This is a genomic window from Streptomyces sp. NPDC059247, from assembly GCF_042754005.1.
In the GTDB taxonomy this organism is placed as follows: Bacteria; Actinomycetota; Actinomycetes; order Streptomycetales; family Streptomycetaceae; genus Streptomyces.
The window spans coordinates 1-50,417 of sequence record NZ_JBHYZW010000030.1 but is presented as its reverse complement, the minus strand read 5'-3'; the positions used below and the strand labels follow the sequence as shown (position 1 = coordinate 50,417).

Annotated in this window: 48 protein-coding genes and 1 riboswitch; of the genes, 16 read left to right on the top strand and 32 right to left on the bottom strand. The window is 72.5% G+C overall.

Annotated elements, in window-relative coordinates:
• Positions 1 to 178: 178 nt before the first annotated feature.
• From ACFXGN_RS30720 to ACFXGN_RS30705, 4 genes are all read right to left on the bottom strand, one after another.
• Positions 179 to 742, bottom strand: a complete 564-nt coding sequence (locus tag ACFXGN_RS30720; RefSeq protein WP_384865381.1) for a Uma2 family endonuclease — start codon at positions 740 to 742, stop codon at positions 179 to 181.
• Positions 743 to 825: 83 nt separating this feature from the next.
• A complete protein-coding gene (locus tag ACFXGN_RS30715; RefSeq protein WP_384865379.1) occupies positions 826 to 1,071 on the bottom strand; it encodes a hypothetical protein in 246 nt (81 codons plus the stop codon).
• 2,317 nt (positions 1,072 to 3,388) lie between these two features.
• Complete coding sequence (locus ACFXGN_RS30710; RefSeq protein ID WP_384865377.1) at positions 3,389 to 3,811, bottom strand: hypothetical protein; 423 nt, start codon at positions 3,809 to 3,811, stop codon at positions 3,389 to 3,391.
• A 155-nt stretch (positions 3,812 to 3,966) separates the two neighbouring features.
• Positions 3,967 to 4,599 carry a polysaccharide deacetylase gene (locus ACFXGN_RS30705; RefSeq protein ID WP_384865375.1) on the bottom strand — a complete coding sequence of 211 codons (633 nt, stop codon included), beginning with the start codon at positions 4,597 to 4,599 and terminating at the stop codon, positions 3,967 to 3,969.
• Between the two features lie 1,480 nt (positions 4,600 to 6,079).
• On the opposite strand from ACFXGN_RS30705, the gene ACFXGN_RS30700 reads away from it, so the two are divergent.
• The 3 genes from ACFXGN_RS30700 to ACFXGN_RS30690 all read left to right on the top strand — a co-directional run bounded on the left by ACFXGN_RS30700 (position 6,080) and on the right by ACFXGN_RS30690 (position 10,231).
• Positions 6,080 to 7,354: a hypothetical protein gene (locus ACFXGN_RS30700; protein WP_384865373.1), complete on the top strand. Its 1,275-nt coding sequence runs from the start codon at positions 6,080 to 6,082 to the stop codon at positions 7,352 to 7,354.
• Between the two features lie 92 nt (positions 7,355 to 7,446).
• Entirely contained in the window at positions 7,447 to 9,588 is a 2,142-nt protein-coding gene (locus ACFXGN_RS30695) for a tetratricopeptide repeat protein (RefSeq protein WP_384865371.1), read from the top strand.
• A 1-nt stretch (position 9,589) separates the two neighbouring features.
• Positions 9,590 to 10,231 (top strand): flavin reductase family protein, encoded by a 642-nt coding sequence (locus ACFXGN_RS30690; RefSeq protein ID WP_384865369.1) that lies wholly within the window; start codon positions 9,590 to 9,592, stop codon positions 10,229 to 10,231.
• Positions 10,232 to 10,250: 19 nt separating this feature from the next.
• Here the strand turns inward: ACFXGN_RS30690 and ACFXGN_RS30685 are convergent, their stop codons facing one another.
• The 7 genes from ACFXGN_RS30685 to ACFXGN_RS30655 form a co-directional block, all read right to left on the bottom strand.
• On the bottom strand, positions 10,251 to 11,228 hold the full coding sequence (locus ACFXGN_RS30685; protein ID WP_384865367.1) for a BTAD domain-containing putative transcriptional regulator: 978 nt from the start codon (positions 11,226 to 11,228) through the stop codon (positions 10,251 to 10,253).
• 937 nt (positions 11,229 to 12,165) lie between these two features.
• A complete protein-coding gene (locus ACFXGN_RS30680; RefSeq protein WP_384865365.1) occupies positions 12,166 to 12,801 on the bottom strand; it encodes a contact-dependent growth inhibition system immunity protein in 636 nt (211 codons plus the stop codon).
• Between the two features lie 14 nt (positions 12,802 to 12,815).
• Positions 12,816 to 13,124 (bottom strand): RNase A-like domain-containing protein, encoded by a 309-nt coding sequence (locus ACFXGN_RS30675; RefSeq protein ID WP_384865363.1) that lies wholly within the window; start codon positions 13,122 to 13,124, stop codon positions 12,816 to 12,818.
• On the bottom strand, positions 13,125 to 13,733 hold the full coding sequence (locus tag ACFXGN_RS30670; RefSeq protein WP_384865361.1) for a hypothetical protein: 609 nt from the start codon (positions 13,731 to 13,733) through the stop codon (positions 13,125 to 13,127).
• Positions 13,734 to 13,747: 14 nt separating this feature from the next.
• Complete coding sequence (locus tag ACFXGN_RS30665) at positions 13,748 to 14,212, bottom strand: hypothetical protein (RefSeq protein ID WP_384865359.1); 465 nt, start codon at positions 14,210 to 14,212, stop codon at positions 13,748 to 13,750.
• A 69-nt stretch (positions 14,213 to 14,281) separates the two neighbouring features.
• Positions 14,282 to 14,581: a WXG100 family type VII secretion target gene (locus ACFXGN_RS30660; protein ID WP_384865357.1), complete on the bottom strand. Its 300-nt coding sequence runs from the start codon at positions 14,579 to 14,581 to the stop codon at positions 14,282 to 14,284.
• Positions 14,582 to 14,624: 43 nt separating this feature from the next.
• Entirely contained in the window at positions 14,625 to 15,020 is a 396-nt protein-coding gene (locus ACFXGN_RS30655; protein WP_384865355.1) for a WXG100 family type VII secretion target, read from the bottom strand.
• 211 nt (positions 15,021 to 15,231) lie between these two features.
• Between ACFXGN_RS30655 and ACFXGN_RS30650 the strand changes: the two genes are divergently transcribed.
• Positions 15,232 to 15,516 carry a putative quinol monooxygenase gene (locus tag ACFXGN_RS30650; protein ID WP_384865353.1) on the top strand — a complete coding sequence of 95 codons (285 nt, stop codon included), beginning with the start codon at positions 15,232 to 15,234 and terminating at the stop codon, positions 15,514 to 15,516.
• A gap of 295 nt (positions 15,517 to 15,811) precedes the next feature.
• Positions 15,812 to 16,501: an adenosylcobinamide amidohydrolase gene (locus ACFXGN_RS30645; RefSeq protein WP_384865352.1), complete on the top strand. Its 690-nt coding sequence runs from the start codon at positions 15,812 to 15,814 to the stop codon at positions 16,499 to 16,501.
• A 13-nt stretch (positions 16,502 to 16,514) separates the two neighbouring features.
• Here ACFXGN_RS30645 and ACFXGN_RS30640 read toward each other — a convergent pair whose 3' ends face one another.
• Positions 16,515 to 17,165 (bottom strand): alpha/beta fold hydrolase, encoded by a 651-nt coding sequence (locus tag ACFXGN_RS30640; protein ID WP_384865350.1) that lies wholly within the window; start codon positions 17,163 to 17,165, stop codon positions 16,515 to 16,517.
• A 586-nt stretch (positions 17,166 to 17,751) separates the two neighbouring features.
• Here ACFXGN_RS30640 and ACFXGN_RS30635 point away from each other — a divergent pair.
• Entirely contained in the window at positions 17,752 to 18,177 is a 426-nt protein-coding gene (locus ACFXGN_RS30635; protein ID WP_384865348.1) for a Rieske (2Fe-2S) protein, read from the top strand.
• Positions 18,178 to 18,194: 17 nt separating this feature from the next.
• Here the strand turns inward: ACFXGN_RS30635 and ACFXGN_RS30630 are convergent, their stop codons facing one another.
• Entirely contained in the window at positions 18,195 to 18,947 is a 753-nt protein-coding gene (locus ACFXGN_RS30630) for an isochorismatase family protein (protein WP_384865346.1), read from the bottom strand.
• 78 nt (positions 18,948 to 19,025) lie between these two features.
• Between ACFXGN_RS30630 and ACFXGN_RS30625 the strand changes: the two genes are divergently transcribed.
• Positions 19,026 to 19,493, top strand: coding sequence for a pyridoxamine 5'-phosphate oxidase family protein (locus ACFXGN_RS30625; RefSeq protein ID WP_384865344.1), 468 nt, complete (start codon positions 19,026 to 19,028; stop codon positions 19,491 to 19,493).
• 35 nt (positions 19,494 to 19,528) lie between these two features.
• On the opposite strand, the gene ACFXGN_RS30620 is transcribed toward ACFXGN_RS30625, so the two are convergent.
• The gene (locus ACFXGN_RS30620) at positions 19,529 to 20,431 is read right to left on the bottom strand and encodes a LysR family transcriptional regulator (protein ID WP_384865342.1); all 903 of its coding nucleotides are present in this window, start codon (positions 20,429 to 20,431) and stop codon (positions 19,529 to 19,531) included.
• Positions 20,432 to 20,505: 74 nt separating this feature from the next.
• Here ACFXGN_RS30620 and ACFXGN_RS30615 point away from each other — a divergent pair, with 74 nt between their 5' ends.
• Positions 20,506 to 21,549 (top strand): DMT family transporter, encoded by a 1,044-nt coding sequence (locus ACFXGN_RS30615; protein ID WP_384865340.1) that lies wholly within the window; start codon positions 20,506 to 20,508, stop codon positions 21,547 to 21,549.
• A gap of 151 nt (positions 21,550 to 21,700) precedes the next feature.
• Here ACFXGN_RS30615 and ACFXGN_RS30610 read toward each other — a convergent pair whose 3' ends face one another.
• Positions 21,701 to 23,035 (bottom strand): aminotransferase class I/II-fold pyridoxal phosphate-dependent enzyme, encoded by a 1,335-nt coding sequence (locus ACFXGN_RS30610; protein WP_384865338.1) that lies wholly within the window; start codon positions 23,033 to 23,035, stop codon positions 21,701 to 21,703.
• Positions 23,036 to 23,071: 36 nt separating this feature from the next.
• Between ACFXGN_RS30610 and ACFXGN_RS30605 the strand changes: the two genes are divergently transcribed.
• A complete protein-coding gene (locus ACFXGN_RS30605) occupies positions 23,072 to 23,740 on the top strand; it encodes a pyridoxamine 5'-phosphate oxidase family protein (protein WP_384865336.1) in 669 nt (222 codons plus the stop codon).
• Between the two features lie 71 nt (positions 23,741 to 23,811).
• Here the strand turns inward: ACFXGN_RS30605 and ACFXGN_RS30600 are convergent, their stop codons facing one another.
• The 3 genes from ACFXGN_RS30600 to ACFXGN_RS30590 form a co-directional block, all read right to left on the bottom strand.
• On the bottom strand, positions 23,812 to 24,786 hold the full coding sequence (locus tag ACFXGN_RS30600) for a DMT family transporter (RefSeq protein ID WP_384865334.1): 975 nt from the start codon (positions 24,784 to 24,786) through the stop codon (positions 23,812 to 23,814).
• 427 nt (positions 24,787 to 25,213) lie between these two features.
• Positions 25,214 to 26,350: a DMT family transporter gene (locus tag ACFXGN_RS30595; protein WP_384865332.1), complete on the bottom strand. Its 1,137-nt coding sequence runs from the start codon at positions 26,348 to 26,350 to the stop codon at positions 25,214 to 25,216.
• 41 nt (positions 26,351 to 26,391) lie between these two features.
• Entirely contained in the window at positions 26,392 to 27,003 is a 612-nt protein-coding gene (locus tag ACFXGN_RS30590) for a Clp protease N-terminal domain-containing protein (protein WP_384865330.1), read from the bottom strand.
• A 197-nt stretch (positions 27,004 to 27,200) separates the two neighbouring features.
• On the opposite strand from ACFXGN_RS30590, the gene ACFXGN_RS30585 reads away from it, so the two are divergent.
• Together ACFXGN_RS30585 and ACFXGN_RS30580 are read left to right on the top strand one after the other, a co-directional pair.
• Entirely contained in the window at positions 27,201 to 27,425 is a 225-nt protein-coding gene (locus ACFXGN_RS30585; protein ID WP_384865328.1) for a hypothetical protein, read from the top strand.
• Positions 27,426 to 27,494: 69 nt separating this feature from the next.
• Positions 27,495 to 27,923: an SRPBCC family protein gene (locus tag ACFXGN_RS30580; RefSeq protein WP_384865326.1), complete on the top strand. Its 429-nt coding sequence runs from the start codon at positions 27,495 to 27,497 to the stop codon at positions 27,921 to 27,923.
• 98 nt (positions 27,924 to 28,021) lie between these two features.
• Here the strand turns inward: ACFXGN_RS30580 and ACFXGN_RS30575 are convergent, their stop codons facing one another.
• The gene (locus tag ACFXGN_RS30575; protein WP_384865324.1) at positions 28,022 to 28,657 is read right to left on the bottom strand and encodes a PadR family transcriptional regulator; all 636 of its coding nucleotides are present in this window, start codon (positions 28,655 to 28,657) and stop codon (positions 28,022 to 28,024) included.
• Positions 28,658 to 28,981: 324 nt separating this feature from the next.
• On the opposite strand from ACFXGN_RS30575, the gene ACFXGN_RS30570 reads away from it, so the two are divergent.
• Together ACFXGN_RS30570 and ACFXGN_RS30565 are read left to right on the top strand one after the other, a co-directional pair.
• Positions 28,982 to 30,739, top strand: coding sequence for an alpha/beta fold hydrolase (locus ACFXGN_RS30570; RefSeq protein WP_384865322.1), 1,758 nt, complete (start codon positions 28,982 to 28,984; stop codon positions 30,737 to 30,739).
• A gap of 241 nt (positions 30,740 to 30,980) precedes the next feature.
• The gene (locus tag ACFXGN_RS30565; RefSeq protein WP_384865320.1) at positions 30,981 to 31,793 is read left to right on the top strand and encodes a PhzF family phenazine biosynthesis protein; all 813 of its coding nucleotides are present in this window, start codon (positions 30,981 to 30,983) and stop codon (positions 31,791 to 31,793) included.
• 116 nt (positions 31,794 to 31,909) lie between these two features.
• Here the strand turns inward: ACFXGN_RS30565 and ACFXGN_RS30560 are convergent, their stop codons facing one another.
• Positions 31,910 to 32,707 (bottom strand): CPBP family intramembrane glutamic endopeptidase, encoded by a 798-nt coding sequence (locus tag ACFXGN_RS30560; protein ID WP_384865318.1) that lies wholly within the window; start codon positions 32,705 to 32,707, stop codon positions 31,910 to 31,912.
• A 208-nt stretch (positions 32,708 to 32,915) separates the two neighbouring features.
• Positions 32,916 to 34,415 carry a glutamate--cysteine ligase gene (locus ACFXGN_RS30555; RefSeq protein WP_384865316.1) on the bottom strand — a complete coding sequence of 500 codons (1,500 nt, stop codon included), beginning with the start codon at positions 34,413 to 34,415 and terminating at the stop codon, positions 32,916 to 32,918.
• Positions 34,416 to 34,894: 479 nt separating this feature from the next.
• On the opposite strand from ACFXGN_RS30555, the gene ACFXGN_RS30550 reads away from it, so the two are divergent.
• Together ACFXGN_RS30550 and ACFXGN_RS30545 are read left to right on the top strand one after the other, a co-directional pair.
• Entirely contained in the window at positions 34,895 to 35,485 is a 591-nt protein-coding gene (locus ACFXGN_RS30550) for a hypothetical protein (RefSeq protein WP_384865315.1), read from the top strand.
• Positions 35,486 to 35,829: 344 nt separating this feature from the next.
• The gene (locus tag ACFXGN_RS30545; protein ID WP_384865313.1) at positions 35,830 to 36,036 is read left to right on the top strand and encodes a DUF5999 family protein; all 207 of its coding nucleotides are present in this window, start codon (positions 35,830 to 35,832) and stop codon (positions 36,034 to 36,036) included.
• Between the two features lie 146 nt (positions 36,037 to 36,182).
• Here the strand turns inward: ACFXGN_RS30545 and gcvP are convergent, their stop codons facing one another.
• Positions 36,183 to 39,068, bottom strand: coding sequence for an aminomethyl-transferring glycine dehydrogenase (gene gcvP, locus ACFXGN_RS30540; protein WP_384865311.1), 2,886 nt, complete (start codon positions 39,066 to 39,068; stop codon positions 36,183 to 36,185).
• A gap of 177 nt (positions 39,069 to 39,245) precedes the next feature.
• Positions 39,246 to 39,345, bottom strand: a riboswitch (glycine riboswitch).
• A 113-nt stretch (positions 39,346 to 39,458) separates the two neighbouring features.
• Here gcvP and ACFXGN_RS30535 point away from each other — a divergent pair.
• Positions 39,459 to 39,824, top strand: coding sequence for a PRC-barrel domain-containing protein (locus ACFXGN_RS30535; protein ID WP_366445624.1), 366 nt, complete (start codon positions 39,459 to 39,461; stop codon positions 39,822 to 39,824).
• Between the two features lie 182 nt (positions 39,825 to 40,006).
• Here the strand turns inward: ACFXGN_RS30535 and ACFXGN_RS30530 are convergent, their stop codons facing one another.
• The 10 genes from ACFXGN_RS30530 to ACFXGN_RS30485 form a co-directional block, all read right to left on the bottom strand.
• Positions 40,007 to 41,425, bottom strand: a complete 1,419-nt coding sequence (locus ACFXGN_RS30530; protein WP_384865309.1) for a DNA polymerase IV — start codon at positions 41,423 to 41,425, stop codon at positions 40,007 to 40,009.
• Positions 41,426 to 41,583: 158 nt separating this feature from the next.
• A complete protein-coding gene (locus ACFXGN_RS30525; protein ID WP_384865307.1) occupies positions 41,584 to 42,207 on the bottom strand; it encodes a MerR family transcriptional regulator in 624 nt (207 codons plus the stop codon).
• 192 nt (positions 42,208 to 42,399) lie between these two features.
• Entirely contained in the window at positions 42,400 to 42,873 is a 474-nt protein-coding gene (locus ACFXGN_RS30520; RefSeq protein WP_017238433.1) for a bifunctional nuclease family protein, read from the bottom strand.
• Between the two features lie 64 nt (positions 42,874 to 42,937).
• Entirely contained in the window at positions 42,938 to 43,681 is a 744-nt protein-coding gene (locus tag ACFXGN_RS30515) for a MerR family transcriptional regulator (RefSeq protein ID WP_384865305.1), read from the bottom strand.
• 29 nt (positions 43,682 to 43,710) lie between these two features.
• Positions 43,711 to 44,652: an FHA domain-containing protein gene (locus ACFXGN_RS30510; protein ID WP_384865383.1), complete on the bottom strand. Its 942-nt coding sequence runs from the start codon at positions 44,650 to 44,652 to the stop codon at positions 43,711 to 43,713.
• A gap of 79 nt (positions 44,653 to 44,731) precedes the next feature.
• Positions 44,732 to 45,643 carry a DUF881 domain-containing protein gene (locus ACFXGN_RS30505; RefSeq protein WP_384865303.1) on the bottom strand — a complete coding sequence of 304 codons (912 nt, stop codon included), beginning with the start codon at positions 45,641 to 45,643 and terminating at the stop codon, positions 44,732 to 44,734.
• A 5-nt stretch (positions 45,644 to 45,648) separates the two neighbouring features.
• The gene (locus ACFXGN_RS30500; RefSeq protein WP_351795270.1) at positions 45,649 to 45,981 is read right to left on the bottom strand and encodes a small basic family protein; all 333 of its coding nucleotides are present in this window, start codon (positions 45,979 to 45,981) and stop codon (positions 45,649 to 45,651) included.
• The gene (locus tag ACFXGN_RS30495) at positions 45,978 to 46,907 is read right to left on the bottom strand and encodes a DUF881 domain-containing protein (RefSeq protein WP_384865301.1); all 930 of its coding nucleotides are present in this window, start codon (positions 46,905 to 46,907) and stop codon (positions 45,978 to 45,980) included. The genes ACFXGN_RS30500 and ACFXGN_RS30495 overlap by 4 nt, the downstream gene beginning before the upstream one ends.
• 100 nt (positions 46,908 to 47,007) lie before the next feature.
• Entirely contained in the window at positions 47,008 to 49,503 is a 2,496-nt protein-coding gene (locus ACFXGN_RS30490; protein ID WP_384865299.1) for a sugar phosphate nucleotidyltransferase, read from the bottom strand.
• A gap of 116 nt (positions 49,504 to 49,619) precedes the next feature.
• Entirely contained in the window at positions 49,620 to 50,228 is a 609-nt protein-coding gene (locus ACFXGN_RS30485) for a CDP-alcohol phosphatidyltransferase family protein (RefSeq protein WP_384865297.1), read from the bottom strand.
• Positions 50,229 to 50,417: the final 189 nt, after the last annotated feature.

Genomic DNA, 50,417 nt, shown 5'->3' with positions numbered 1-50,417 from the left:
GCCGGTTTCGGTGAAAGTGGTTCAGAACGAGCTACGCCTGCGGTAGAACTGCAGCTCAGCAAGACTGCTCCCCATACGCGCGGGGATGGACCCGGCCAGCAGATCCTCAGGTGAGAGCCGAGTGGCTGCTCCCCGTACGCACGGGGATGGACCCCGTGTTCTGTTGGTCTGCTGGAGGCTATCGGCGGATGAGGGATCCGGGATCGAACGTGATCGGGAACGGCTCTGCGAGCCGGGCCACAGCGCCAGCCAGGTGTTCGTCGTCGGTATAGGAGCCGCCCCTCGTGCGGCGGCCGGCCAGGAGCCGCGGGGCGGGCTCCAGCTCGATACGCCAGTAGTGCTCGATACTGGCGGCCGAGTACAGGGCGGGCTTGAGTTTGCGGTCGGTGACCCGGGTCGAGGGCGAGGCGATCTCCACCACCATCAGCACATCGTGAGCAGTCACGGCCGTCACCGCTTCCCTGGCGGCCGAAGCGTCGACGACGGCAAGGTCGGGTATGAGCAGCCCGTCGGGGACGATGATGTTGATCGCCTCGAAGACCTCGACCTGCGCGCCAGCTGTCTCGGCGGCCTGTTCCAAGAGGTTGTGCAGCCGGTGCGAGGCACGCTGGTGCGCCAGGCCGGGCGCCGGGCTCATCATCAGCTGTCCTCCGACCAGCTCGATGCGCTGGGTACTGTCCTCGTCCAGGGCCAGGACGTCGTCCAGTGTCCAGGGCCCGATGTGACTGTGGGCGACACTCACGGTCCTTTCACCTCCTTGGCAACAGTCCTAGTGTGACTTGCCACGCAGACGATTGTCCGTTTCGATGCCCAGAAATTGCATGTTCATCCGGCCTGACGCAGGTCGGGCACGGCGTGCGGCTCCGTCCGTCCGGTGCGCTCGGCGCGGGCCCGCAGGATCGCGGCGGCACGTACGGCTTCGCCGCCTTGGCGCTGCTGAGCGCGGACGTCCTCGAAGGACGGCGGCACCTCGTCCTCCAGGTCCTGCTCGGCGTCAGGGAAGACGGTGGCGGCGAGCTCGCGCCGGACCTGCTCCGGGCGTGCGACGCCGACGGCCTCGAGCAGCTCCACTGCTCCCCGCACCCGCAGGGATGGACCCCCCGACGAGTGCGGCACCGTGGTCCGCCGCGACTGCTCCCCGCGCCCGCAGGCCTCGCCCGGCGCTGCTCCCCTCACGCGCGGGGATGGACCCGAGGAGAACGCATGACGCACACCCCGAGCCTGCTGCTCCCCGTACGCTCGGGGATGGGTCGGGTTCGCTGGCGTGACCGACCGGGAGCGCACCGCTCCCTGGAGCGCCCTCTGTCGACTGGCGCCTTGCCGGACGGCGCCTGCCAGGCCTGACCGAGGGCTCCCCTCCCGCAGCCCTGCCCCTTGTTCCTGTTGGCGCGGGCCAGAACCTGGGGTGACGGGCCCCTGGCCTGACCAGATCGACACTTTAACCGTTCCGGTCGCTTTGCCGGTTTCAGTGAAAGTGGTTCAGAACGAACTGCGCCTGCGGTAGAACTGCAGGTCAGGAAGGCTACTCCCCGCGCCCGCAGGGATGGACCCGAGACCGGGAGGTCGCGCTCGATGGCCTGCTCCTACTCCCCGCGCCCGCAGGGATGGACCACATGACGCGTGACCTCCTGGAGCTGATAGAGGCTGCTCCCCGCGCCCGCAGGGATGGACCCTCCTAGAGCGCGCCCATCTGGGCGAAGTAGTGCTGCTCCCCGCGCTCGCGGGGATGTATCTCGCTCGACGCTGAGGAGGCCCGTCCGTACCTTGCTCTCAGGGATCGTGCCCCGCCGACCAATACCTCGTTGGACGGCGCCGCTTGCTCCCCGAGTGGCGGGCTTCGCGGAGTCCGGAGCCCTGCTCCTTGTTCCTGCTGGCGCGGACCGGATCCTGGATGGCGGGCGGCTGGCCTGTCCTGATCGACACTCTGACCGTTCCGGTCGCTTTGCCGGTTTCAGTGAAAGTAGCTCAGACTAAGCTGTTCCTGAGGTAGAACTGCAGGTCAGGAAGGCTGCTCCCCGTACGCGTGGGGATGGACCCAGGTACCCGGCGAGGGCGTTCTCACTGACGTGCTGCTCCCCGTACGCGCGGGGATGGACCCCCGTAGAAGTGGCGGTTCCCGTCGACGTCCGCCTGCTCCCCGTACGCGCGGGGATGGACCTGCGCCGCCGTCCCGGGACTGGTGAGGGCAGAGCTGCTCCCTGCGCCTGCGGGCATGGGCCCGACCTTCGCTCGATCTTCGCCCTCGATGCCGACTGCTTCTCGTGCGCGTGTGGGTTGATCCGCGCCGGTTGCCCCGCTGAGCGGGGCTTCGGACTGCTTCCCGCATGGCCCCCGTCGACCAGTGCCTTGCTGGACGGCGACGCTTGGGCCCCGGACGCCGGACTCGCCTCTTGGAGCCCGCAGCCCTGCCGCTCCTCGTTCCTGTCGACGCGACCGGATCCCGGGACCATGGGCGGCTGGCCTGCCCCGATCGGCGCTTTAGCTGTTCTAGGCGCTTTGTCGGATTCAGTGAAAGTGGTTCAGAACGAGGAGCACCTGCGATAGAAATGCAGGTCAGGAAGACTGCTCCCCGTACGCACGGGGATGGACCCGACCCGGGCCCGCGACGGACTCGCCGACCTCGCTGCTCCCCGTACGCACGGGGATGGACCCCGGTAACCCAGACCGGGGTCGGGGCCCTGCTCCCCGAGCCTGTGGGGATGGATCCGCGCCGGTTGCCCCGCTGAGCGGGGCCTCGGACTGCTTCCCGCATGGCCCCCGTCGACCAGTGCCTCGCTGGACGGCGACGCCTGGGCCCGGACGCCGGACTCGTCCCGCGGCCCCGGCTGCGCTTCGCGCGGCCCTTGTTGACCGGTGTTGACCAGCGCCTTGCTGAATGGTCCGTCCGCCCGGGCCGCAGGGGATCACTCCCCGGTGTCCGCGTCTGGTGCTCTGCTCCTTGGTCATGCCGAGCGACCTGGTCCAGGACCGCAGGCGGCTGGCCTGCCCCGATCGGCACCTTGATCGCTATAGGAGCCTTGCCGGTTTCAGTGAAAGTAGCTCAGAACCAACAGTGCCTGCGGTAGAACTGCAGCTCAGCAAGACTGCTCCCCGCGCCCGCGGGGATGGACCCGAAGCGGACGCTCCGCCGATCCTGGTCCGCTCCTGCTCCCCGCGCCCGCAGGGATGGACCCGGCTCGAACAGGGATGTGTTCCGTCGGCCGGTCTGCTCCCCGTACGCGCGGGGATGGACCCCGGTCTGCGGCGGTTTTCTGGCTCCATGCTTGCTGCTCCCCGTACGCGCGGGGATCGACCCGTTTCATCCGGCGCGCGATCTCATTGCGGGGGCTGCTCCCGTACACGCAGGGATTACCCCCGTAACGGACTCCGTCCGAATCGGCGCCAGGTTCTACAAGGCCCGCTTCTGGTCCCACGCCCTGGCCTGGCAGAACTCCGCCCGCGCTCCCGTACGACGGCCTGCCTCACTGGAGCGGCGGTGTTCCCGTCCGCGAGAGCGACGGCTGGGCGGCCCGGCCAGATACGCCAGGATCCCGTACACCCCGCCGCAAGCGAGCCCGCCCTGGGCGAGAACATGCCCGGCGAGCGGACCCTCGGCCCGGAGGCAGGCCCGCACCGCGCGGTGCTTCGCGATCCGCTCGGCTGTCGGCAGATCCACGACGGGGCCTTCCCGCTCACGCCGCTTCGGCCTGCGGCGGTGGGCGGCGGCGAGGGCCTTGAGTGCCTGGCAGGCCGCGACGGCGTCGGCCCGGTGCGGGTGCGTGATCACGCGGGCGGCGAGGTCGCGTACGAGGCCGAGGAGCCGCTCGGTCATCCGGATCCCGGCCAGGGCCGGGATCCGGTGTGTGCGCCGGTCGGCGGTCCCCGGGCCGTACGGATCAGCCGTCGGCGGTCCCCGGGCCGTACGGATCGGCCGTCGGCGGCATCACCGGCTGTCGGACCGCCACGCCCGGGTCGGCGGCCTCCGGGTCAGACCCACACGCTGATGGCTTCGAGGCGCCGGTGCTGGCCCGTCGTCCCGACCATCACCGGGTTGCCGTACTGGGTCGCCGTCCAACCGAGGTCCTGCACGTGCCCCTGCGCGGCCAGCGGCCCGGTGCCGACCTGGAGCCACAGGGCCTCCATCCGGCGGGACTGCCCGGTCGTCCCCACCGTCACCGAGGCGCCGTTCCCCGCGCACCGCGTGCCCTGCCAGCCGACATCCGCCAGATGCGCGTCGGCGCACACGCCCCCGGTGTCCGAGGTCGCGATCTCCACCGCCTCGACGGACTTGTGGTATCCGGCCGACCCGGCGGGTGCCCCGTTGCAGGCCGTGCCCAGCCAGCCCAAGTCCGCGACGTGGGTGCGGTAACAGACCACCCGGGCCGTCACCCCCGCGTCGCGCCGGGACAGCTCGGCTCTCAACGCCTGGACCGGCGTGACACCGACCGCGTACCTGGTCTCCCCGGAGGCGGTCTGTGTCCCACCGGCCCGGCCCTGGGCGCCCGCGTCCTGGGCCTGCGCCGTACCCATGCCCGCCAGCGCGAACGCGCCCACCGCACCGAGCGCCAACAGCGCCCGCACCCCCCGCCGGACCGTTCCCCTGTTCTCCGTCGTGATCACGGTGACCCCTCCCTCAGAGCTTCGGATGGACTGCCGAGGTGTCTACCAACCCGGCCCTGTGGCTGACGAGGGCTGGGACACCGGCTGTCCTGATGTCCCTGACGGATGACCGAAACGAGGAGGCGGGGGCGCGGACTCCACCGGGCACCCGAATGCTTCTGGTCCGGTGCGGCCGGGCTCAGCGTTGACGGGCAGGCTCAGGTGCCGGTGGACCGTGGTCGTCGTGGCTGGCGTTCGATGTCGTCGGCGGCATCCGGTCAACTCAGATGTTCTGCAAGGGCACTAACCAGTCGTTACGGAAAGTCATTTGAGATAGCCCCCTCCGGTACGAGAGTGCCGGTGTGCCATCGGAAAGGCGTCGACTACCGGCGGCGGGTCCGCACTTGAGCCTGCTCAGGCAGGTCAGACTCGCGCCTTGCGCTCATCCGCTCAGCGCCAGGCTTCTCCCCTGCCCTCACAGGAGCCACTCGACGTGCCCTTGACGGCACCTCTGGTGGCATGGACGTCTCTTGCCACCGAGCCCGCCGCAACGTCACTTCCTGACTTCCTGGGGAGCCTGTGGGGGGGAATCGACTGCGTCACACAACCCGATCCCGAAAGATGCTGAAAGACTCATCCGCGCATGTCAGGGGTGGGTGTAGCCGCATCGATGCAGGTCAACGCCGCCAGGTAGACACCTTCATGACGTACATACCGAGGTCGTCGGCCTCGACGCCCCCGGGGAGCGAGCCGCCTTCACTCAGGGGCGTGACATAGAGGGTCGCTACGACCTCTTCCAACACTTTCCCAGGCTACCCATCTCTTGAGCCCTACAGCCCACGGACGGCTTCTCCGGGGCGTGATGGCGGGAATCACCGGTCAGCGGCGCGGCGGGGAATCCGGGGAGTTCCGGCCGACGGGCCGGTCACCCCTGCTCGCCCAGCAGACCATCGACGGTGCCGCGCCCCTCGCTGCCGACCTCCGGCATGAAGTGAGCACAGTAACCGAGGGTGATCATCGACGAGGAGTGTCCGGCGCGCGGCCCGGTGTGACCGGCGGTGAGGAGCGCCCGGTGCTCAAGCGCCGCGCGCGGCGAGGTGTCGGCGACGGCGACGGCGACGCTGGAGGAACCGGCGTGCCCCGGCGGCGGCCCCGCCCCTCCCGGACGGCACGGCCGCGTCGGGAGGGGCGGGCCGTGAGCCTTTGGCGGGGATCTGGGGCGGCTTTGGCCCGGCTCAGAAGAATCACCGATGGCCAGCAGGCCATGTGTCACCAGCCATCACTCGAGAGGGGTTCTGTCATGAAGAAGATCCAGATCCGCAAGGCCGGCCCGGTTCGCCTGACCTCTTCGGCCTGTTCGACGTACCCGGCCGCCAACTGAGTACAGCGCACCTGAAGTGCCGTTCCGGGTTCCGGTGGCGGGCGGTCGTCCGCCACCGGAACCCGTGCGGTGTACGGGCGCCGTGCGCGGTACGGGACCATTGCAGATGAAGGAGCCGCGATGGCGGATCAGGAACTTCGTGACGGCACCGCGCGGCCGGACGCCTCGGACGCCCCCTCGGACGTCGCGGTGGCGCGCGACCTCGACAGGCCGCTGACGCTTCACCGCCTCGTGCACCTGGAGGAGAACGGCGAGGTCACGATCGGCCGGCCGGACATCGAGTCCTTCGCCATCTTCCCGCCGGACGGTGCCGCACTGGTGCACCGCCTCCAGGAGGGCGCGACCCCCAGACAGGCCGCGGACTGGTACGAGGCCGAGTACGGCGAGCCCATCGACGTCGCCGACATCGTCGAGGCGCTGTACGAGCTGGACTTCGTGAGCTCCGAGGCCGACGCCGCCCCGGACACCGTCCGGCCGGTGCGCTGGCAGCGGCTCGGGCAGGTGCTGTTCTCACCGGTGGCATGGCTCTGCTACGGCGCGGTGGTGGCCTGGGCGACGGTGCTGATGGTACGCAGCCCCGATCTGCTGCCCAGCCCCCGGGCCATGGTGTTCAGCGACTACTACTCCCTGATCATGGTGGTGATGACGGTCGCGGCGGCACCGCTCATCGCGGTCCACGAGATCTACCACGCGCTGGCCGGCCGCCGCCTCGGCATCGGGTCGCGCACCCGGATGTCGTACCGCTTCTACTTCCTGGTGGTCGAGACCTCCCTGGACGGCCTGGTCGTGGTGGAGCGCCGAAAACGCTATCTGCCGATCCTGGCCGGAATGATCGTCGACGTGGTCCTGGTCGGTGTGCTGATCATCGTCGCGGACCTCACCCGAGGGCCCGGCGGCGTCGGTCTGGCCGGCCGGGTCTGCCTGGCGGTGGCCTTCGCCGCGGTGGTCCGTGTGCTGTGGCAGTTCTTCTTCTACCTGCGCACCGACATCTACGTGCTGATCAGCACGGCCCTCGGCTGCGTGGATCTGCACACCACGGCCACCCGGATGCTCCGCAACCGGTGGAACCGGCTGTTGGGGCGCCCGGACCGGCTGCTGGACGAGTCCGAGTGGCATCCGGCGGACCGGCGGGCGGCGCGCTGGTACTCCTGGCTCATCCCGGTCGGCTACACGCTCAGCCTGAGCACCTTCCTGCTCGGCCTGGGGCCGGTCTTCTTCGACATGATCGGCGCCGTCCTCGGCCGCTTCACGGCCGACCGGCCGGACTGGGTCATGCTCGTGGACGGCACGGTCTTCCTACTGCTGACCTTCCTGCAGATCGGCATCGCCCTCTGGCTCGCCGCCCGCGACCGGCTCCGCAGGCGCCGCGAGCGGACCCGGCACGTCATCGCCTGACGTCGGCGTCCGCCGCGCGCCTCCCCGTCCCCACCCCCGGCGGGGCCCCACGGCCGTCTCCACCCCGAAGGCCCTCAGTGAAAGGAAGAAACGTGAGCGGTCACTACTGGATCTCCGCCCCGCACTCCCGCCGACGGGAGCGGCTGCGGGACGCCCTCGGTCTGCCCGGTCCGTCGCTCACCGCGGACGCGCACCGCAGGCTGCGCGGTCCGTACACCGCCGCCGGTACGCTGCTGCGCGAGATCGCGCCGGAGATCCTGAGGGCCAGGCCCGACCTCGCGGACCGGCACTACATCGAACTCCAGCAGAGCACCCATGAGTTGACCCCCCTGGTGCCGCCGCTGGTCCGGGGGGTCCAGGAACAGTCCTCGGCCGGTGAGATCAGCCGGTACCCGGCGCGGCTGCACTCGCTGCGGGTGGCGCACGGGCTCGTGGAGTTCCTCCTCGCGGCCCTGCCCGACGTGACGGACGCGCCCCGCACCCTGGTCGTGACGAACGTCGAGCACGCCGACGTCACCGATCAGGAGTTCCTGGCGGTGGCCCTGCGCCGGATACCGGCGAAGCTGCTGACGATCGTGGTCTGTTCGGGCCCGGAGCCGCTGCGGGAGCCGCCGGGCGAGGTGTCGGTGTCGCTGCCGGACGCGCTGGCGGCGTACGCGACCCCCGTCACCGGACCGGCGGAGCCGGGGACGGAGCCGGACGCCGCCCCGTCGACCGGGGCCGGGGCCCCCGCCGAGGCGCGGCGCGCGGCCCGCGCGTTCGTGGACGGCGACTGCGTGGACGACGAGCCGGGCCCGGCCGCCGCCTACGCGGCGCTCACGCCCTCTGAGCGGGCGGCCCTGCACGAGCGCAGGGCCGGGGAGCTGGCCGAGCGGGTCGAGGCGGGCGAGACCTCGCTGCGCCTGGGAGCGCTGCCGTACCACCTGCTGCGGGGCACGGACCCCGTCGGCGCCGGGGTGGCGGCGGCGCGGCGGGCCCTCGACCACTGCAAGTACCTGGGCTTCTACCACGTCTCGGCCGAGATCAGCGAGGCCGCGAGGGCCGTCCTGAGCGCCGAGGAGCACCCCGACACCTGGTGGTACTTCATCCGCGAGGCCAGCGCCTGCCTGGCGGCGGGCGGGCGGCCGGACGAGTCGGCGGCCCTCCAGCACGAGGCCCGAACCCGCACCCTGAGCGCGACCCACCACATGAAGCTCGCCTACGAGACCGGGATGCTCTACGCCCGCCACTACCCGCCGGAGCGGCGTGACGAGGGCCTGGCGCGCGCCTGGGTCAACCAGGCCATCAGCATCTCCGACCTGCTGCGGGACCCTGACGAGCGGGCCTTCTTCTCGGTCTTCAACCGCAACGGGCTCGCGCTGGTCGAGGTCCGCGCGGGGCGGCCGGACGAGGCGCTGCGGCTGCTGGACGAGGGGATCGAGCGGCTGGACCGGGAACTGGGCCTCGGCAAGCGCAGCTGGCACCGGACCGGCCTGCGCTACAACCGGGCCCAGGTGAACACGATGAGCGGGCGGCTGACGGAGGCCCTGGAGGACTACGCCGAGATCCTGGCGGCGGACGAGGGCTTCTCCGACCACTACTTCAACCGGGGCGTCATCCTGCGCAAGCTGGGCCGTGCCGAGGAGGCGATCGACGAGTTCACCAGGACGCTGCGCCTGGAGCCGCCGTTCCCCGAGGCGTACTACAACCGGGGCGACGCCCGGCTGGAGCTGGGGGACGCCGAGGGCGCCCTGGCGGACTTCGACCGTGCGCTGGAGCTCGAACCCGGCCATCCGGAGGCGTCGCTCGGCCGGGCCGGGATCCTGGCCGACCTCGGTGACACCTCGGCGGCGCTGGAGAGCGTCACCGGCGGTCTCGCGGAGCACCCGGAGCACCCGTATCTGCTGTCGCTGCGCGGGCGGCTGCTGGCGGAGGAGGGGGACGTGTCCGCGGCCCGGGAGGCTCTGGAGGCCGCGCTGCGCAACGATCCCGAACTCGCCGAGGCGTGGGCGGTGCGCGCCGAACTGGCCTACCTGGACGGCGACCTGGACCTGTCCGTGACCGACTTCGACCGGGCCGTGGCGCTCGCGGACCGCGCGGACTTCCGGTTCAACCGCGGTGTGGTCCACGAGGCGGCCGGCCGCTACGGCGAGGCCGCGGCGGACTTCGAGGTGGCCCTGGCCGCCACGGGTGACCCCGAGGCCCGCAGCCACCTGGACAGCTGTCTGCGCGCCGCCGGGCAGGCCCGTGCGTAGGGTGGCGGAGGACACCGCTCCGGTCGGCGGGCAGCCGTCGGCCGGAGCGCCCGTGACGGCCGGAGCGCCCGTGACGGGTGAGCGGCCCGTGACGGGTGAGCGGCCCCTCACGGGCGGCGGGCGCCCGTCCGGCGCGCTCGCCGAGCCGGGCGTACTGGCCGAGCCGGGCGTACTGGCCGAGCGGTTCACCGAGGCCATGTCCCGGCTGGTGACCGGAGTGGCGGTGGCGACCGCGCGACGGTCGGACGGCCGCCCCCTCGGGATGCTGGTGTCCTCGTTGTGCTCCTACAGCGTGCGACCGCCGTCCGTCCTGATGGCCGTCGCCGACGGCTCCCGGACCGGCCGGGAGCTGAGCGCCCGGCCCGGCACGGACTTCGGGGTGCATCTGCTGGGCGCGGACGACGAGGCGCTGGCCCGGGTGTTCGCGGGCGGCGCGGACGACAAGTTCGCGGAGGTCCTGTGGGAGTGGGACGGTGACGTGCCGCGACTGCTCGGCGTGTCCGGCTACCTGCGCTGCCGGGTCGCCGCGGCCTTCCCGCACGGCGACCACACCGCGCTGGTGGGCGAGGTGTCCTCCTGCGTGCCGGGCGAGGGACAGCCCCTGGTCTACTACGGGCGCCGGCTGGACTGGCGGCTGCGCTGAGGGCCGGAAAGGGTCCACGTCAACGAGCAGATGAACGTTCCTGCTCGGCGCTCAGCGCCGAACGGCAGTACTCGTGACCGGCGTTGAGCGGGGGCCGCACCCGCAGCACCGCCTGCTGCGCCGCCTTGAGGGCGGATCCCGGCTCGATGCCACCGGCCGCCACCACCGTCCGCCGGGCCTCGGCGTAGACCTCCAGGGCCTCGGTCTGTCGGCCGGTGGCGGTCAGCGCCAGCATCAGCAGCTCGTGGAACGCCTCCCGCAGGGGATAGCGGGCGCACAGCTCCCGGAGCTCGCCGGTGACCTCCCGGGCGCGGCCCCGGCAGATGTCCGCACCGATCCGGTCCTGCACCACCGCCAGTTGTTCCTCGGCGAGCCGGTCGCCGTAGAAGCCGGGCAGGTCCGCGTGGGTCAGATCGCCCAGGGGCGTACCGCGCGAGAACGTCAGAGCGCGCCGGAAGGCGTGGCCGGCGGCCTGACAGTCACCGGCGGCGAGCCGGTCGCGGCCCAGGGCCGCCTGCTCGCGGAAATCGTCCAGATCGAGTTCCCCGGGCCCCACGCGCAGCAGATATCCGGACCCCACCGTCGGCAGCAGCGGATGGTGGCGGGCGTCCAGGCCGTCGCGGCTGTGGCCGGGGACCAGGATCCGGCGCAGGCCCGAGACGTACATCTGGAGCGCCGCCAGCGCCGAGCGGGGCGGCCGGCCGTTCCACAGGTCCTCGATCAGGGCGTCGGCGGAGGACTGCTGGTTGGCCCGCAGCAACAACAGGGCCAGTAATGCACGGGACTTGAGTGCGGTGGGCGTGCATGGCCGACCTTCGAGCCGCACTTCCAGGGGTCCCAGGAGCAGATAGCGCGGCCCGCTCCCCGCCGCTTCGGCGTCCGTGTGCTCCCAGGGTTCCGGGGGCGTGCCGGGATGCCGCCCCGCACCGCCCTCCGCGCCGCCCGCCACCATGGTCCTCGCGCGCTGGAACGCCACCGCCGTCGACTCTCCCGTCACTGTGACTTGTGTGCAGGATGTGCGTGAACTGCGCCCAATGTGGGGGGCCTTGGCATGTACGGGCAAGGTTCGAATCGAGCCATCCTGGGCCGCGGAGGTCTCGGGCCCGTGGGACCGCGACCGAAGAGGAGACGGGGCCGCCCGCTCGTCCTCGCCCCGCGACCGTGGACGGAGCCGGAGGAGCGGAGCGGGGACGCGGCCGGGAAGGCGGACCGGACGGCGGCGCCGCCCCGCCCCGGCAAGCACCCCGGGCCCGTGGGGGAGCCGCTCCGTGCCCCCTGATGGCGCGGGGTGTCGCGGTCGGCCGCCCGCCCCCGGCGCCGCTCCCGCCCGACCGGGTCCGTCCCCGGGGCGCGCGGCGACGCCCCGACCCCACGGGCGTGTGTCGACCCGTCGACCGTCACGAGAGGGCGCCGCGAGCGGCACGCGGGGACACCGTCCCGCGCGGGCCCCGGAGTCGCTCGTCGGCCATCGGCGGGAGTCCCGCCCCGCCACCACGATCTTCACCATGTGGGAGGAGGCGATGACGGCCCCGGCAGGAAGAGGCGGCCATCCTGGCGTCGCCGTCCGACCCACTCCGGCTGCCGGGTACCGGAGGTACGAGCCGGGCATCGGAGGTGCGAGAGGGCGGAGTCCTCCTCGCGGAGGCCCGTGCGATTCGCTCCGGGCAGCGGACGCGCCGCGTGGGCTACGGCACGGTTCCCCGCACACGGTCCGACGTGTCCGCCGCCCCGGGCGGGAGGGTCGCGCACCTGATCCGCTCCGGCTCGCTCGCACGGAGGGCGGTCGTCGGCCGGGCCCACGCGTCACCCCCGGTTCGGCTCACCTCCGCTTGAGCCGAGACTGTTCGTCAGGGGCCGTCGCGAAGGGCCCCCGTGTCGGTGTGCCGTCCCGGGGAGGCCCGTCGTCGGCGCGGGTGGACGGGCCGACCGACCGGTCACTTCAGACGGTCCGCCAGTTCGGCCAGCCAGCCACCCGGGCCGAGGGGCTCGGGCGGGTCCACCTCCATGCCGAGCTCGACGAGGGCCAGGGCGAGGTCGGACTCGTCCAGGGGGAGGCTCAGCAGGTCACGGAGCTCGCCGACCAGCTGGGCCACCAGACCCGTGTCCGTGGTCGCCAGATAGTCGGCGAGGGCCGTGTCGTGGTCGCCGAACTCCTCCGGCAGGTCCTGGCCGAACCAGCCGCCGAGGAGCTGGCCCAGCTCCGGGAAGCGGGCGTGCCACTCCCAGTGGGTGCGCGGGGTGGCCGGCGGCGGGGCCTGGCCCGTCTCGACGCTGGCGCGGAGCCGGTCGGCGAGCCCCCTGAGCCAGTCCTGGACCTCGTCGTCGGGCAGGCCCACGTCCGGCACCGGGTAGTACTCGCCGAGCCGCACCCGCAGCCGCCCCGGCGGGTTCTGGGCGTACTCGCGCAGTTGGTGCTCGGCCACGCCGATCACCCAGGGGCGGGTGCGCCAGCAGTGCCGCAGGTACGCCTCCAGGGCCTCCGGGTCGTCGGCGCGGCGCCCGAGGTGCGCGCGGACGACCTGGTCCAGCTCGCCGTACTTCCGGTCGTGGTCGAGGGGCTTGAGCGGCATCGGCTGAGGCTTCCCTACAGGTCGATCGGGACGGTGGAGTGCACGGTGAAGCCGAGCGGGCCGGTCTCGCTGCGCCGCAGCACCACCCGTGCGGCGCGCACCTCGACGGCGTCCCGGCCGACGAGCGCCATCGGGTCGCTGAGCACCCGCCCGACCGGCTCGGGCCGCGAGGGCCAGGCCGCCTCGATGGCGAGCCGCTGCCGGGTGGACTGGGCGAGCCAGCGGTGGATGACCTGTTCGTTGCGGGTCACCACCTGCTGGGTGGCCCACTGGGCGGTCTCCCTGTCCGGGTAGGTCGCGGCGCGGTTCCGGCGCGCGGTCATTCAGTGCTCCCGCCGCATGTGGTCGTCGACGGCGGCCGTGATCGAGAGGAGCGCGTCCCGGGTGGCCCAGGACAGCCGGGGCCGCAGGCCCTCGGCACCGGGGAACAGGACACGGGCCCGCTGCGCCTCGCCACCGTACCCGGCGGCGAGTTCGGCGCAGAAGGGGTGCTCGTTGTCGAGGAGGGTCCGCACCACCTCGCCGACCGGTCCCGGCTCGTCCATGAGGATCGCGTCGAGACCGAAGAGCAGGGGGAAGGTGCGAAGGAATTCCCAGCCCTCCATCGGGAGTTCCGAGAATTCCGCCGCACCGGCCCGGTCCCGCTCACGGAGTGATGTCGCGAGCGTCCGGAGGAATTGCGCCGGGTCCGCGCCGCCCGCGGCCCGCGCCGCCTTCTCACGGAACGCGTCCGGAGCGGCGCCGAGACCGTCGGCTGCCGCTTCCAGGGCGCCCGCCGCCGCGTACGCCGAGCAGTTCCACTGCGCGACGGCATCGCCGCGCACCAGCCGTACGTACCGCCCGAGCTCGGCGTCGAGGGACAGCCGGCCCGCCGAGTCCCGTACCGACACGGCGAGGTCGAGGAGCCGGACCACCGGCCCGTCCGAGAACATGGCACACACCTCTCTCACGGTCCCTTGTGCGGCCAGCGGAAGACGTGGTGCAGCAGCTTCCGGACGATGTCCATCGCCCAGTCCGGGACGCCTTCGAGCAGCCAGGAGATGAGGTTGCTGGAGTAGTCGTCCATGTCACCCCACTTCAGATCGGTGATCCGGGAGTAGCGGGGCGGCGAGTCGATGACGTGCGGGAGCGGGAACTGCTGGGGCTGGGCGGTGCCGGAGGGGTGGCTCGCGGCCTCGGCCCGCGCGTAGTTGTCGGCGGTGGTGGTGAAGCCGGTGGCGACGCCGCCGATGCCCGCGACGGCCTTGGCCCAGGTGTCGAGGAACGTGTTGCCGACCTTCACGTACGAGGCGGAGACGGCTTCGGCGGCGGGACCGTGGCCGCCGCAGTCCATGTACTCGCTGACGGCGAGCAGGAAGTCCTTGGCGGCCTTGTCCAGATGGACCTGCTGGGCGGCGACGATCCCCGCCACCCCGTTCAGCTGGGTTGGTGTGACGTCGAATCCGGTGCCCGGGGCGGGGGGGCGCGGCGGGAGTCCCCATCAGGCCGCGCCCCAGCCGCGCAGCACCGCGCGGTGGGCGGCACCGTAGTTGGCCTGCCCGTTGGTCACGACCTCGTGCAGCCACTTCTGCGCGGCCTGGAGGTCCCGCATCTGCCGGTCCCACTGGTCGAGCTCGTCGACGAACGCCTCGCGGGCCTCGCCGTCCCAGGTGAGCACGACCCTCTCCGTGCGCCGGTACAGCGTCTCCAGCTTGCTGTTGAGCTGTCTGAGGATGTCTTCGAGCTCGGTGGCGAGATCCCCCAGCGTGCCGAAGTCGACACCTATGTGGTCGTCGGACAAGAGAGCCCCCCGTGCTCCTCGGTGATGGGCCTGCGCGGTGTGCTCAGACGTCCAGGATGCCGCTGCGGGGTCCGGCGGGCGGGCCCTGCGGAGCGGCCTGGAGCTTCGCGGCTTCCGCGGCCACGTCCACCGCGCTCTCCGACTGCCGCAGGCGCCTCAGGTTCTCCATCTCCTGCGCGGTGAAGCCGTCGCGGCTCAGCCGCACGGCCTGTTCGAGGACGACGAGGATCTCGCGTACGCGTACGGCGTCCTCGGACGCGGCCCGGTGCAGCGAGCGGTACGCCTTCCCGGTCCCGCCCTTCCAGCCGGCCTCGATCCGGTCGACGACGCCGTCCATCCGCCGTACCTGGCCGTCGATGTGACGCTGCATCGCGTCCAGATCGTCCGCCAGCCTCGTCAGGTCCTCTTCCGAGGTCTTGAGATGCGCGTCGATGGTCATGGCCCCCGCCTTTCGTCGCTGCCGCAACCATGACAACGGGCTGCGACAGCCGTCCGGGAGCGGGTGCCCGCGCGGGGGCGGGCGGGAACGCCCGGAGTCCGCTTCCCCGGGTGGTGCCGTCAGCACCGATGAGTTTCCCGGCCCGCCACGGTCCTTCCTGCCGTGGGGGCCGAAGTGCGGTCGCCCGAGGGATCGCGGGACGAGGAGCAGCATGATCATCATCGCCGGGCAGTTGTGGGTGGACGCAGCGGACCGCACCGCGTATCTGGCCGGGTGCTCGGAGGTCGTCCGGCAGGCCCGTGCCACCGCGGGCTGTCTCGATTTCGTCCTGTCGGCCGATCCGGTCGAGCCGGACCGGATCAACGTGTACGAGCGCTGGGAGACGGACGAGGACCTCGCCCGCTTCCGCGACACGGGCCCGGAACCCGAGCAGGCGGCCCACCTGCGCGCCGCCGAGGTGCGCAAGTACCGGATCTCCGGCGTCGAGAACCCGTAGGGGTCCGCCCTCAGGACGGAGGGCGGACCCCGGGCCCGCGCCGTCACCGGGGGTACGGCCGCCGGGAGGCACCGGCGGCCGAAGGGTGCGATGCGGCCGAAGGGTGCGATGCGGCCGGAGACGTGGCGGTGCCGCCCCGCCGGTGCGGCGGACCGGGAGCGCCGACGGCGACCCGTACGGGACACGCGTCGGCGCTCCGGGCCAGGAACGCCTCCAGGCCGGGAACACCTCCGGGCCGGGAACGTCCCCGGGGCGCACCCGGCGGGCGGTCCCGGACAGGCCCTAGGGTGTCCGGGTGTCTTCTCGAACGCTTCCCACCCGTGCTTCCCTCGCCGACGCGGCCCTGCTGTCCCATACGGAGGAGGGCAGGGTCTGGCCGATGCTGGTGTGGGCTCCCGGGCCCGGCGTCCGCATGGTGTCGAGCGCGGTCCTCGGCGGGGGCGTCGGTCCGCGCGCCTGGGTCCTCAACGCGCAGGTCCCGCCCGGCTACGGGCGGCTCGACCCCGTCGCCCACCTCCGCGAACTGGCCGCCGGGGCGGGGCTCGAAGGCCCGGGAGTGGGCCTGATGACGGCCGCTCCGGTTATCGACCGCCGCCATGCCGAGGACGGCGGGGTACGGGCCGTGGTCACGGCCGGGATCGGGGTACGGGGGTGGGCGGCGGCCCCGGAGGCCGGTGGGGTCGCCGCGCCCCGGCCGGGGACGATCAACATCATCGTGTCGCTGCCCGTCCCCCTCACCGACGCGGCCCTCGTCAACGCGGTCGCCACCGCCACCGAGGCCAAGGTGCAGGCCCTCGTCGAGCTGGGCGCGGACGCCTCGGGCACCCCCACGGACGCGGTCTGTGTGGCCGCGCCCACCGCCCCCGGCACCGAGCCCGAGCCCTTCGCCGGTCCCCGGTCCCCGTGGGGCGCCCGGCTGGCCCGCGCGGTGCACGCGGCGACCCGGGCGGCCTGCGCCGACGCCCTCGCGGTCCGGGGGTCCTGAGGCCCGCGCCGGTTCAGCCGTGGGACAGCAGGGCCGCCGTGAGTTCGGCCGCGCGGCGGTGCCAGAGGTGGGCGCCGCGCAGCATCGCGTGGCCGCCCATCGGCATCGGGATGCCCACCGCGTCCGCGCCCGCCGCGCGTGCCCTGCGGACGAAGTCCCAGGAGGCGCGGGCCGAGGTGACGCGGTCGGTCTCGTCGTGGAGCAGATAGAGGCGACGGCCCCCGAGGTGGTCGACGGGTTCGCCGGTGGGGCACCAGGGCGCGAGGGCGACGACGCCCCGGACGACCGGGTCACCGGCGGCCCGGAGCGCGGCGCGCCCGCCCATCGAGTGGCCGACGAGGACGACGGGGACGGGTCCCGCCTGTTCCCGGAGGCGTACGAGGGCGTCCTCGGCGTCCCGGGCGGGGTCCGCGTCGGGCCCGTTCCAGCCCCGGTGGCGGTAGCGGACCTCGGCGATGAGGACCTCCCGGCCCCGGACGGCGCGAGAGACGGCGGCGGCGAAGGGCCTCATGCGCAGCGCCGGGAAGTTGAGGACGGGCGGCGGCTCGGGCCCCTCGGCGCGCCCGCCGTGCAGCAGCAGGACGGCGGCGACGGGCACGGCGGGCGCGGTACGGACGTGGAGCGTGCCGGGTTCGGCGGCCCTGCGGGTGCGGCACAGGGTCATCGGGCGTCCGTTCCGCTCCGGTCCGGCCGTGGTGGTCTGCGGGGACGGGTGCCGGTGAGGACCGCGGGTCCGGGCCGCTGCGCCATGGGAGCCTCCAGGAGTCGCTTGCCGTGTCCCGGTCGGGCGGTCCGCCCGCGTCCCGGGAGACGGCCGTGAGGCCCGCAGTCTGCCAGGTCGGACCGGCCGGACGGTACGGACCCGCACGGGCGATCCGCCGGGGACCCCGCCGACGGCGTGCCGGGCACGCGCGGCGACGGGCCGGACGCCCGTGCGGGGCGCGTTCCGCTCCCGGGCGCGGGCCGTGCGCGAGGCCCGCTCCGCCCGGTGCGGGGGCCGTGCGCGGGGCCCTCTCCTCCCCGTACCGGCCCCGCACGGAGCCCGGTGCGGGCCGTCCGAGGAACTCGCCCGTCCTCGTGCCGATCTCTCTCCTGCTCCCTCCCCCACCCTGTCAAGTAGCGGACGCGGCAGGGCAGTCCGCGAGGCGGACGTCCGTCCTGCGGACGGGGTGCGGGCCGCCGCCGTAGCCTCGGACCCCGGCACACGACGCATCGGGCGCGCCGGGGCATCGAGGGAAGAGGAGAGACACATGAGCGAAGTGGCACGCCGGACGGTGGTCGCGGCGGCGGGCGGTGCGGGGCTGGCGGCGGCGCTCACCGCGTGCGGAGGCGGCGGGAGCGGGAACAGCGGCACCGGCGGCGCCGGTGCGGAGGGCGCGGCGGCGGAGGGCGGGACGCTCGCGCTGACCGGTGACATCCCGGTGGGCGGCGGCAAGGTCGTCGCCGACCGGGGTGTCGTCATCACCCAGCCGAAGGCGGGCGAGTTCAAGGCCTTCTCGTCCACGTGCACCCATGAGGGCTGCGCGGTGAGCGCCGTCGAGGACGGGGCCATCGTCTGCCCCTGCCACCGGAGCCGCTTCGACGTGTCGGACGGGAGTGTGAAGTCCGGTCCCGCCACCGCTTCCCTGCCGCCGACGCCGATCCAGGTGGTGGGCGACGCGATCAGCTTCGGCTGACGGCGGGCTCCGGCGCCTCAGGTGGTCCGGGGTGAGCGGCGGGGCCGCTTCCAGCGGGCGAGGATCTCGTCGGTCGTGGTGACGGTGGCGACGAGCGCGAGGGTGTGACGGATCATCGCGGGGGTGTAGTCGGCGGGCACCCCCGCGACGGCGTCCCCGGGGACGACCACCGTGTGGCCGAGGTTCACCGCGTCGAAGACGGCGTTGGGCACGGCCACGTTGGCGGAGACGCCCGTGACGATCAGGGTGCGGCAGCCCAGGTTGCGCAGGAGGGGGCCGACGTCGGTCCCGGCGAGCGGCGAGAGTCCGTGCAGCCGCCGGACGACGAGGTCCTCGTCGGCGACCTCGATCGGTTCGGCGATCCGGACGGCCGTACTGCCGCTGTGCTGCCGCACGGGCAGTCTTGTCGCGGCCCGGAACAGGCGCGCGTTGGTGTTCGCGCCCCGGCCGTCGGGGCGCCGTTCGGCGACGGCGTGGATCACCTGGACGTCGGCCTCGTGGGCGGCGGCGACGAGCCGGGCGATGTTCCTCAGGGCGCCGGACGCGCGGGCGACGGCGGCCAGTTCGGGCAGTGCGCTGTCCGGGCCGACGACGCCCTGCTGGCACTCCACGGTGAGCAGGACGACGCCGCCGTCCGGCCGTATCTCCTCCCCCAGCCGGTCTCCGGTCCGGTCTCCCCGCCCCCGCTCCGGACCCCGCTCCCGGCTCTGCTCCCGGCCCTCTTCCCGATCCCGATCCCGTCCCCGGCCCTGTTCCCGTTCCTGCCCCATGGACCCTCCCCTTGCACGCGCGCGGATGGCCCCCCATGCTTTCTGACGTCTCATCAGAAATCCAGAAGGGTGCGGACGATGAACGTCGCACAGCGCCGTGGACGCCGGATCATGATGACCCCGGCCGAGCTCGACTCCTTCCTCACCGAACAGCGCACCTGCCGGGTGGCGACCGTGTCCGCCGACGGGCGCCCGCACGTCAGCGCGCTCTGGTTCGTCTGGGACGGCTCCTCGCTGTGGCTGTACTCCCTGACCCGCAGCCGCCGTTGGGCGGAGCTGCGCGCCGATCCGAGGGTCGCCGTGGTGGTGGACGACGGCGAGGAGTACGGGGAACTGCGCGGGGTGGAGCTCTCGGGCAGGGTCGAGTCCGTGGGCGAGGCCCCGCGCACGGGCGAGCCGTGCCCCGGACTCGACGCGGTGGAGGCCCTGTTCGCGGCCAAGAACTTCGGCCTGGAGGCGATGCCGCACGACGGGCGGCACGCCTGGCTCCGGCTGACCCCCGAGGCCGTGGCCTCCTGGGACTTCCGCAAGCTCGCGGCACCCTGAGGGCCCGGGGGGCGCGGCCGGGTCCCGGAAGGGCCTCAGCTCGCCAGGGGTTCCGCCGCCGTCCGCAGCGCGTCCACGACGGCCCGTACGGAGGGGCGGCGCCCCGCGTCACCGCGCCAGATGGCGTAGATGTGCCGCCGCACCTTCTGCCGTACGGGCACGAAGACCACACCGTCCGGCAGGGTCCGGCCGAGCCGGGGCGTCACGCACACGCCCAGCCCGGCGGCGACCAGCGCCAGTTGGGTGTGGTGCTCGCCCGCGAGGTGCCCGATGCGGGGTTCGATGCCCTGGGAACGCAGGGTGAACATCAGCCAGTCGTGGCAGAACTCGCCCTGCGGCCAGGACACCCACTCCTCGTCGGCGAAGTCCACCAGGTCCACCGCGTCCCGGCCGGCCAGCGGATGCCCGGCGGGCAGGGCGACGTCGGCGGAGTCGTCGAGGAGGTGGGCGCGCTCCAGACCGCCGGGGACGGGGGCCCGTTTGTTGCTCCAGTCGAGGACGAGCGCCAGATCCGCGTCACCGCGCAGCACGGCCCGCACACCGGGCTCGGGCTCCAGCTCCGTCGTACGGACGCGGAGCTCGGGGTGGTCGTCGCGCAGGGCGGCGAGCGCGGCGGGGAAGAGGCCCCGGGCCGCCGTCGGGAAGGCCGCCAAGCGGACCTCGCCCACCACCCGGCCGCGCTGTGCCTCGATGTCGGCCTGGGCCAGCTGGACCTGGGAGAGGATGCGGGCGGCGTGCTCGGCGAGCAACAGGCCCGCGTCGGTGAGCCGGACGCCCCGCCCGTTCTTGGCGAGCAGCCGCTGCCCCACCTCCCGCTCCAGTTTGGACAGCTGCTGGGAGACGGCCGAGGTGGTGACGTGCAGCCCTTCGGCCGCGCCGCTGACCGAGCCGTGCCGGGCGAGGGCGTCCAGGGTACGCAGGCGCTCCAGGTTCAACATGTAAGCAATACTAAGGGGAGGGGTCGAGGAATTCTCGCTTGTTCTACGAGATCGGGGCCGTCACCCTGAGTGTCATGAGCCCCGCGACAGCCCCGCCCCTCCCGTCCCCCGCCCGCGTCCCACGCCTTCTCGACTGGCGGGTCCGCTTCGGCGTCCTGGCCCTCATCTGGGGCTTCAGCTTCCTCTTCATCAAGGTCGGCACGGAGGGCTTCGCGCCGTTCCAGGTCACCTTCGGACGGCTTCTGTTCGGTACGGCGGTGCTCGTCGTGGCGCTGGTGGTGAAGCGGGACCGGCTGCCGCGCGGCGCGCGGGTCTGGGGGCATCTGACGGTCGCCGCGTTCCTCCTGAACGCCCTGCCGTTCTCCCTGTTCTCGTACGCGGAGCTGACGATCCCCTCGACCCTGGCGGGCATCTGCAACGCGACGACGCCGCTGTGGGGGATGCTCCTCTCCCTGGTGGCGCTCTCCGAGGACCGGCCCACCCGGGTCCGCGCGGCCGGGCTCGGCATCGGCTTCGTCGGCGTGCTCACCGTCCTCGGCGCCTGGCAGGGCTTCTCGGGCCTGGACGTGACGGGCACGGCGCTGGCCCTGCTGGCCTCGTTCAGCTACGCGGTCGGCTGGATCTACGTCCGCAGGACGCTCGCCGGTTCCGGGGTCTCGAACCTCTCCCTCGCCACCTCGCAGGTCGGGATAGCCACACTGCAACTGGCCGTGGTGACACCGGTGTTCACCTCGATGCCGGAGTCGGTGGAGACCCTTCCGCTGCTCGCCGTGATCGCGCTGGGCGCGCTGGGCACCGGGTACGCGATGCTGCTCCAGTACGGGGTGGTCGAGGAGGTCGGCCCGACCACGGCCTCCATGGTCACGTACTTCATCCCGGTGATCGCCACCACGGCGGGCGTCACCCTGCTGGACGAGGGGCTCAGCTGGAACACCCCGGTCGGCGCGGTGGTCGTCCTCGCGGGCGCGGCCCTCACCCAGACCCGCGCCTCCCGGCGCACCACACCCCCGACCCCGGACGCGGCTCCGGCTCCGGCTCCGGCTCCGGCTCCGGCTCCGGCTCCGGCTCAGCAGAACGGACCGGCCGCCGACCCACCACGGAAGGCCGCCTCGGTCTGAGCCCCGCCGGACCCGCACGCAGCCCTCGGCCCGCCCTTCGACCCGCCCTTCGACCCGCTCCCCGCCCGGCCCGCACCCCCGGCCGGGCCCTCACTCCCAGCCAGACCCGGCGGAGCCGACCCGGCGCGCGACGTCCGGGCCCGCCACCCCGCTACCCGTAGCTCCGCGCCACCACCGGCCCCGCCACCCGCGCCACCGCCTCCGCCAGGGCCTCCACGTCCGAGGCGGTGAGGCCGGAGACGGTGAGGCGGACGGCCGGTCCGGTGTCCATCCGGAAGCGCGCGCCCGGGGCCACCGCCCATCCGGCGGCCAGCAGCCCGGCCACCGCGCCCGTCTCGTCGGCGACCGGCACCCACACGTTCATGCCCCCGCGCCCGTGCGCCTCGACACCGCGCCGGGCCAGCGCCCGCACGAGGCCGTCGCGGCGCTTCCCGTACGCGCGGGCGACGGCTTCGGGGTCCACCGCGCCCGTGGCCCACAGGTGCGCGACGGCCCCCTGGAGGAGACGGCTGACCCAGCCGGGGCCGAGCCGCTGCCGCCCGAGCACCCGGTCGACGGTCTCGGGGTCCCCGGTGAGGACGGCGATCCGCAGATCGGGCCCGTAGGCCTTGGCGACGGAGCGGACCAGGACCCAGTGGTCGGTGACCCCGGCGAGCGGATGGAGCGGCTCCGCGACGAAACCGTGCCCGTGGTCGTCCTCGACGAGCAGCACGCCGGGGTGGGCCGCGAGCACCCGCCGCAGCTCCCGGGCCCGCGCCCCGGACACACAGGCGCCGGTCGGGTTCTGCGCCCGGTCGGTCACGATCACCGCCCGCGCCCCGTCCTTCCGCACCGCGCGCTCGACCTCCCCGGGGAGCGGCCCCTCGTCGTCGACGGCGACCGGTACGGGCCGCAGGCCGAGCGCGGGCACCAGGTCGAGGAGGCTGCCCCAGCCCGGGTCCTCGACGGCGACCGCGTCACCGGGCCGCAGCCGGGCGGCGAGGACCCGTTCGACGGCGTCGAGGGAGCCGGAGGCGACGCCGACGGGCCCGTCGGGGACCCCGTCCGCGTCGAAGGCGGCGCGCGCGAGCCGTCCGAACTCCTCGTCGACGGGGACCTCTCCGTACATGCCGGGCCGTTCGGCGTACCGCCGGGCCACCTCCGCGAAGGCCGCGCCGAGCGGCGGCAGCAGAGCGGGGTCGGGGTTGCCGCCGCTCACGTCCCGGACCCCGGCGGGGACCTCGACCCGGAGGGAGCCGCGCGCGGTGGTGGCGGGCCGTGGCCGTACGCGGCTGCCGCGTCGGCCGTCCGTCTCGATGACCCCGCGCTCGCGCAGGGTGCGGTAGGCGGCGGCGACGGTGTTGGGGTTCACCCCGAGCGTCTCGGCCAACTCCCGCATGGGCGGGAGGGATTGCCCCGGCCGCAGGGCTCCGGCGCCGACCCCGCGTTCCACGCTCGCGGCGATGTCCGATGCGCGGCGACCTTCGATCCGATATTCTCCTAGCACAAACAACAGTATGCACTAGTGCAATGGAGTTGGCACATGACCGCCGCCGACGCGTACGCCCCGACCGACCGGACCGTGCCCACCCGTTCCCGCGAGCGCGCCTCGTACGACAAGGCGCTCGTCCACTCGATACTCGACGAGGCCTACGTCTGCCACCTCGGCTTCGTCCGGGACGGCGCGCCCGTCGTCCTGCCGACGCTCTACGCCCGTGTCGGCGACCGGCTCTATGTGCACGGCTCCACAGGATCGCGCCCGCTGCGCGCCACGGGCGACGGGGTGGCCGCCCCCGGGCTGCCCGTCTGCCTCACCGTGACCCACGTCGACGGCCTCGTGCTCGCCCGCTCCGCCTTCCACCACTCGATCAACTACCGCTCGGTCGTGGTCCACGGCACCGCCCGCCAGGTCACCGACCCCGAGGAGCTGCGCACCGCCCTCGACGCGCTCGTCGACCACGTCGTCCCCGGCCGCTCCGCCGACTCCCGCCCCGCGAACACCAGGGAACTGGCCGCCACCGCCGTGATCCGGATCGATCTGGACGAGGTGTCGGCCAAGGTCCGCTCCGGCGGCCCCAACGACGACGCCGAGGACCTCGGTCTGCCCCACTGGTCGGGCGTGGTCCCGGTGCGCCGGGGCTACGGCGAGCCGGTCCCGTCGGACGACCTCGACCCGGCGGTGGCGCTGCCCGGCTACCTGGCCGCGTTCTGAGCCGTACGGTGCCCGCTCCCGTACGGAACGAGGGAGCGGGCACCGTACCGGGCCCGCCCCCGTTCTCGGTGCTACACCGCCACCGCCGCCGACTCCCGCGCCTCCTCCGCCCGTCGCCGTGCCGCCGTACGCGTCTCGGCGAACGCCAGACCCGTGACGGCGGCGAGCAGCAGCAGCGTGCCGAGCACGATCGCGCCGGTCAGCCGCTCGCCGAGCAGGGAGACGGCGATCACGGCCGCGCTCACCGGCTCCAGGAGCATGACCACGGAGACCGTGGCGGCGCGGACGACCGCCGCGCCCGCGAAGTAGAGCGCGTAGGCGAGCGCGGTCGGCACGGCGGCCACGTATCCGAGCAGGAGCAGTACGCTCAGCGGCGCGTCCGTGTGCGGGACGAGCCCCTCGGCGAGCGCGGCGGGCAGCAGTCCCACGGCTCCGACGGCGAAGGCCCAGGTGGTGGTGGCGAGGGCGTCCGTCCGGCCGCCGTCCCTGCCGAGCCACCGGGTGAGCAGGGTGATCACCGCGTATCCGGCCGCCGCGACGAGCGCGAGGACGACGCCGAGCGGCCGTACCTCCGTCGCGCCGCCGCCCAGGACGAGGACGAAGAGCCCGGCGAGCGCGCCGGTGACGGCGACGGCACCGCCGCGCCCGAGGCGCTCGCCCATCGTGAGCCGGGCGCCGAGCGCGATGAGGACGGGGCCCGCGCCGAGGGTGACCACGGTGCCGACCGCGAGCCCGGTGGACTGCACGGCGGCGAAGTAGGCGCTCTGGAAGACGGTGAGCCCGATCCCGGTGCCGAGGATGCGGGCGGTCCGCCGACCGCGCGTCTCCCCCGCCGTACGGGCGCGCCGGGGCCGCAGCGCGAGCGCGCCGAGGAGCAGGACGAGGCCGCCGACGCAGCGCCAGAAGGAGAGGGCGAGGGGGCCCATGTCGCTGGTCCGGAAGATCAGGGAGGCGGCGGCGCCCGCCGTGCCCCAGGCGATTCCGGCGACGATCAGATAGAGCAGGCTCCGGCCGACGGGCAGAGCGGATTCCGAGGGGTTCGACACGTGACGTCTCCGTGGAAGACAGGGGGAAGGGTGGCCGCTGGACTCCGCGCGCGGGCAGCGACGAACCGCTCGGGGGCGGAAGGCGCCCGGCCGAGCCCGGTCTTCGTCGGAGGGGTGCCGCGCGCTAGGCGGTGGGCGGCGGAAGGGTGGTCGCGTGCATGACCGGCACCCTAGGGGGCGTTCCGGCCCGGCGACAACCGTGTGCCCGGTCCGTCCGTGGGACGGGCGCTCCCGGAACCGCCGCCCGCGAGGCCGAAGCCCTCGGGGCCGGTGTCCGGAACGGGCGCCTTCGGGACCGGCGCCATCGGGGCCGGAGCCTTCCGGGGCAGGAGCCTTCGGGCCCGCTCCCCGTGACCGGTACCTTCGGGTCGGTCGTACGTACCCACGACCGGAGCCCTCGGGCGGTACGTCCCCGGGGCCGACGCCCTCAGGGCCGACCGTCCACCGGACCGGGGCCTTGCGCGCCGCCGTCCGCCGCACCGGCGTGCACCGGGGCGTCGCGGGCGGGGCCACCCGTAGCGGGGCCCTCCCCGCCGGGACCGCTGTCCGCCGGGCCCCTCTCGCCCCGGGTGACCTCACCCCGGCCGCCGTCTTCCGGGGCGCCGCCGCCCGCCGCCGCCCCCGGCACCGACCCCGCCACGGGCTCCGCCGGGGGCGCCTTCGGGGTGGAGGACTGGGCGATGAAGGCCCCGACGAGGACGACCGCGCCGCCGACGATCTGCGGCGCGTCGAGGTGCTCGCGGAGCAGCACCCAGGCGAGGACGGTCGCGATGACCGCTTCGAGGCAGGCCACGACACCGGCGACCTGCGGGGACAGCCTGCGCACCGAGATGACGCCGGTGACGTACGCGAGCACGGTGGCGATCAGCACGATCCAGCAGAGCAGCAGCCACGCGGGCACGGCGTCGCCGCCCATGTCCACCCGGCCGCCGAGGAGGGCCCAGTCCATGCCCCACGGCCGGGCGATCACGGTGAGGACGAGGGCGCCGACGAGGAGCCCGTACGCGATGACGCCGAGCGGGTCGGCCTGTTCCGCCTCGCCGGAGCCCTGGTCGGAGAGGACGAAGTAGCCGACCTGGCAGCAGGCGGCGGCGAGCGCCAGGAGCAGTCCCACGACGTCGAAGGAGAGCCCCGACCAGACCTGGACGACACAGGCGAGCCCGCCGACGGCCAGGACGACGCCGAAGGCGGCGGCGCGGGTGACGGGCCTGCGCTGGACGAAGCGCACCCAGCCGAGGACGAGCGCCGGGGCGAGGTACTCGATGAGCAGCGCGACCCCCACGGGGATGCGGGAGATCGAGGCGAAGTAGAAGGCCTGGACCCCGGCGACGGCGAGCAGACCGAAGCCCATGAGGAGGGCGGGTTTGCGGCGGAGCAGGTCCCGGTGGCGCCAGGCCACCGGGAGCATGACGAGCGCGGCGCCCGCGACGCGCAGCCACACCACGTGGAGCGGGTCGAGCCCCGCCGTGATGAGCGGCTTGGCCGCCACTCCCGAACCACCGAATGCGAAGGCCGAGGCCAGGGCGAGTCCCAGGCCGGCGCTTCTCCCCTGAGACGCGTGCATCGGGCCATGATGACAGGACGCGGTCAGGCGCGTAACCCCCGTCACACCTGTTGAGACGGCTCCCCCTCCCCCGGCGGAAGCGCGGCCTCCTCCGGGGCGGTCGGTCCGGCGGCGAGCCGGGCGTTCAGGGCCGCCGTGTCGATCCCCGCCCGGCGCAGCACCTCGACGGCCCGGCACTCGGGATCGGCCGCGATCCCGGCGAGCACATCGGTCCCGCGTGCCTGCGCGTCACCCCGTACGGCGGCCCGGTGGAAGGCTTCCGTCAGGACGGCGGAGGCGGCGGGCGACCAGCCGGAGGCGGGCCGGGAGCCCCGGGCTCCGGACCCGCGCACGGCGGGCAGCAGGCGTCCGGCGGCGGAGCCCTCCACGGAGCGCTGCCAGCGCAGCCCGTATCCGATGGAGCGCTGGACGAGGTAGCCGAGGACGCGGGCGACCTTCCCCCCGCCGCCGAGCGCGGCGCCGACCTCGGGGTCGGACTCGACGAGCGAGTGGAGGAGGTGCGCGGTGTCGATCTGCCGGTCGCCGTCCCGCAGCGCTCTGCGGCGCGCGCCCGACACGACCGTGGCCAGGGACGGCGTCAGGAAGGGCGCGAGCTCCGCGCGCGGGGCGGCGGGCTGTCCGGGCGGCGGGGAGAACGGGGCGGGACGGTGCACCCTCCCACCTCATCAGGTGGGGGGCGGTCGGGGCATCGCCGGAGAGAAGCATGTCCGCATCCCACCGGAGTTGGGCACGCGTGCACGGTTCCTCCTCCTTATGGATGAGATCGCGCGCGTTGCCCCCGAGGGGCGCGCGCCGCCTTGCCACGCGCCCCTGCCGCAACCGGGGAACCGTCTCCGGGCGTCCTCGGTTCATGTTCTGGATGGTGGGTCTGCTCGCGCTCGACGGGCGGCAGTACGTCTATCGGGTGTACGCGCCCAGGGAGGCGCTGCCGGGCGATCTGTTCTGGGCGGCGTTCCACCGCCACGAGGAGGACGGGGCGCCGCGCGCCTCCGACAGCTTCGACGACGCCGAACTCCGGTGGATCGGCCACGGGTCCGGTCCGGCCGCCGCAGAACTGACAGTTCATCAGCATTGAATGTTCACGGTCGTGCCGCTACGTTCCGCGACACCGGAACCCAGTTGGCACGCGTGAAGGGGTGGTCCCATGGCCGAAGTCAGCGCGGAGACACGGATCGAGGCACCGGCCGGAAAGGTCTGGGCGCGGCTCCTGGACTTCCCCTCGTACGGCGAGTGGAACGCCACCCACACCAGTTTCCCGGACGGCGGCCCGACGGCCCTGGAGACCGGCGCCACCTTCACCGAGAACATGAAGCTGATGGGCTTCCCCGCCGAGGTGCTCTGGACGGTCGAGGAACTGGAGGCGGAACGGGCGTTCACCATCAAGGGCAAGGGCCCGATGGGGGTGCTCGTCACCACCCGCTACTCGCTCGCGGCGGACGGCGGGGCGACCCTCCTGCGGATCGACGGGCAGTTCACGGGGGCCGCGGTCTCGCTGATGGCGGGCAAGCTGCGGGACTCGGCGACGGCCGCCCTGACCGAGTCGCTGCGGAAGCTGTCGGGCCTGGTGACCTGAGCGGGGCACGGCACCGGACAGCGACGCGAAGAAGGGCCCCGTGGCGGGATGCCACGGGGCCCTTCGACGTCATCGGTCCCGGCCGGGGCGGGCACCGCTCAGTGCTCGTCGGCGAGGATCAGGTAGAGCTTCTTGCGGGCTTCGTTGATCACGCCGACCGCCTTCTGCCGCTGCTCGGGGCTGCCGGTCTTCCAGACCTGCCCGAAGGCCTCCATCAGACCGAAACCGGCCTGCCGGATCTCGTTCACGGCCTCCCAGTCGACACCACGACCGGCCTCCTCCCACGGCGCCTCGGGGCCTTCCTCGGCCTCGGCGCGCCCGGAGTCGGTGAGCGTGAACAGCTTCTTGCCGCCCTCGCTCTCGCTGACGATCAGCCCCTCGTCCTCCAGCATCTGGAGGGTCGGGTAGACGGAACCGGGACTGGGCTTCCACGCCCCGTCGCTGCGCTCGCCGATCTCCCTGATCATCTCGTAGCCGTGCATCGGGCGGTCCTTCAGGAGCGCCAGGATCGAGGCGCGCACGTCACCGCGCCGCGCCCGCCCCCGGCCGCCGCCGCCTCCGCGACCGCGCCCGCCGCCGAAGCCGCCCCCGAAGGGGCCTCCGCCGAACCCGGGCCCGAAGGGCCCGAACGCGGCCCGCCGCCCTTCGAAGTCGCCGCGCGGCCCGCCACCGAAGCCCCCGCGACCGGCACCGTGTCCGTGCCCGTTTCCACACTCGTGTCCTTGTGAACGCATGACAGCGCCCCTTTCTTGAGGATCCATGTCACCGAACCATCGGCGATATCTCAACGATATATCGGAACTGTTCGACGAGCAAGCGAACGACTCAACACGGTTCGGGCCCGTCGCCGCCGACCCCCTGCCCTGCGGCGCGAATACGGGACGACTCCGCCCCTCACCCCTCAAGGGAGTCGGCACCTGCCACTTCGACTCCCTGTCAAGCACTCCAGGGCGAAGTCAGCCTTTCCGGTGAACGTCTCGTACGCCGTCGGTGCGCGACGGAAGGCGCGGTGATCATGAAGCGCGAACCCTCCACCGACCCGCGAAAGGCAGTCGCAGATGAGCACTCCCGAGGACGACGGCATCACCCCGGTCACCGCCGACCAGCTGGCGCAGGTGCGGAGTTCCGGACTCTGGGCCTCCGGCACGGAGGTCTCGGCCGACGCCTCCGCCGTGGGCGAGGCGCTGCTCGCCACACTGTCGGGCTCCGCAGAGCCGCAGGTGCTGACCGCCGAGCTCCAGGAACTCGTCACCCGGGTCAAGCAGACCGCGAGCATCGGCCTCCCGAGGATCACCGCGGACGACGGGGTCAGGCTCTCCGCGCACACCATCAAGCTCAACGGCGACGAGCCGCGCCCGGTCGTCATCGTGCCCGCCGGCTGGACCCCGTTCGGCTGGGTCCTGTTCGAGTACCTCTACCTGCGCCTCGCGCTGCGCGGCTACCACGTGCTCGCCTACACCCCGCGCGGCATCGGCAAGACCTTCCCGATCCCCGGCGGCGGGTACATCGACGCCCCGGCCACCTCCGGCGGCACCGTGGACGTGGCCGGGCCCTCCGACTGGGCCGACGGCTCCACCGTGATCGACTACGCCCAGCAGCACTTCGACCCCAGCAGGATCGCGTTCCTCGGCGAGTCCTACGGATCGGGCATCAGCCAGCTCGTCGCCGCCCACGACCCGGCGGGCCGGGTCGACGCGGTGGTGGCGCTGAGCACCTGGGGCGACCTGACCGAGGCGCTGCTCGGCAACGACACCCGGCACCTGGCCGCCGTCGAAGCGCTGGTGAAGTTCACCGGCGGACCGGAGGAGCGCAAGTTCGACCAGGCCACCCGGCAGCTGCTCCAGGACTTCCGCGACGGTACGAACCTGGACGAGGTACGGGCCTGGACCACGGAGCGCTCACCCCGCTCGTACCTGGACCAGACCAACGCCCGGGGCATCCCGACGTTCTACTCGAACACCTGGCACGAGACGCTGTTCCCGGTCAACGGCGCCCTGGCCACGTTCGAGGAGCTGACCGTCCCCAAGCACCTGAACCTGTGGATCGGCGACCACGCCGCTCCCGAGGGCACGGGCCTGACGGTCCCCGGCCCGAACGTCCCCGTCGACGAGGCCCTCGCCTGGCTCGACCACCACGTCCTCGGCCTCGGCGACGAGGTGCCCTCCTGGCCGCAGGTCAAGAGCCAGGTGATGTTCGAGCCCACCGTCCGCGAGAGCCACGAGGGCTGGGGCGAGGTGACCACGAGCACCGAGAGGCTGTACCTGGGCGGCGCGAACGGCGGCGGCCAGGACGGGACGCTCGGCACCTCCCCGGCCGCCGGATGGAAGTCGTCGTTCACGACGGGCCAGCTCACCGAGGCGACGGCCGTGGACGACCTGCTGACCACCGGCCAGCAGGAGTGGAAGGGCAACCCGAAGACCTACGCCACCGGGAAGTTCGACCGCCGCTACCTCGCCACCTGGACCTCCCCCGCCGGAGCCCGCCGGGTCCGGGGCATTCCGCGCGTCCATCTGACCCTCACCCCCGCCGCCGGGTCCGCGACGCTGGTGGCCTACCTCTTCGACCTCGCCCCCGACGGCACCGCCCGCATCATCACGCACGAGCCCCACACCCTCACCGGCGCCGAGGCGGGCAGGCCCGTCGACGTGTCCTGGAACCTCCAGGCCGCCTCCTACGACCTCGCCGCCGACCACAAGGTCCTGCTCGTGGTCAACGCCAAGGACAAGCTCTACTCCGACGACAACCCCGACCTCGCCACCCTGAGCGTGGGCTCCACCACCGGCACCGAGGCCCACCTCGACCTGCCCCTCGGCTGACCACCGCGCACCCGCCCGCCCCGCGCCACCGCGCCGGGGCGGGCACTCCCGCACCGGAACGAGAAAGCCGCCCGGTCCGAGGAAGCCGCCCGGCGCGAGGAAGCCACCCGGCGCGAGCGGAACAGCCGGTACGGAAAAGCCTCTCGGCACGGGAAGCCTCCCGGCGCGAGCGGGACGGTAGCGATCCACTTCTCCCCGATTGGCCTTGGCCCCCCGAAATCCGCCCCGGTACCGTCGGCCCATGCGCATCCGAATCGTCGACGCCTTCACCGACCGGCCCTTCTCCGGCAACCCGGCCGGAGTCCTGCTCCTCGACTCCTTCCCCGAGGACGACTGGCTCCAGCGGGTCGCGGCCGAGGTCAACCTCTCCGAGACGGCCTTCGCCCACCCGCTGCCCGACGGCCACGGCGAGGCCGACTGGGCCCTGCGCTGGTTCACCCCGACCACCGAGGTCGACATGTGCGGCCACGCCACCCTGGCGACCGCCCACGTCCTGCACTCCACCGGCACGGCGACCGGCACCGTCCGCTTCGCGGCCCGCTGCGGCGTCCTCGGCGCCACCGCCGAGCCCGACGGCACGATCACCATGGACTTCCCCACCTCCTCCCTCACCCCCGTGCCCACCCCCGAGGGCCTGGCGGAGGCGCTGGGCGCCGAGGTCCTCGCGGTCCACGACACCGCCGCACACGTCGGGGACCTCCTGGTCGAACTGCGCGACGAGCCCACCGTGCGCGCCCTCGCACCGGACTTCGGGGCCCTCCGGGGCTTCTCCCCGCGCGGGATCGTGGTGACCGCCGCCGCACAGGACCCCGCCCGGGGGTACGACTTCGCCTCCCGGGGCTTCTTCCCCGCCGTCGGCATCGACGAGGACCCGGTGACCGGCAGCGCCCACACCGCGCTCGCCCCCCACTGGTCGGCCCGTCTCGGCCGCGACGACCTCGTCGGACTCCAGGGCGGCGCCCGCACCGGACTCGTCCGCACCCGGCTGCGCGGCGACCGGACCCTGCTCAACGGCCACGCGGTCACCGTCATCGAGGGCGACCTGCGCGCCTGACCTCCGCCGGGTCCGGACCCGGACCCGGACCCGCGCGAGCCCACCGGAACCACCGGGCCCCGAGCACCCGGAAGGGGCGTACGGAGATCCCGTACGCCCCTTCCGGCTCGACCGCCTCACAGCGTCGGCAGCCAGCCGACCTTGCCCGCGAGCAGCCCGTATCCCACGAAGGCCACGATGTCGAGCAGCGCGTGCGCCACGACCAGCGGCCCGACCCGGCCCCAGCGCCGGTACAGCAGGACGAAGACCACGCCCATCACCACGTTCCCGATGAAGCCGCCGATCCCCTGGTACAGGTGGTACGAGCCTCGGAGCACCGAGCTCGCCACCAGGGCGGCCATCGGGGTCCACCCCAACTGCCCCAGCCTGCGCAGCAGATAGCCGACGACGATGACCTCCTCCAGGACGGAGTTCTGCACCGCCGAGAGGATCAGGACCGGGTACTTCCACCAGACGTCCGGCAGCGACTCGGGCACCACGGTCAGGTTGAAGCCGCCCGCCCGCGCCGCCAGGTAGAAGGCCAGACCGGCGCTCCCGATGCCCGCGGCGAGCAGCGTCCCGCGCCCGAGGTCGGACCGGGGCCGGGTCAGGTCGAAGCCGATCGCCCGCAGCCCGGCGCCCTCCCGCGTCAGCAGATGGGCGACGAGCAGGACCGGCACGAGAGCCGTGGAGATGCCGAAGAGCTGCCAGGACAGGTCGAGCCACGGGCGGCCGGGCGCGTACGAGCCGTTCAGCGTCGCCGCCTGCTCCTTCAGCGCCCCGGTCCTGGTGAGCGAGCCGATGAAGCTGATCAGCGAGGAGACCCCGCTCGCCCCGAGGGAGAGCGCGAGGACGAGGAGCGTCTCGGAGCGCAGCACCCGGTGCGACAGCCCGTCGGGAGGCAGGACGGCGTCGCTCACTCGTTGCTCGGACACCACGCCTGTCCCCACTTCCGGTCATGGACGGACGCCGCTGCGGCGACCGGCGACCACTCTGCCATGACCGGCCGTCACGGCCGACGGTCGCCCTGCCCGCACGGGAACGCGCCCCCGTGCGGGTCCGGGACCCTCTCCGTGGACATCCCCTTCCGTACGTGCCCGGGACCGCCGCCCCACCACCGCCGCCGGTCCCGGCCGCCCGCCCTCAGTCGATCCCCGGCGGCCAGGTGTGCACCGGCTCCCCCTCGTGCATGAGCGTCCGGTACCTGCGGGTGGTGGCCGCGAGGGCCGCCGCCCGGTCGAGGCCCGAGTCCAGCGCGAGATGGAAGGTGTCGGCCTGCCAGGAGGCGCCGTTCACCCGGCGCAGACAGCGCTGTTCGATCACTCCGAGATAGAAGTCCCGGTCGGCGGGCTCGATGTGCCAGGCGTCCAGCCCTGCCGAGGCGAGCGGCAGCAGTTCGTCGAGGACCAGCCGGACCGCCGGGAGGGTGGTGACGCCACCGGCGCGGCCCGCGCGGGGCCAGCGCACCTCGGCCTCGATGCCGTGGCGGCAGGCCGTGTCGAAGTTGGCCTCCGCGTCCTCGAAGGCCAGCCGCTTCCAGACCGGCCGGGGATCGTCCGCCAGGGACCGCACGAGCCCGTAGTAGAAGGCGGCGTTGGCGATGACGTCGGTGACGGTCGGCCCGGCGGGCAGCACCCGGTTCTCCACCCGCAGGTGCGGGACGCCGTCGACCCAGCCGTACACGGGCCTGTTCCAGCGGTAGACCGTGCCGTTGTGCAGGACGAGTTCATGGAGCCGCGGCACCTCGCCCCGGTCGAGGAGGAGCAGCGGGTCCTCCTCGTCGCACAGCGGCAGCAGCGCGGGGAAGTAGCGCAGGTTCTCCTCGAAGAGGTCGTACACCGAGTCCACCCACCGCTCCCCGAACCAGGTGCGCGGCCGGACGCCCTGTGCCTGGAGCTCCGGCGGCCGGGTGTCGGTCGCCTGCTGGAAGAGCGGCGGCCTGGACTCCCGCCACACCTCGCGGCCGAAGACGAAGGGCGCGTTGGCGCCCAGCGCGATCTGGATGCCGGAGACGGCCTGCGCCGCGTTCCAGACGGAGGCGAACCGGGCGGGTGTCACCTGGAGGTGCAGTTGCACCGATGTACAGGCGGCCTCGGGGACGATCGACTCCGAGGTGCAGAGCAGCCGTTCGACGCCGTGGATGTCGAGGGTGAAGTCCTCTCCCCTGGCGGCGAGGATCTGGTCGTTGAGGAGCGTGTAGCGGTCGGCGGCGGACAGGTTGCCCGGGACCAGGTCGTCCTGGGTGAGCGTGGGCAGGATGCCGATCATGACGACGCCCGCGTCGAGTTCCGCCGCTTTGCGGTCGGCATATCCGATTCCGGTTCCGATCTCCTCGGCGAGCCGGTCGAATACCCGCCCGCCGAGCTGGTGGGGCGCTATGTTCACTTCGAGGTTGAACATGCCGAGTTCTGTTTGGAAATCGGAACTGGCGATCTTTTCCAGAACAGGACCGTTCAGCATCCGGGGCAGTCCGTCCGGTCCTGCGAGATTGAGTTCGATCTCCACTCCCATGAGATTGCGCGGCCGGTCGAACCTCTTCTCCGCGAGGAGCCTCGCCAGTCCCGCGAGGCACCGCCGGAGCTTTCTCCGGTAGTCCTGCCGGTCGGACGGACCGAACCCGTCGGCCACGACCTTCTCGCCCATCGAAGCGTCCCTCCCCGAATGGTCGGCCGCGACGGCGGCCGCACGTCTCGGACCATGATGCCCAGCCGACTGATCGACAACGCCTGCGCCGACGAGACGTCGGAGGATAGGCTGGATGCGGCGCTCACGGGCACATTCGCCGGGCAAGGGCAGCCGGTACGTACCACTGTCCTATTGTCCTGGAACCGGGGATCGGAATTCAGCCGTCCACCTCTGCGAGGAATACCGGGTCCGACGTGGGCGGCAGCGTAGGATTCCGCTTCTCCTGCCCTTTTTCTACGGCCAGATGACGCCTTGCCAGGAATACCCGCGACGTCTAGCGGAAACACTGTGTGAACACGTGTCGTATAAACTCCGTGGACGAGGCAGAGTGTTGGCGCCCGGTCATGACCCCATGGCCCCTCTCTGGCCCCGCCGCCGACAGCGCCGTCGTACCTGCCCACGCGTCACCGTGTCTCCTGAGTGAGAGGCGACCCATCATGCTCCGACCCTCCCCGGCCCCCGCGCCGGCCCTGCGCAGTGTCCTCGCGGCCCTCGGCTCGCCGACCGCCGTCCGCGAGCCACGCACCCCCGCGCTGCGGGACGCGCAGGGACCGCTGAGCCCCGAACACCCCCTGCCCGTGCACGTCCTCGGAGCGGCCGGGGCCCCCGGCGGGCCGCCGCGCACCCGGCTCGCCGGATGGCGCTTCCTCATCCGGCACGGCGACCGGGCCATCGCAGCCGCCGACACCATGCTCACCCCCGACGGCTGGACGTTCTCCCACTTCTTCGAGGGGCCGTACGTGACCGCCACGGAGCAGGCCCTGCTCCAGGCGGAGGCGCTGCCCGTCACCTACCGGCCGCGGCTGCTCTCGGTGCCGCAGCTCTACATGCTGACCCTGTGGCTGCACGCCGGGCCCGAGACGCACGGCACCGCGACCACCCCCGCCGCCGCCGACCTGATGGTGCCGCTGGCCCCCGCCCCGCCGGGGATCGCGGCCCACCACGCCTACCAGGTCGCCGACCTCCTGCCGGTCCTGAACACCCGTCTCGCGCCGCCGCCGCTGCGGGGTTCCCCCACGCCCGCCTGATCCCGTACCCGCGCGCCAGTGCGCCCCGTGACCCACCCGGGTCACGGGGCGCACTGGTGTCCGGATCTCCCGTCCGAACACTCCCGCACGCTCCCGCCGAACGCCTTTCCCGGACGGACTAGCCCACTGGGACCACCCCGAACCACCCGAAGAGATGGTGCAGTTGAGCTGAACCGCCCCTGCGGGTGACGCGTCTTCACGGGAGAGGACGAGCTGCCGCGAAATGCCTGCGGAAGTCCGTCCGTGGGGCAAGACTGGGACCGGAACCGAACCGACCGACGGGGGCGGCCATGAGCGCCACGAGCCGCAGGACATCCACCACGACACAGCGAGAGAGCTCACCCATGTGCCAGCACCACCCTGCCTGTCCCACCGCCGAGTCCGCCGACCGCGAGGCGGCCCGTCTGACGGCACACCACCCGGAGCAGGGGTGGAGCCTGCTGTGCAACGGCATCCTGCTCTTCGAGGACACCGGTGAGCTGCTGCCGGACGGCCGGATCGTCGCCCCGCACCGGCCGCTGACGACGGTCCGGGTGACGACCGCCGCCTGAGCCCGCGGACTCCCGCCGTACGGGAGGAGCGCGAAGGGCGCCCGGTCGTGGGGGAACGGGTGGGAAAGGCCGGGGCCGGCCCGGAGAGTTCTCCGGACCGGCCCTCGTGTCCTGCCCGGCGGCCGTGGTCACGGCCGCCGTCCTGCTCAGTGGTCGTACTCGTCCAGCGGCGGGCAGGAGCAGACCAGGTTGCGGTCGCCGAACGCTCCGTCGATGCGGCGCACCGGCGGCCAGTACTTGTCGGCGGCCGAGACACCGGCCGGGAAGACGGCCTCGTCACGGGTGTAGGCGTGGTTCCACTCGCCGCCCAGCGCCGCGGCGGTGTGCGGAGCGTTGCGCAGCGGGTTGTCCTCGGCGGGCCACTGGCCCGAGCCGACCTTCTCGATCTCGGCCCGGATGGCGATCATGGTGTCGCAGAAGCGGTCGATCTCGACGAGGTCCTCGGACTCGGTCGGCTCGATCATCAGCGTGCCGGCCACCGGGAACGACATCGTCGGGGCGTGGAAGCCGTAGTCGATGAGGCGCTTGGCGATGTCGTCGACCGTGACGCCCGTCGCCTTGGACAGCGGGCGCAGGTCCACGATGCACTCGTGGGCGACCAGACCGGCGGGGCCGGTGTAGAGCACCGGGAAGTGCGGCTCCAGGCGCTTGGCGACGTAGTTCGCCGCGAGCACCGCGACCTGGGTGGCGCGCTTGAGGCCCTCGCCGCCCATCAGGCGCACGTACGACCAGGAGATCGGCAGGATGCCCGCGGAGCCCCACGGGGCCGCCGAGATCGGGCCGACGCCGGTCTCCGGGCCCGCGGTGGGCTGGAGCGGGTGGTTCGGCAGGTACGGGGCGAGGTGGGCGCGGACGCCGACCGGGCCGACGCCGGGGCCGCCGCCGCCGTGCGGGATGCAGAAGGTCTTGTGCAGGTTCAGGTGCGAGACGTCGCCGCCGAAGTGACCCGGCTTGGCGAGCCCGACGAGCGCGTTGAGGTTGGCGCCGTCCACGTACACCTGGCCACCGGCGTCGTGCACCTCGGCGCAGATGTCGGCGACGTGCTCCTCGAAGACGCCGTGCGTCGACGGGTAGGTGATCATCAGCACGGACAGCTCGTCGCGGTACTGGGTGATCTTGGCGCGCAGGTCCTCGACGTCGACCTCGCCGTCGTCGGCGGTCTTCACCACGACGACCTTCATGCCGGCCATCACGGCGGAGGCGGCGTTGGTGCCGTGCGCGGAGGACGGGATGAGGCAGACGGTGCGCTGCTCGTCGCCGTTGGCGCGGTGGTAGGCGCGGACGGCCAGCAGACCGGCCAGCTCGCCCTGGGAACCGGCGTTCGGCTGGATCGACACCTTGTCGTAGCCGGTGACCTCGGCGAGGCGCTCCTCCAGCTCGGTGATGAGCGTGAGGTAGCCCTGCGCCTGCTCGACCGGGGCGAAGGGGTGCATCTGGCCGAACTCGGGCCAGGTCACCGCCTCCATCTCGGTCGTCGCGTTCAGCTTCATCGTGCAGGAGCCGAGCGGGATCATGCCCCGGTCCAGCGCGTAGTCGCGGTCCGCGAGCCTGCGCAGGTAGCGCAGCATCGAGGTCTCGGAGCGGTGCGTGCGGAACACCGGGTGGGTCAGGTAGTCGTCGGAGCGCAGCAGTCCGGCGGGCAGCGCGTCCTCGGTCGCGGCGTCCAGGACCTCGATGTCGGCGGTCACGCCGAACGCGCCCCACACGGCGGCGAGCTGGGCGCGCCCGGTGGTCTCGTCGCAGGACATGGAGACGTGGTCGGCGTCGGCGCGGTGGAGGTTGACCCCGGCCTCGCGGGCGGCGGCCACGACCTCGTCGGCCCGGCCGGGCACCCGGGCGGTGAGGGTGTCGAAGAAGGCGCCCTGGGTGAGCTCCACGCCACCGGCGGTGAGGCCCGCGGCGAGGATCGCGGCGTACCGGTGGGTGCGGCGCGCGATGCCCCGGAGGCCCTCGGGGCCGTGGTAGACGGCGTACATGCCCGCCATGACGGCGAGGAGCACCTGGGCGGTGCAGATGTTGCTGGTGGCCTTCTCGCGCCGGATGTGCTGCTCGCGGGTCTGCAGGGCGAGGCGGTAGGCGCGGTTGCCGTCGGCGTCGACGGAGACGCCGACCAGACGGCCGGGCAGGGAGCGGGCGTGCTTGTCCTGGACGGCCATGTAACCGGCGTGCGGGCCGCCGAAGCCCATCGGGACGCCGAAGCGCTGGGTGGTGCCGACGGCGATGTCGGCGCCGAGCTCGCCCGGCGAGGTGAGCAGGGTGAGCGCGAGCAGGTCGGCGGCGACGGTGACGATCGCGCCGAGCTCGTGGGCCTGGTCGACGACGGACTTGATGTCGCGGACGGCACCGGAGGCGCCCGGGTACTGGAGCAGCACGCCGAAGACACCGCGCTCGGCGATCTCGGCGGGGATGCCGTCGCTCAGGTCGGCGACGACGACCTCGACGCCGGTGGGCTCGGCGCGGGTCCGGATGACGGCGACGGTCTGGGGCAGGGCGTCGGCGTCGACGAGGAAGACGCCGTTCTTGACCTTGCCGACGCGCCGGGACAGGGACATCGCCTCGGCGGCGGCGGTGCTCTCGTCGAGGAGGGAGGCGCCGGAGGTGGGCAGGCCCGTCAGGTCGGCGACGACGGTCTGGAAGTTCAGCAGGGCCTCCAGGCGGCCCTGGGAGATCTCCGGCTGGTACGGCGTGTACGCGGTGTACCAGGCCGGGTTCTCCATGACGTTGCGGAGGATCACCGGCGGGGTGAAGGTGCCGTAGTAGCCGAGGCCGATCATCGGCGCGAGGACCTGGTTGCGGTCGGCGAGGTCGCGCAGCTCGGCGAGGACCTCGGCTTCCGTGCGCGCGCCGGGCAGGCTCAGCGCCTCGGTGTTCTTGATGACGTCCGGCACCGCGGCGGCCGTCAGCTCGTCGAGCGAGCCGTATCCGACCTGGGCGAGCATCTTGGCACGCGCCTCGGCATCGGGGCCGATGTGCCGCTGCTCGAACGGGATGCCCTGTTCGAGCTCGGAGAGCGGAGTGCGATTGGCGGTCATGTACGGAGGCCTCCTGGTCGTCACGACCTGCGAGGGGCACCGCGGCGCGGGTACCCGGACGGCCTCCCCCTCTGTCATGTCAACCTGAGAGTTTCACCGGCGCGCCTCGCGGCACCCCGGCTTTCACCGTCGGTGAGAGCGTGTGCCGTCAGGCACCGCTCTGCTTTCCAGAGTGACCTCGTCCGCGCGGTACGGGTGCCTGAGAGATTCCGGGGAGGATTTGCTCCTTCGGCGCCCACCGGAAGGTTTCTCCGGGGGACTCTCCCGCACGGGGTCGACAGCCACGGCCAGCCTACCAGCGCCGTTGCGGCTCCCATCGCTCAAGTGGCCGACATCCCAGATGTGCACTTTCGTAGGGGTGTAGAGCAGTTGCGACCAGTTGGAGGGACCGTGCAGACCGATATCGATCCGCGCAGCCTGATCGGCCGCAAGGCGTTCGACCGGAACGGACACAAGATCGGAACCGTGGACGAGGTGTACCTGGACGACGCGACCGGCGTCCCGGAATGGGCCGCGGTCCGCACCGGCCTGTTCAGCAGGGACGCCTTTGTCCCGCTGGAGCCGAGCGAGCTGACCGGGGAGGGCCTCCGCATCCCCTACGAGCGCGCCCTCATCAAGGACGCCCCCGACTTCGGGGTGGGCCGCCACCTCTCCCCTGAACAGGAGCTCCAGCTCTACCGCCACTACAGCATGACGCTCCCTCCGCCGCCCCCGGACACCGACTTCGGGCGCCTGGCGGGCCGGGACGGCCCGTGACACCCCACTGACGGTACGAGTGACCAGGGCGCCCGGACCACCGGTCCGGGCGCTCCCCCCGCCCCACCGGCTACGCCGGGCCCACCCCGCTCGACCCCGGCGGTCCGCCCACAGGGCCGCCCCTCAAGGCCTCCGAAAGCCCCGAGAGAGCCCCACGCCCCTCAAGCCGCCCCCCTTCACTTTCACTCCGGCCCCCGTCCCACCAGCGGCAACGGCTCCCCCGGCACCAGGTCCGGATCGTCCACCGCGAACGTACGGACCCGGCCAGGCACCGAACCCGGCTCCTCGAACCGCACCGTGACCCGGCCGACCCCGCTCCCCTGGACCCACCCGGGCCCGTACACCGTGTGCCGTACGTCGTGCCCCGGCGCCCAGTGCCGCTCCACGCTCCCGGAAGCCTCCTCGGCGGCGTCCCCACCGACCGCTCCCGCTCCGGCTTCCGAAGCGCCCGGCCCGCCCTGCTCGCCTCCCCCGACGCCCCCGTCCTCCCCGGACACCGCCCCGGTCTCCGCCTCCGCCTCCGCCCTCGCCTCGGCCTGGGCGAACAGGTCCTCCTGTGTGAAGTCCGCGAGCCCGCTGACCCCGACCCCGAGGAGCCGTACGCCCCCGGTCGTGTCCACCGCGTCGAGGAGCCGTCCCACCGCCTCGCGCACCACCCCCGGGTCGTCGGTGGGCCCCCGGAGCGTCTCGGACCGGGTCAGGGTGGAGAAGTCGTACCGCCGGACCTTGAGGACGATGGTCCGCCCCGAGTGCCCCGAGGCCCGCAGCCGCCCCACGCACCGCTCCGCGAGCCGCTCCGCCTCGACCCGGATGCGGACCCGGTCGTGCAGGTCGACGTCGAAGGTGTCCTCCACGGACACCGACTTGGCGTCCCGCTCGGCCACCACGGCCCGGTCGTCGTGCCCCCGGGCCATCCGGTGCAGCGAGGTCCCGTGCGCCCGCCCGAGGAGCCGTACGAGCTCGTCCTCGCCCGCCTCCACGAGATCGGCCACGGTGCTCATCCCGGCCCGTCTGAGGTGCTCCCCGGTCGCCGGTCCGACTCCGGGCAGGATCCGTACCGAACGCGGCCCGAGCAGCTCCCGCTCGGTGCCGGGCTCGATCAGCACGAGCCCGTCGGGCTTGGCCTCCTCCGAGGCGATCTTCGCGATCATCTTGGAACCGGCGAGCCCCACGGACCCGGCCAGTCCGGTCGTCGCCAGGATGTCGCTCCGCAGCTTCTCCCCGGCTGCCCGCGCGCTCGCGCTGTCGTCGGCGACGCCCCCCACCTCCAGGTCGACGAAGGCTTCGTCCAGGCTGAGCGGCTCGACGAGCGGCGAGAGCCGTCCGAGCAGTTCCATGACCTGCTCGCTGATCGACCGGTAGAAGGCGAAGCGCGGCACGAGGTAGGCGGCGTTCGGCGCGAGCCGCCGGGCCTGGCCCATCGGCATCGCCGAATGGACGCCGAAGCGGCGGGCCTCGTAGGAGGCGGTGGCGACCACTCCCCGGGGCCCGAGCCCGCCCACGACCACGGGTTTTCCGCGCAGGCTGGGCTTCGCCGCCTGCTCGGCGGCGGCGAAGAACGCATCCATGTCGAGATGCAGGATCGTCGGCGCGGCTCTCACACGTCCGATGCTGCCCTACGCCACTGACAACGCGGCTCCGGCACGGCGCCGCCCGCCGGAGGGCCGGGGCCACAGCGCCGGGGGCGGGCCGGGGGAAGGGGGAAACCCCAGCGGCCCGGCGGCAGGCCCTCAGCGGGCCGTCAGGCCCCCTGAGGGGCTCAGACCGCCCTGTCCCGTCTGCGCCGCGCCAGCTCGTCCGCCGGGTTGTGCCCCACCAGGGTCTCCCCCGTGTCGACCCGCTCCCCGTGCAGCTGCGAGAGGGCGGCCTCGACGTCCTGCCACACCACACCGACGGCGATGCCGAAGACGCCCTGCCCGCCCTGGAGCAGGGAGACCACCTCGTCCGGCGAGGAGCACTCGTACACCGTGGCGCCGTCACTCATGAGCGTCATCCGCTCCAGGTCCCGGAAGCCCCGCGCGCGCAGGTGCTGCACCGTGGCCCGGATGTTCTGGAGGGCGACCCCGGTGTCGAGGAAACGCTTGACGATCTTCAGTACGACGACGTCACGGAAGCTGTAGAGCCGCTGGGTCCCCGAACCGTACGCGGGCCGCACGCTCGGCTCCACGAGCCCGGTGCGCGCCCAGTAGTCCAGCTGCCGGTAGGTGATCCCGGCCGCCGCGCAGGCCGTCGGCCCCCGGTAGCCGACCGCCTCGCCCGTCTGGCCCTGCCCCGTGTCGGTCTCCGCACCGAAGTCGCCCGCACTGCTGTGAAGCGGATACGGACCGCTCCCCCCGGACACGCGTCCGGGCGAGCTCCCTGCCGTACCGTCCGCGCTGCTCATCACGCCGACCCTCCGTCCTTGACCTGCCCACACGAAGGTAGGCAGTCACTCGGGGTGCGTCAACGATCGCCACACTCGGCACGCCGAGTGATAATCACCCTGAGAGTGGTTTCCCGTGTCTCTCTTCGGGGAAAGGCTACTCGAATGTCCTGTCCGCGCCCCGCGAACGGCCCGTGGTGACGGCGCCGTGGCTCACTGACTGTTGGTCCCGAAATCCTCCGGTGAGATCTGGTCGAGGAACTCGCGGAACTTCTCCACCTCGTCCTCCTGCTCGTCCGGAATCGCGATGCCCGCGTCGTCCAAGACACCGTCGCTGCCGAAGATCGGCGTGCCGGTCCTCAGGGCGAGGGCTATCGCGTCGGAGGGGCGCGCGCTCACCTCGACTCCGCTGGCGAAGACCAGCTCCGCGTAGAAGACACCGTCGCGCAGGTCGGTGATGCGCACCTCGGTGAGTTCCTGTCCCACGGCCTCCAGCACGTCCTTGAAAAGGTCGTGCGTCAGCGGCCGCGGTGGCGCCATCCCCTGCTGGGCGAAGGCGATCGCGGTCGCCTCCCCCGGTCCGATCCAGATGGGGAGGTACCGATCGCCTCCCACTTCACGCAGGAGCACGATCGGCTGGTTGGAGGGCATTTCCACCCGGACACCCACAACGTCGAGCTCGTTCACACAGCAACCCTAGGACGTGCCCGCCCGGTTTGGATAGTCGGGCCCCCGCTCCGCCCGCCCCGGGCTACTGGAGCCGGACGCCCAGGGCGGTCTGGACGAGGGCCGCGTGCAGCCGTACCGACTGCGCGGCGAGCTCCCGCGCGGTGGCCTCCGCATGGGCTCTGGTCTGCGGGTTGCGGTGCCGGCGCAGTGGCGCGACGACCTGTTCGATGAGTCCGGCCTCCCGGTCGGCAGCCGCCTTCACGGACCGCAGGTGCCGGGGTTCGAGACCGAAGCGCCCCAGATCCGCGACGAGCCGGGCGACCGTGACGGTCTCGGCGTCGTACCCGCCGCCCGCCGTCTCGGAGACCAGGCCGTACGACTCCCACTCGACGAGTTCCGTCTCGGTCGCCTCGGCGGCGGCCAGGAGCTCGGCCCGGCCCAGTCGGCCGACGGTGGGCGGTTCCGTCCCCGGCTCCCAGGCCCCCTCGACGAGGTCCTTCCGGCGCCCGGGGGCGGGCAGCTCGACCCGCTCGCCCCGGGCGAGGGCGTCGAGGTGCTCACGGATGACCTTCAGCGGAAGGTAGTGGTCCCGCTGCATCCGCAGGATCAGGGCGAGCCGCTCCACGTCCTGCGGGCTGAACTTCCGGTACCCGGAGGCCGTCCGGCGGGGCTCCACGAGCCCCTCGGCCTCCAGGAACCGGATCTTGGAGATGGTCACTTCGGGAAATTCGTCGCGCAGCTGGTTCAGCACCGTGCCGATGCTGACCAGCCTGTCGCCCGCGGAGGCGGTGCCGGACCCGGCACCGCCCGTCGGTGTTCGCAGCATGGACCTTCCCTGAAGGCTTCTCCGAGGCGTTACACGCCCCGCCGGTTCGAGTAGAAGACCAGCCGGTACTTGCCGATCTGCACCTCGTCGCCGTTGGACAGGACGGCCGAGTCGATCGGCTCGCGATTGACGTACGTGCCGTTGAGGCTGCCGACGTCGGAGACGGTGAAACCGCCGTCGTGACCCCGCCGGAACTCGACGTGCCTCCGGGAGACCGTGAAGTCGTCCAGGAAGATGTCGCTCTGCGGGTGACGGCCCGCCGTGGTCAGCTCGCCGTCGAGCAGGAACCGGCTGCCGGAGTTGGGACCCCTGCGCACCACGAGGAGGGCGGAACCGGAAGGCAGCGCCTCCACGGCGGCCAGCGCCTCCGGGGAGAGCGAGGGCAGCTGCGTCTGGCCGGTGATCTCCGCCTCGTAGGCCTCGAGACCCGAGATCGAGATCGTCGACGTCGTCTCCGAAGCGCGCTCGGCGACCGCACCGCCCCGCAGCGGCGTACCGCACTGCGAGCAGAAGCGACTGTCGGCCGTGTTGCGGTGACCGCACCTCGTGCACACCGGCATGGACGCACCCTCCTGCCGCGGCTGACCCGCCGAGGTCTGTGTCGCGTACGGATCCGAGGTGAACCCTCCACCCGCACCTGAGGTTGACGGTTCTCCGAAACCTATGCGGGCGGCCCCGGCCGGGTCAACAGAAGACGCGCCCGGATTGCCCGGAATGCCACCACCCTGGCCGTCGATCTGGTCGCGGAAGAGCGGACGGTCGCCGCCCTGCTCCTCGCTCTGGGCATGGCGCGACGCACGGTGCCTGGCGCTGCCGCCGTCCTCACGCGCGCTCTTGCCGAACAACTTCGCAAACAACTTCACGGGCGATTCCCCTTGACCGAAACAGACCCGCCCGTGGGGCAGGACGAACCGAGATCCCTCACACCTGCCGACCCGGACACCTTCACAACGTCCGTATCCTCCGGACAGTTTCCACCACGCACCACGGTTGTGGTGCGCCGACCCCCCGCAACGCCGTGCGCTTGTCGCGGGACCCCCGTCGCCCCCCTCACTGCGAGGACGGCTGAGCGTAGTCAGGCCGCTTCGCGGGTCGCAAGGCATCGACGACGATCTTCGCCGACCGCTCCACCGTGGCCGTGGCCTGCTCCTTCTCCAGGGTCTGCACGACACCGCCGGGAATGTTGAGCGCGGGCTCGAGATCCTCCGGCTTGCCGATGACCTTGAAGACGTACGGAGCGGCCACCTTCGTTCCATCGATCCGCATGTCATCACCGCTACCGGTGAAATAACTGTCCGCGACGACCCGGACACCATCCACCTGGATCGCCTCAGCGCCCGCCGCCCGCAGCTCCTGGATCGCGTCGAGCAGCATGTCCGACTCCACGGCACCACTGGGATCACCGATCGTCAGCGTGATGCCGGGCCCCTCGGCGGCCACCGTACCGGCCAGGATGCCGAGCTGCCGCTCCTTCTCCTGGGTCTGCTTCCGCGCCTCCTCCGCCTGGTCCGAACTGGACTCCAGCTCGGAGCGCTGCTTCTCCAGCCGCGCCTTCTCGTCCTCGAGACGCTGGGTGCGGTCGTCGAGTTCATCGAGGATACGGACCAGGTCCTCCTGGCGCGCCCCGCGCAACGCGCTGTTCTCGCTCGTCGAGGACACCTGGATGGCGAGCCCCAGACCGAGACCGAACAGCAGCAGCGCGACGATGAGCTGAGCCCGCGTCACCCGTGGCGGCCACAGCGCGGAGGCCAGCCTCCGCCGCCCGCTCGGCTCGTCCACCGGCGGCGGCACGGCCACCCGGACGTCATGGTCCGCGGTCCCGCCGTAGACGGACTCCCGGACCTCCTCCGGCTCCCCCGGCCCAGTACTGTCCCCGGGCCTCACCGGTCCCTGCGGCCCGACCGCACCCTCACGCCCTCCGGGACCCTCGGGCTGCCGCGGCTTCTGGAATCCGTCGCTCATCGGCCTCACGCCCGGAAGACATGGCGCCGGATGGCAGCCGCGTTGGAGAAGATACGGATGCCGAGCACGACCACCACACCGGTCGACAGCTGCGAGCCCACGCCCAGCTTGTCGCCGAGGAAGACGATCAGCGCGGCCACGACCACGTTGGACAGGAACGAGACCACGAAGACCTTGTCGACAAAGATCCCGTCGAGCATGGCCCGCAGACCGCCGAAGACCGCGTCCAGGGCGGCGACCACGGCGATCGGAAGATAGGGCTCGACCACCGCCGGAACCTCGGGACGGACCAACAGCCCGACCACGACTCCGACGATCAGGCCAAGTACGGCGATCACGATGTGCCCTTCCCTGTGTCGGCCGTGGCCCGGCCGGACGGCGTCGCCGCCCCGCTCCCCCTCGGCTCTGCGGTACGTACCGTCAGGCTCGGCGCGGCCGGCAGGCGTACATCGCCCTCGGCCGAGATGCTGCTCCTGATCCCGAAGTTCTCCACCAGCACGTGCAGGTACTGACCGTCCGCACTGTCCTGGAACGTGGTGCTCAGCTTCCGCCCGTCGCCCACGGCGAGGACGGTGTACGGCGGCACCAGCGGCTTGTTGTCCACGAGCACGGCGTCACCGGCGGCCCGGATCGCGGACAGCGAGGTCAGCCGCTGCCCGTTGATCGCGACCGCCTCGGCGCCCGACTCCCACAGCCCGTTGACGATCCGCTGCATGTCCCGGTCGCGCACCCGGCCCGTGTCGGCGAAGCCACTGCTCTCGCGCGGCCCCCCACCACCGGAGTCGGTGCCCTTGGCGTCGTCGACGACGAGCTTCACCCCGGGACCGTGCACCGGCGTCCCACCCGAGAGCAGCGCCACCACACCGCCCTGGTCGCCGCCGTGCTGCTGCAACGCCTGCCGCTGCCGCTCCCCGACCTCGTCCCGGATGCGCTCGACGTCCTGTTCGAGGCCGTCGGCCGCGGTCGTCTCCGCCTCGATCCGGTCGATCAGGTCCTGCCGTTCCTTGGCGACGACCGGCGCGGAGATCCGCGCCTCGGCCGCGCCCACGGTCACCACGGCGGCGGCCAGCACCAGACCCGCGGCGACACCGAGCTTGGCCCGCAGCCCACGGGGCAGCCCACCGCCCTCGGCCTCCCGCCGGGCGGTCGCCTCGGCGTACCCGTCGTCCAGCGCGTGGTCGATCACGTTGTTCAGCAGCGACATCGACGCGTCCGGACGCGACGGCGGTGATCCGGTGCTCCGAACGGGGGGCTGCTGCGACATGCCGCACATCGTCGCACGTCGTACGGCCTACCGCCGAATGGCCCCATGCTCGTGCGGGGAGGCACCCCGGGGCACCTCCCCGCACGAGCATGTCCTCAGGTCAGCGACCTGCGCTGTCGACCACCTCGGCCCACTCGTCGAGCAGCGCCTGGGCGGAGGCGTCGTCGGGCCCCTCCGCCCACAGATGGGTGACGGCCTCTGCGGGGTCCGGCAGCACCATCACCCACCGGCCGTCGGCCTCGACCACCCGCACCCCGTCCGTGGTGTCGACGGAACGACTGCCCGCGGCCTCCACCACCCGGCGCATCACCAGCCCCTTCACCGCCCACGGCGTCGGGACGTCCTTCTTGAGGACGTGCGCCCGGGGGATCCGGGCGTCGATCTGGCTGAGCGTGAGCTGGGTCCGCGCCACGAGCCCGATCAGCCGCACGAAGGCGGCGGCACCGTCGAAGACGCTGCTGAACTCGGGCACGATGAAACCGCCCCGGCCGTCACCACCGAAGATCGTCGACTCCTCGCGCCCGACCCTGGTGAGGTCGTCGGGCGAGGTCGTCGTCCACTCCACCTGGGTGCCGTGGTAGGCGGCCACCTGCTCGGCGATCCGGGTCGTCGTCACGGGCAGCGCGACCCGCCCCGACCTCCGCTCGGCCGCCACCAGGTCCAGCATCACCAGGAGCGCCCGGTCGTCCTCGATGATCCGCCCCCGCTCGTCCACCAGCGAGAGCCGCTCCCCCACCGGGTCGAAACGGACACCGAACGCGGCCCGCGCCGACGCCACGATCTCCCCCAGCCGTACGAGCCCCGCCCGCCGGCTCTCGGCCGACTCGGTGGGCCTCGACTCGTCGAGACCGGGGTTGATCGTGAGCGAATCGACCTGGAGCCGCCCGAGAAGACTGGGCAGGACGAGACCGGCACTGCCGTTGGACGCGTCCACGACGACCTTCAGCCCGGCTTCCGCGATCCCGGAGGTGTCCACGTTCCGCAGCAGGGAACCGGTGTACGAGTCGAACACGCTGGCCGGGAAGGACAGGTCACCGATCTCCCCGGGGAACGCCCTCCGGTACTCCTGCCGCGCGAACACCCGGTCCAGCTTGCGCTGCCCGCCCTGCGAGAGGTCGGCCCCGCGCTCGTCGAAGAACATGATGTCCACGGAGTCCGGCACACCGGGCGAGGTCCGCAGCATGATGCCACCGGCACTCCCCCGCGCGGTCTGCTGCCGCGCCACCGGCAGCGGCACGTTCTCCAGATCCCGTACGTCGATGGCGCTGGCCTGCAACGCCGAGATCACCGCCCGCTTCAGCGCCCGCGCACCCCGGGAGTGGTCCCGGGCCGTGGTGACGGTCGAACCCTTCTTCAGGGTCGTGGCGTACGCCCCCGCGAGCCGGACCGCCAGTTCGGGGGTGATCTCCACGTTGAGGATGCCGGACACGCCCCGGGCCCCGAAGAGGTGCGCCTGCCCCCGGGACTCCCAGATGACCGAGGTGTTGACGAAGGCGCCCGCCTCGATCGTCTTGAAGGGATAGACCCGGACGTTGCCCTGGACGATCGACTCCTCGCCGATGAGGCACTCGTCCCCGATGACGGCTCCGTCCTCGATGCGGGCGGCCCGCATGACATCGGTGTTCTTCCCGATGACACAGCCGCGCAGATTGCTCTGCTCACCGATGTAGACGTTGTCGTGGACGACGGCCTTGTGCAGGAAGGCTCCGCTCTTGACCACGACGTTGGAGCCGATGACCGTGTGCTCGCGGATCTCGGCGTCCGCCTCGACCTTGGCGTAGTCGCCGATGTAGAGCGGTCCGCGCAGCACGGCGTCACGGTGCACCTCGGCGCCTTCCGCGACCCACACGCCCGGTGAGATCTCGAAGCCGTCGATGTCGACCTGGACCTTGCCCTCCAGGACGTCGGCCTGCGCCTTCACATAACTCTCATGGGTGCCGACGTCCTCCCAGTAGCCCTCGGCCACATAGCCGTAGATCGGCTTGCCTTCCTTCATCAACTGGGGGAAGACATCTCCCGACCAGTCGACGGAGGTGTCCGCCTGGACGTAGTCGAAGACCTCGGGCTCCATCACGTAGATGCCCGTGTTGACCGTGTCCGAGAAGACCTGCCCCCAGGTCGGCTTCTCCAGGAACCGCTCGACCCTTCCCTCTTCGTCGACGATCGTGATCCCGAATTCCAGCGGATTCGGGACCCTGGTCAGACAGACCGTGACGAGGGCGCCCTTCTCCTTGTGGAAGGCGATCAGATCGGTGAGATCGAAATCGGTGAGCGCGTCCCCGGAAATGACGAGAAAAGCGTCGTCCTTCAGTGCCTCCTCGGCGTTCTTCACACTTCCCGCTGTACCGAGTGGCTTTTCCTCGTTGGCATACGTGAGCTCCATGCCGAGCTCCTCGCCGTCGCCGAAGTAGTTCCTGACGAGGGAGGCGAGAAACTGCACGGTGACGACGGTCTCGTTGAGACCGTGCCTCTTGAGCAGTCGTAGGACGTGCTCCATGATCGGCCGGTTCACCACCGGCAGCAGAGGCTTGGGCATACTCGAGGTCATGGGGCGAAGTCGGGTTCCTTCGCCACCGGCCATCACGACGGCCTTCATGTCGGAAGCGTCCTCCTTGAAGAGACGACGGTCCTGCCGACTTCACCTGTCCGCTCAGAAGCCCTCGGACATCCTCGTCGTTGCCGGCGACACTGCTCGGCACAGGAGGAACGGGCTCAATCGGCCTCGGTATCCGCCTTCACGAGTCGACGGACCTGGACCACGTAGAGGATCCCTGCCCACCAATACAGAGTTGTACCCCATCCGGCGAAGGCCCACCCGAAAACTTCAGCGAGTGACGAAAGCCAGCCCGTTCCGTCACTGAGAAGCAGCAACGGGAAGGCGTACATCAAGTTGAAAGTCGCAGCTTTTCCGAGGAAGTTCACCTGCGGCGGCGGGTAGCCGTGCTTGCGGAGGATTCCCACCATGACCAGCAGCATGACCTCACGCGCCAGGAGGGCGGCTGTCAGCCACAGCGGCAGGATCTCGCGCCAGGTGAGCCCGACGAGGGTCGACAGGATGTACAGCCGGTCGGCGGCCGGGTCGAGCAGCCGGCCGAGGCTGCTGATCTGATTCCAGCGCCGGGCGAGTTTGCCGTCGAGGTAGTCGCTGACGCCGCTGAACGCCAGCACGAGCAGTGCCCAGCCGTCGCTCTTCGGACCGCCGAACTCCGGACGGAGAATCAGCCACAGAAACAGCGGTACGCCGACGAGGCGCGCCATGCTGAGAATGTTGGGGATGGTGAGGACCCGGTCGGTCTGAACGCGAGTCTCCTGGACCTCCACCCGGGGGCCTCCTGCTGGGAACGTACGGACGATGCCCCCTGACCTTACCCGCAGCCACGACACCCCCGCGCACAGGGGGCACCAGGCACGCCCGGAACGCAAAAATGCCTCAACCCCCGGACAGAGTCCAGGGGTTGAGGCTAAAAATTGTTCGGCGGTGTCCTACTCTCCCACAGGGTCCCCCCTGCA

What these genes read in the sequence shown, in the direction of transcription:
- ACFXGN_RS30710 (WP_384865377.1), bottom strand. Translation starts at nt 3,811, where the DNA reads ATGACCGAGCGGCTCCTCGGCCTCGTACGCGACCTCGCCGCCCGCGTG.
- ACFXGN_RS30700 (WP_384865373.1), top strand. Translation starts at nt 6,080, where the DNA reads ATGGCGGATCAGGAACTTCGTGACGGCACCGCGCGGCCGGACGCCTCG.
- ACFXGN_RS30680 (WP_384865365.1), bottom strand. Translation starts at nt 12,801, where the DNA reads ATGCCGCTCAAGCCCCTCGACCACGACCGGAAGTACGGCGAGCTGGAC.
- ACFXGN_RS30675 (WP_384865363.1), bottom strand. Translation starts at nt 13,124, where the DNA reads ATGACCGCGCGCCGGAACCGCGCCGCGACCTACCCGGACAGGGAGACC.
- ACFXGN_RS30670 (WP_384865361.1), bottom strand. Translation starts at nt 13,733, where the DNA reads ATGTTCTCGGACGGGCCGGTGGTCCGGCTCCTCGACCTCGCCGTGTCG.
- ACFXGN_RS30655 (WP_384865355.1), bottom strand. Translation starts at nt 15,020, where the DNA reads ATGACCATCGACGCGCATCTCAAGACCTCGGAAGAGGACCTGACGAGG.
- ACFXGN_RS30650 (WP_384865353.1), top strand. Translation starts at nt 15,232, where the DNA reads ATGATCATCATCGCCGGGCAGTTGTGGGTGGACGCAGCGGACCGCACC.
- ACFXGN_RS30640 (WP_384865350.1), bottom strand. Translation starts at nt 17,165, where the DNA reads ATGACCCTGTGCCGCACCCGCAGGGCCGCCGAACCCGGCACGCTCCAC.
- ACFXGN_RS30635 (WP_384865348.1), top strand. Translation starts at nt 17,752, where the DNA reads ATGAGCGAAGTGGCACGCCGGACGGTGGTCGCGGCGGCGGGCGGTGCG.
- ACFXGN_RS30630 (WP_384865346.1), bottom strand. Translation starts at nt 18,947, where the DNA reads ATGGGGCAGGAACGGGAACAGGGCCGGGGACGGGATCGGGATCGGGAA.
- ACFXGN_RS30625 (WP_384865344.1), top strand. Translation starts at nt 19,026, where the DNA reads ATGAACGTCGCACAGCGCCGTGGACGCCGGATCATGATGACCCCGGCC.
- ACFXGN_RS30620 (WP_384865342.1), bottom strand. Translation starts at nt 20,431, where the DNA reads ATGTTGAACCTGGAGCGCCTGCGTACCCTGGACGCCCTCGCCCGGCAC.
- ACFXGN_RS30615 (WP_384865340.1), top strand. Translation starts at nt 20,506, where the DNA reads ATGAGCCCCGCGACAGCCCCGCCCCTCCCGTCCCCCGCCCGCGTCCCA.
- ACFXGN_RS30605 (WP_384865336.1), top strand. Translation starts at nt 23,072, where the DNA reads ATGACCGCCGCCGACGCGTACGCCCCGACCGACCGGACCGTGCCCACC.
- ACFXGN_RS30595 (WP_384865332.1), bottom strand. Translation starts at nt 26,350, where the DNA reads ATGCACGCGTCTCAGGGGAGAAGCGCCGGCCTGGGACTCGCCCTGGCC.
- ACFXGN_RS30585 (WP_384865328.1), top strand. Translation starts at nt 27,201, where the DNA reads ATGTTCTGGATGGTGGGTCTGCTCGCGCTCGACGGGCGGCAGTACGTC.
- ACFXGN_RS30580 (WP_384865326.1), top strand. Translation starts at nt 27,495, where the DNA reads ATGGCCGAAGTCAGCGCGGAGACACGGATCGAGGCACCGGCCGGAAAG.
- ACFXGN_RS30575 (WP_384865324.1), bottom strand. Translation starts at nt 28,657, where the DNA reads ATGCGTTCACAAGGACACGAGTGTGGAAACGGGCACGGACACGGTGCC.
- ACFXGN_RS30570 (WP_384865322.1), top strand. Translation starts at nt 28,982, where the DNA reads ATGAGCACTCCCGAGGACGACGGCATCACCCCGGTCACCGCCGACCAG.
- ACFXGN_RS30565 (WP_384865320.1), top strand. Translation starts at nt 30,981, where the DNA reads ATGCGCATCCGAATCGTCGACGCCTTCACCGACCGGCCCTTCTCCGGC.
- ACFXGN_RS30555 (WP_384865316.1), bottom strand. Translation starts at nt 34,415, where the DNA reads ATGGGCGAGAAGGTCGTGGCCGACGGGTTCGGTCCGTCCGACCGGCAG.
- ACFXGN_RS30550 (WP_384865315.1), top strand. Translation starts at nt 34,895, where the DNA reads ATGCTCCGACCCTCCCCGGCCCCCGCGCCGGCCCTGCGCAGTGTCCTC.
- ACFXGN_RS30545 (WP_384865313.1), top strand. Translation starts at nt 35,830, where the DNA reads ATGTGCCAGCACCACCCTGCCTGTCCCACCGCCGAGTCCGCCGACCGC.
- gcvP (WP_384865311.1), bottom strand. Translation starts at nt 39,068, where the DNA reads ATGACCGCCAATCGCACTCCGCTCTCCGAGCTCGAACAGGGCATCCCG.
- ACFXGN_RS30525 (WP_384865307.1), bottom strand. Translation starts at nt 42,207, where the DNA reads ATGAGCAGCGCGGACGGTACGGCAGGGAGCTCGCCCGGACGCGTGTCC.
- ACFXGN_RS30515 (WP_384865305.1), bottom strand. Translation starts at nt 43,681, where the DNA reads ATGCTGCGAACACCGACGGGCGGTGCCGGGTCCGGCACCGCCTCCGCG.
- ACFXGN_RS30505 (WP_384865303.1), bottom strand. Translation starts at nt 45,643, where the DNA reads ATGAGCGACGGATTCCAGAAGCCGCGGCAGCCCGAGGGTCCCGGAGGG.
- ACFXGN_RS30495 (WP_384865301.1), bottom strand. Translation starts at nt 46,907, where the DNA reads ATGTCGCAGCAGCCCCCCGTTCGGAGCACCGGATCACCGCCGTCGCGT.
- ACFXGN_RS30490 (WP_384865299.1), bottom strand. Translation starts at nt 49,503, where the DNA reads ATGAAGGCCGTCGTGATGGCCGGTGGCGAAGGAACCCGACTTCGCCCC.